This is a genomic window from Burkholderia sp. BCC1047 (assembly GCF_902833155.1).
Taxonomy (GTDB): domain Bacteria; phylum Pseudomonadota; class Gammaproteobacteria; order Burkholderiales; family Burkholderiaceae; genus Burkholderia; species Burkholderia sola.
Genome location: NZ_CADFEH010000010.1, coordinates 1 through 55,973 on the forward strand (window position 1 = coordinate 1; position 55,973 = coordinate 55,973).

Sequence of the window (55,973 nt, forward strand, 5' to 3'; positions counted from 1 at the left end):
TACCTAATGCCTACTTCGATGCACGGGGACTGATCTCGATCCGCCGCACGGTGGATCGCCTCCAGAGCATTAACTGAACCGCCGTATGCGGACCCGCACGTACGGTGGTGTGAGAGGGCTGAGGGGGTAACCCCTCACCCTACTCGATGATAAGTAAACTGCCCGGTGTAAAATTTCTGTATGGATACCAGCACTTCCCCTCAGCGCCTGACCGACCGAAAGCGCGCGGCCATCGTCGATGCGGCGATCGAGGAATTTCTCGCCGCCGGCTACGATGCGACGAGCATGGATCGTATCGCCGCGCGCGCGGATGTGTCGAAACGCACCGTCTATAACCACTTCCCGAGCAAGGAGATGCTATTCGCCGCGATCCTGAACAAGCTGTGGGATGCGACCCGGACCGGCAACTCGCCGACCTATCGCGCCGACGTGCCGCTGCGCGAGCAACTGCTTGCGCTGCTCGACCGCAAATTGCGATTGATGAACGACGAGGCGTTTCTCGCACTGGCGCGCGTCGCGATCGGCGCGGCCATCCATTCGCCGGAACGCGCGCGCGACATGGTCGAACGTCTCGGCGAGCGTGAGGAAGACGTTACGGTCTGGGTGCGTGCGGCCGCCGCGGCCGGCCGGCTGTCGGTCACCGATCCGGTGTTCGCCGCGCATCAGTTGCACGGCGCGGTGAAAGCATTCGCGTTCTGGCCGCAGATCACGATGGGCCAGCCGCCGCTGACGGCGCCGGAGCAGCAGAAAGTGGCGGAATCGGCCGCCGACATGTTCCTCGCGTACTACGCGCGACCGGACGACGGCGCCGCGTCGCATCGCACGCAGGACTGAACGCGCATCCGCGGGCATCCGGTAGCGCGGACCAGTCGAAATCGTTGCGATGCGCGAAACACGCCGATCCGGAGAAGCCGAACGCACAATCGCACCTGCCCGTGTCGACCGGCCAGCCGGCCCAAACCCGGCGATACGTCCGCGCACCCGAAACCGACTGCGAGCAACGACCCATGAAGACGCTGTTGATCGTCTATCACACGATGACCGGAGGCACGCAGCAGATGGCCGAAGCGGCTGCCGGTGCGGCTCGCGAGCAGCCCGGCGTCGACGTCAGGCTACAGCGCGCGGACGCGACGAGCGCCGACGACGTGCTGGCAGCCGACGCGTACCTGTTCGCGACGCCGGAGAATCTAGCGGCGATGTCCGGGCTGATGAAGGATTTCTTCGATCGCTGCTACTACGCGGCGCTCGATCGCGTGAACGGTCGTCCGTATGCGGCGATGATCTGCGCGGGCAGCGACGGACAGAACGCATTGCGGCAGATCGACCGGATCGCGACCGGATGGCGGTTGAAGAACGTCGCGCCCGGGCTGATCGTCTGCACGCATGCGCAGACGCCGGAGCGTATTCTCGCGACGAAGACGATCGACGATGACGCGCTCGCGCGTTGCGCAGAACTGGGTGCGGGTCTTGCCGCGGGGCTGGCACTGGGCGTGTTCTGAGGACGGATACGGCAGCGCCGATCTGCCGAATCGACACAGGCAGGATCTGCAGCCGTTCGCGCAATACCGGTTTCGCAAACAACGCCGAACCGCCGCGTGCCGGGGCTTCAGCCGCCCTTCGCAGTGCCCGAAGGCCGGTGATGTTCGGGCCAAAGACGTTTGACGAGATCGCGCGATGCGCCGTAGGCATAGCAACTGTCGATCTTGAGCGGCTTGCCTTCGCTGTCGCGGTAATCGAGCGACGATCGCCGCATGCCGACCATCGTCTGATAGGCCGTCGTCGCGATCGGGCCGAGCAATTCCTTCAGGTGCGTGCACGTATCGCAAGACGGCAGGCGTTTGCGCACCTCGCTGTTCCAGCCCGCGCCGATGGTCAATCCGACGAGCGCCTGCAGCGAGTCGCCGCCGCCCGGACATTGCGCATACGGATGCGAACGGATGAACGTGGATACGGCGCGCACGACCATGTCGACGTCGAAGACGAGCGTCACGCCGAGATCGTGGAGCGGCGTCAGCGCCGCGACCGTCCGCGCACCGCCGGGCGGCGTGAAATCGCTGGTCTTGCGGTCCGCGAGGCAGGCCGTTACTTCGAACAGGCCGTCGCTGCGCCGATAGCCGCGCATGTCGATCTGCCGATGGTGGATCTCCTCGCGCGCGATGCCGTCGTGCGGGGTGTCGTCTTGGGAAACCATGCATCCGCTCCGTCTCTTGAAACCGGGTCTTTTCGCAGGCAACGGGATCGCGCACGGCCGATCGGGCGTACGGTGAAAAGCCGGCGGGACGTGCTGCCAACGAAGTCGATTCGGCCATACTACGCACTTTCCGATATTTTCGTCCGCGACGCGATCGATGCGGACGCAACCAATCGGCCGCCGATGCCGGCGCAAGCGAGGGGCGGGCGGGCGTGTCGGGCGACGTCGGGGGCCATGCAATGCAACGCTTTGCGGACGCGGCACGACACTGTTCGACGGCTGTCGCGCGAAAGATCGCGTATTCAGTTGAGCGTCCGCCCGGCCCGATTTCCGGCCGGGCCGCGAATGGCGTGACATCCGGAAACGTATCCATATAATGCGCAACACGACCACGCGGACGCATTTTCGGCGCCGCGGCTCGGGCAAATGCGGACCGGCGAGTCAACCGGCCGTCCCGCGTACCGGTATACTTCCACTCCTGCCTTGTCCGGCATCGAGGCCGGGTGCCTGAAAACAGAGTGGCGTGCGCGATGCGGCCCCGTAGTGTTCCGCACCGGCGGCAGGCCGGCCGCACGCATGGCGGCGATGCTTTTGCGCCGCGCGGCATGGCCGCACGAACCACACCTTATATTCCTGGTGGATTGAATTTATGGGTTTTGAACAACTTGCCGAATTGCGGGCGCAGCTCGCAGCGAAGGCCAAGCAGGAGCGCAACGCGAAGCGGCCGGCGGCGCCGACGGACGCCGGCGCGAAGCCGAAGTCCGGCGACCAGCCGTCCCGCGGCGCCAAGCCGGGCACCGGCGCGAAGGCGCAGCAGCGGGCGAAGCCTGCTCCGGCGAAGCCGTCGGCACCGGTCGATCCGGTCATCGTCGCGATCGGCAAACTGCAGCGGAAGTTTCCGCGCGCGTTCCCGAAGAATCCGGCCCCTAAAGTGCCGCTCAAGGTTGGCATCTGGGACGATCTCGCCCGCGAAGCGCAGGCCGTGGGCCTCAGCGAAGCGGAACTGCGCGAGGCAATGTCGACGTGGTGCCGCGGCAACCGCTACTGGTCCTGCCTCGTCGAAGACGCGGTGCGCGTCGACCTGCAGGGTAACGAAGCCGGGCGCGTGACGCACGACGACGCGGCGCGTGCGCGCCGTCTGAAGGCTCGTCGCCCCGGCGGCAAGGGCGCGGCACAATCGGCCAAGGGTGCGCCGCAGCAGCCGAAGGCCGAGCAGCAGGCCGAGGCCGCTGCTGCGCAGCAACCGACGCAAGCCGAAACGGAAGCGAAGGTGCAGACCGACGCTGCGCCGCAAGTCGAAGCGGAAGCGAAGGTCCAGACCGGCGCCGCACCGCAGGTCGAACAGCAAGCGGCCGGCAACGAGTAATCCGCATCGCGCGCCGCGTACCCGCTGCAAGCCGCGGCGGCGCATGACACGACAGACCGACCTGCGTCGACAGACGCAGGTCGGGACTGCCTCTACCGGCGCTGAACCTGCCGGTCCATCTCCTTCCCGTCGAACAGACAACGCGACCGGACGACTCACATTCGTCGATCGGGCTCGACACGCGTGAGATCTTGATTGTTCCGCTTACGTTCAGATAATTCGTATCCCTGAGTAATTGGCGAGCCGACCGGATAATTCGCGTTACGAAATGATGAAGCGAAACGCGTCGATCGACACGCGAGCGATCCCGCCAGCCCCTCGTGACAAAACGGCGCGCGATAATCGCGACTGGATCGTCAGGCCGTGGGCAAGCCGAGCGCGGGGATACAACCCGTCTTTCGAAAAGTAAGGCAAGCCCGCCTCGACTCAAAGCCACGCCCAGCGTCGTCAACGCCAACTCAACCCGGACCATGAACCCGAGACATTCCGCGATTTTCGTCGCGCTCGCCGCTGCCGCGCTGTTTGGCGCCGCGACACCGCTCGCCAAGGCGCTGATCGGCGCGATGTCGCCGTTCATGGTCGCCGGCCTCTTCTATCTCGGCAGTGGCGTTGGGCTCGGTATCGGGATGCTGCTGCGTGGCTGGCTCGGCCGTCGTGCACCGGCCGCGGACGCCGCGCCGTTGCAGCGTGCCGATCTGCCGTGGCTGGCCGGGGCGATCGCGGCGGGCGGCGTGGCCGGCCCGGCTCTGTTGATGCTCGGGCTGTCGAGCACGCCGGCGGCGACGAGCGCATTGCTGCTCAATCTTGAGGGCGTGCTGACGGCCGTGATCGCGTGGGTCGTGTTTCGCGAGAACGTGGATACACAGATATTTCTCGGCATGGTGGCGATCGTCGCCGGTGGCACGCTGTTGTCGTGGACGCCGGGCCGGGCCGGCGTGCCGGTCGGCGCGCTGCTGATCGTCGGCGCATGCCTGTGCTGGGCGATCGACAACAACCTGACCCGCAAGGTGGCCGCCAACGACGCGATGGTGATCGCGTGCGCGAAAGGGCTGATCGCGGGGCCGGTGAACATCGGCATCGCGCTGGCGACCGGCGCGACGCTACCTGCGATACCGGTCATGGCCGAGGCGATGCTGACGGGGCTCGGCGGCCACGGGATCAGCCTCGTGTTGTTCGTCGTCGCGCTGCGTCATCTCGGCAGCGCGCGCACCGGCGCGTACTTTTCGATTGCCCCGCTGTTCGGGGTCGTGCTGTCGCTGCTGATCTGGCCCGCGTTGCCGCCCGCGACGTTCTGGATCGCGGCCGCGCTGATGGCGCTCGGCATCTGGCTGCACGTGCGCGAACGGCACGAACACACGCATGCGCACGAGCGGCTCGAGCATACGCATCGGCATCGGCACGACGACCATCACCAGCATGCGCACGACTTCCCGTATGACGGCGATGAACCGCACACGCATCCGCACGTGCATCTGCCGATCACGCACAGTCATGCGCATTTTCCGGATATTCATCACCGGCATCGACACTGACCGCGTCGCGCGCGATGGGCGCTGCGCATTGCAAGGTGGCCGTTTATGGGAACGCTAACAGCCGATCGTTGGTTCCGGAATGCTGGTTGCCCGCACATTGCGTGCGATCGGCCGGAGCGGTCATCGCGTACCGCCTGACGAGAACCGGGCCGCACACATGCGCGGCGTCCGATGAATCGCCGTCGCAATCGTCACGCGATCACTCGACGCCGACGATCACGCTCGATGCCTTGAAGATCGCAGCTGCGGCGGTGCCGCTCTCGAGCCCGAGACGATCGACGCTGTCGTTGGTGACGATCGCGATGATTTCGGCACCGCCCGCGGCCTTGATCACGACCTCCGAATTGACCGCGCCCTTCGCGACCGACGCGACGGTGCCCGCGACGCAGTTGCGGGCCGACACCTTGCTGCTGTCGACGTCGACCATCACGATGACCGACGACGCCTTGACGAGCGCGAACGCCTTCGTGCCGGCCGCGAGGCCCAGCGACGCTGCGCTGCCGTGGGTGATCACGGCGACGATCTCGAGGCCGTCCTGCGTGCGCAGCGTGATTTCGTCGTTGACGGCACCGGGCTTGACGGCGCTGATCTCGCCGGCGAATTGGTTGCGGGCGCTCGTTCGCATGATGACTCTCCGGGTGGTTGCCGCGGCAGAGCTGGCTGCGGCAAAAGGTGATTGGAAATGCATCGGCCAGTGTACCGTCAACGCCGGCCCTGCGAGTGCCATCGCGCGAATCAGTACAACCCGTTGCCGCGGGGCGTGTCGTCACGCATGCGATATAGCCGATGTCGCTACGGCGCCGACGGGCCGGCCGCAGGTGCGGTGGCCGCGGAGCCGGCGTCCGCGGCGGCTGCCGCACCGTCGCCGTCCCAACCGCCGCCGAGCGCGAGGAAGAGCCGCACCTGGTCGGCCGCGACCTGCCCTTCGGCCGCCGCGACCTGCGCCCGCACGCTCGTCAACGTGCGCGTCGCGTCGAGATCGGCGATGAACGATTCGCGGCCGGCCGCATAGAGGCGATGCGTTTCGGCGGCGGAACTGCGGGCCGATTCGTACGCGGTGCGCAGCGCATCCGTGCGCTGCACGTCGGCTGCATAGGTCGCGAGGCTCGACTGCGTTTCGCGCAGCGCGTTCAGCACGACGCCGTCGAAGTGCGCGAGTGCGCCGCCCGTCGCGGCTTCGGCTTCGCGCACGCGCGCACGCTGGCCGTTGACGGGAAACGACCAGCTGATCAGCGGTCCGAACGACCAGCGATTCGTGGTGGACGAGAACAGGTCGGCGGCGACGCCGACCGAACCGGCCGACGCACCGATGCTGACCGACGGGTACAGCGCGGCGGTCGCCACGCCGATCCGCGCGGTCGCGGCGGCGAGCTGCCGCTCGGCTTCGCGCACGTCGGGGCGGCGGCGCAGCAGCGCGGCGCCGTCGCCGATCGGAATCGGCTGACGCAGTTTCGGCAGGCGTTCGCATTCGGCGGCGGCTTTCGGCAGGTCGGCCGGCGCGCGCGCGAGCAGCGCGGCGAGCTGGTATTGCGCGATCTTGCGGCGGCCTTCGAAGCGTGGAATGTCGGCGGACAGCGTGCGCACCTGCGTCACGCCGCGCGTCACGTCGGTCTGGTTGCCGCGCCCCGCGTCGCGCAGCCGCTGCGACAGCGCGACGCGCTGTTGCTGCAGCGCGAGCGACTGCTTCGCGATCGCCAGTTCGTCGCCGGCCGAGCACGCTTCGACATACGCGCGTACGACGTCGGCCACGACCGTGATGCGCGCGAGGTCGCCGGCCGCCTTGACGGCCTCGCTGTCCGCGCGCGCGGCTTCGACGCCGCGCCGCAGCTTGCCGAACAGGTCGAGCTCGTACGACACGTTGATGCCGACCGTGCCTTCGTTGACGACCGGCAGCTTGTTTTCGAGCAGGTATTGCTCGGCCGATTCCTGCGCGCGCTGCACGGCCGCTTCCGCTCTGCCCGAGAAGCCGCCCTGTTCGTTCGCGACCACCAGTGCCGCGCGCGAGCGCGCGAGGTTCGCCGCGGCGACGCGCAGGTCGGTGTTCGACTTCAGCGCGTCGCGCACGAGAGCGTCGAGTACCGGGTCGTCGTACAGCTGCCACCAGTTGCCGGGCACCGCGTCGCGCGACACCAGCGCGCCGTTCGCGTCGTCGAGCGCATGATTCGCGAGCGGCGCGTTGACGTACGCCTGTTGCGGCAGCGTGTAGTCGGGGCCGACCGACTTGCACGCACCGAGTGCGAGCGCAAGCGGGGCGAGCGTCGCCGCGACGCGCAGACCATGCCGCTTCATTGCGAGGCTCCCGCGGCGCTGGCGGCCGTACCTGACGTAGCCGAAACCGGCGCGGCCGCCGATGCGGTGCCGGTGCCCACCGGCTTCGCGTCGTCGTTGCGGTGCGTGTCGGCGCCGCGCATCGATACGGTCGCGGTACGGCCCGCGATCATCCGGAAATCGTCGGGCACCTCGTCGAGCACGACGCGCACCGGCACGCGCTGCGCGAGCCGCACCCAGCTGAACGCCGGGTTCACGTTCGGCAGCAGGTTCGCGCCCTGCGTGCGGTCGCGGTCCTCGATCGCGGCGACGATGCTCTGCACGTGGCCGCGCAGCGGATGCGGCTCGCCCATCACGATGATGTCGACCGGCTGGCCGATATGGATGCCGCGCAGCTTGGTTTCCTCGAAGTAGCCGTCGACGCGGAACGAGTTGCGGTCGACGACCGACAGCACCGCGCGGCCGGCCGGCACGTATTCGCCGACGCGCGGGGCGCGGTCGTTCAGGTAGCCGTCCACGGGACTGACGATGGTCGTGCGCTGCAGGTTCAGCTTCGCGGTGTCGAGCGACACCTGCGCATCGGCGACGCTGGCTTCGCCTTGCTCGACGCGCGTGCGGCTTTCCTCGACCTGTTCGCTCGCGACCAGGTTGCCGAGCTGCAGGTTGCGCGCGTATTCGCGCTTCGCCTGCGCCAGCGTCGCGCGGCGCTGCGCGAGCGTCGCTTCGGCGAGCCGTTCCGCGAGCGCGTAGCGCGCCTGGTCGATCACGAACAGCACCTGGCCGCGCTTGACCTCCTGGTTGTCGGCGACCTGCACCGACGTGATGAGGCCCGACACGTCCGGCGCGACCTGGATCACGTCGGCCCGCACGTGCCCGTCGCGCGTCCACGGCGAGAACATGTAGTAGTTGATGATGCGCCACAGCACGAGGCCGGCCACGACGACGACGATCAGGGTGAGCAGGACTTGCCCTGCCGAGAGCCAGGTTTTTTTCACGTTAGGTAGCCACGAGTTGGTGGGACACGATCACGACGGCGGCCAGCACGAACACGTAGATGCCGAGGTCGAAGATTGAACGGTGCCAGACGAGGCGGTAGAAGCCGACGCGCTCGAGCACCGCGCGCACGACGATGTTGATCAGGTACGCGATCAGCATCAGGACGAGCGGGGCCGGCACGAACACGCCGAAGATATCGATTTCGCCGATCATGGTCGCGGTCGGAAGGACAAGATGGAAAGCCGGCTCATGCGCGTGCTCCGTCCGGCGTCTGTGGCGCTTGCGCGGCAGCGGCCGGATACAGCGACAGGCGCATGCCGACGAGCGCATGCAGCGTGTCGCGCAGCCGGCGGTGCGTGACCGGCGCCGCGGGCGCGGTGGTGCCGTCGGCCGGCGCGGCGCCCGGCAGGTTGCGGCTGGCCACGCGCCGCAGCGCGTCGTCGATCGTCGCGAGCAGGGCGGGCGGCGCGGGCTGGCGCGCGTTCGCGGCCGCGCAGCGCGCGTAGTGATCGGTGACGCCGGCCAAGACGCGATCGATCGCGTCGGGCACGTCGCCCGACAGCCGGCGCCGCGAGCGGCGCAGGTCGAGCGCGTTCAGCGCGATGCGCAGGTCGCGGAAGCTCTCGATCGACGGGTGGCGGTGGTCGTCGGACGCGCCGAGGCGCGGCAGCAGTTGCGTGACGCGATCGAGCATCCGCGATGCGTGGTTGCGCTGATCGTCGAGCGGTTGCGTCGACGCGGAGCGCGCAACGTCCTCCCAGCCCGAGCGCAGCAGGCGCCGTACCGCGAGTTCCGCGCCGAACGGCCGCGTCGCGCGCGTCCACACGTACGCGAACAACAGCCCGGCGACGCCCGCGAGATTGCTGTTCAGGAACACGAAGAAATCGGCCTCGTACGCGCTCTGGATGCTGATGAAGGTGGCCGTGTTGACCGCGACGAGCATCGTCACCATGTTGAACTGCGGGCGCGGCAGCAGCGTGCCGATCAGGATGAACGGCCCCGCGAACATCAGCACGAGCATCGCGAAATCGTGCACGTGCGGCAGCACGACGAACAGGTACAGGCCCGCGAACACGACGCTCGCGGCGGTCGACAGGAAGAACTTGAACACCAGCGGCGCGGGCTCGTCGAGCGCGGCGAAGAAGCTGCACGACACGGCCACGAGCGTGACGGCGGCCGCGCCGTCGTGCCAGCCGGACGAGATCCACAGCCAGCACGCGAACACGATCGCGAACACGACGGTCAGCGTCGAGAACAGCATCATCCCGCGATCGAAGAAGCGCTCGGTGCCGCCGAGCCGCCAGTGCCGGTAGCGCGGCTGCCACACGCCCGACTCGTTCGCGATCAGCGCGCGCAGCGAGCGGCAGTCCTGCCAGATGTCGATGACCTGGCGCAGCCGCCACAGCGCGTTCGACAGCAACGCGCCGTCCCAGCTCGCCAGCGCGCTGTCGGGCGGCTGCAGCGCGGCGATGCGCTCGCGCAGATTGTCCGCGACCGGATCGTGCGCCATATCGCCGCCGGAACCGGTCTTCACGGCCGGCAGCGGCGCGTCGAACCATTTCGCAGCGTCGGCCAGCAGCGCGTCGAGCGCGGGCGGGCGCACGTGCAGGTCGCGCATCAGCGCGATCAGCGGATCGGCGAGCGACGACATCAGCGGCAGGAACAGCTGCATCCGGCCCGCGAGCGCCTGCGCGCGCGCAAGCACGCGCGGATGCGCATGGTCGTAGCCCAACTGGCTCAGCAGGAATTCGAGGCCGGTGATCGTCGCGGCGAGCCGCTGCCGGCATGCGGACAGCGCCTTGCCGGCCAGGTGCCCGGACAGCGTTTCGCGGCCGTAGAACGCGGCGTCCTTGAACCACGCGTCGGTGCGCTCGATCAGCGTCGGCGCGAGCCGGTTCGGGAACACGGCGCTGCCGACCACGCTCGCGCACACGATGCCGAGCACGATTTCCTCGGTGCGCGCGATCGCGACGTCGAATATCGTGGACGGATCGGTGACGGTCGGCAGCGCGACCAGCGGCATCGTATAGCCGGCGAGCATGAACACGTAGCTGCGCGCGGTGCGGTCGGAGATCGCGAGGTACAGCAGCGTGCCGCACCAGGTCGCGACGATGATGCTGAACAGGAGCGGCGTCTCGACGAACGGCGGCACGAAGAAGATCGCGGCGGCCGCGCCGAGCGCGGTGCCGAGCGCGCGGTACAGCGCCTTCGAGCGCGTCGCGCCGACGAACGGGTTCGACACGATGTAGACGCTCGCCATCGCCCAGTACGGGCGCGGCAACTGGAAATACAGGCCGAGGTACAGCGCCAGCATCGACGCGGCGAACGTCTTGCCCGAGAACAGCCAGTCGCGAAGGCTCGGATAGGTCATGACGCGGAATCGGCGGGGCGGGACGGGTGCGACGCCGGAGGATGCGCGTCGGCGGCGTTGAACGCGTTCAGCACGCGCAGCGTCGCTTCGAGATCGGCGCGCGACACGCCCTTGAGCACCTGGGCGCGCAGCGCGCGCAGGTCTTCCTCCATCTTTGCGGTGACCGCGCGGCCGGCGGCCGTCAGCGAGATCGTTTTCGCGCGGCGATCGTGCGGATCCTCGTCGCGGCGTGCGAGGCCGGCCGCGCACAGCTGGTCGAGCAGGCGCACGAGCGACGGCCCTTCGATGCCCACGTGCTCGGCGAGCGTGCCTTGCCGCACGCCTTCGCCGAGACGCCCTGCGATCAACAGCGGCGTCGCGCAGGCCTCGGATACGTTGTACGCGGTCAGCACGCCGTCGCTGGTGCGGCGCCACTTGCGCGCGGTGAGCACGAGCAGGCTGCTGACGGCGAGGCGGAGGTCGTGCAGATTGGTCATGGGCGAGATGATAGGGGCAAAAACATTCGATAGCAAACTATCGTTTTTGCCACCCGAATGACACGTCTCAGGGGGCGCGGCGACTATATTGAATCGTCAGATGACCACTGTCCGGCCACACGAGCACGGCCGCGCATGTGAAGCAAATTCCAAGCCCGGGCGCCGCACACTGCGCGGGTAAGTAGCCGCGATTTTCGACCGACCGAAAAATGTGCGGCCGTGGTCGTTCGGGCACGCCGATTGCGTCGCGCGATTCGCCCACGACGTCCTGCTTTCGCGTGCGATTGCACTAGGACAATATTTTCGGGGTGTCTTTCTGAGCGACCATGCTGAAGCCACGACGGAGACATCGAGATGGGACGGACCGAGGTATCGGCAGGCTGGCGCGACGCGATCGGCGCGGTGCACGGCATCGAGTCGAAATACAAGCGGCTCGTGAAGGCGATCGCCAGCGACATCGAGAACGGCGCGCTCGCGCCGGGCGCGCGGCTCGCGCCGCAGCGCGACGTCGCGTCGAGCCTCGGCGTCAGCGTGCAGACCGTCACCAACGCGTACAAGGAGCTGGAGCGTCAGGGGCTGATCCGCTGCGAGGTCGGCCGCGGCAGCTTCGTGGCCGCGCGCGTGACCGAATCGATGTCGAACTACATCCTCGATACGACCGAGCGCGAACTCGTCGACTTCTCGATCGCCCGCATCGTGCACACGCCGGAGCACGACGCGGCATGGCGCAGCGTGTGCACGGCGCTGGCCGGCACCGACGATCAGCCGTGGATCCGCTCGTTCCGGCCGATCGCCGGCCTCGATGCGCATCGCGACGCCGGCGCCGCGTGGCTCGCGTCGCTGAACATGCCGGTGCACCGCGAATCGCTGCTGATTACGAACGGCGCGGCGCACGGGATCTTTCTCGCGCTCGCGTCGATCGTCGGGCCGGGCGACACCGTGTTGTGCGAGAGCCTGACCGATCACGGCGTGATCGGCTCCGCCAACGTGCTCGGGTTTACGCTGAAAGGGCTCGAGATGGACGAGCACGGCATCCGTCCCGAACATTTCGAGGAGATGTGCGACGGCGAGCGGATCAGCGCGCTCGTCTGCACGCCAACCCTCAATAACCCGACCGTGTCCCTGATGACCGATTCGCGGCGCCGCTCGATCGCGCGCATCGCGACGCGCTACGGCGTATACGTGATCGAGGACGACGTGTACGGTCCGCTGCCCGAGAAGACGGGCACGCCGATCGCCAGCCTGATTCCGGAACTCGGCTTCTACTGCACGAGCATGACGAAATCGGTGCTGACGGGGTTGCGCACCGGCTATCTCGCGATGCCGCGGCGGCTCGCGTTGCGCGTCGAGAGCGTGCTGCGCGTGAGTAGCTGGATGGCGACGTCGCCGATCGCCGAAATCGCGACGCGCTGGATCGTCGACGGCACCGCGCGGCGGCTCGTCGAACTGCAGCGCCAGCGGCTCGCCGTACGTCAGCAGATGGTGAAGGCTGCGCTGGGGCCGTATGTGCTCGGTGCGCACCCGAACGCGCTTTCCGCATGGCTGCGCGTGCCCGACTACTGGCAGGCCGAGCGGATCGTGCGTGAACTGCGCACGCGCAAGATCGCGGTGACGTCGCCCGATCCGTTTCTCGTCGGTGGCACGGAGCGGCCGAACGCGGTGCGCGTGTGCATCGGCGCCGAAACCTCCGATGCGGCGTGCAATGCAGCGCTCGAGACGATCGCGGGTGTGTTCGAACAGTATCCGCATCTGAACGATTTCCACTGAACCGGCGGTATCGCCGCGACATCGCGCGCAATGTATCAGGACATTCGAAAGCGCGATTTGGAACATTAGACTGGATCGCATCACATTCGTCGCGAGGCGCGCGTTCCATGTCTTCCCTGTCGCTGTCCGACGTCTACCGCGCGCGCCGCCGTCTCGCCGGGCGCGCAGACGGTACGCCGCTCGTCGTATCCGCCGCGCTGTCCGCGCGCGTCGGCGCACCCGTCTACCTGAAGCTCGAAACGCTGCAGCCGACCGGCAGCTTCAAGCTGCGCGGCGCGACCAACGCGCTAGCAGAACTTGCGGCGCAACGCGTGACGCGCGTGGTCACCGCATCGACCGGGAATCATGGCCGCGCGGTCGCGCATGCGGCACGCGCGCTCGGCATCGACGCGGCCGTCTGCATGTCGTCGCTCGTGCCGGCCAACAAGGTCGAGGCGGTCGCGGCGCTCGGCGCGCGCGTCGTGATCGTCGGCGACAGCCAGGACGACGCGCAGGGGGAAGCACGGCGGCTGGTGCGCGACGAAGGTTATGCATACGTGCCGCCGTTCGACGATCCGCGCATCATCGCGGGCCAGGCGACGATCGGCGTCGAGATACTCGAAGCGCTGCCCGATACGGCGACGCTGGTCGTGCCGCTGTCGGGCGGCGGCCTGTTCAGCGGCGTCGCGTTTGCCGCGAAGGCGGTCCGGCCGGCGATCGACGTGATCGGCGTATCGATGGCGCGCGGCGCCGCGATGCACGCGAGCCTCGCGGCCGGCCGCCCGGTCGACGTCGACGAGCAGCCGACGCTGGCCGATTCGCTCGGCGGCGGCATCGGCCTCGACAACCGCTACACGTTCGACATGACGCGCGCGCTGGCCGACGACGTCGTGCTGCTCGACGAGCCGTCGATCGCGCGTGGCATCGCGCATGCGTATCGGGAAGAGCGGCTCGTCGTCGAAGGCGCCGGCGCGGTTGGCCTCGCCGCGTTGCTGGACGAGCGGATCGGGCGCCGCGATCGTAGCGGCCCGATCGTGGTCGTCGTCAGCGGCGCGAACATCGACATGGCCGCGCATCGCCGGCTCGTTTCGGAGAACTGAAATGGCTCATCCCGTCACGTTGCTCGGCCACGCGCAGCTGCGTGCGCTGGTGCCGCTTGATCTCGCCGCGATCGACCAGGTCGAGGCCGCGTTCGCGTCGCTCGCGACCGACGCCGTCGTGATGCCGCCGATCCTGAATCTCGCGCTGCCGGAGCGCCACGCCGAAGTGGACGTGAAGACCGCGTTCCTGCCGCGCTTCGACAGCTTCGCGATCAAGGTCAGCCCCGGCTTCTTCGACAACCCGTCGCTCGGACTGCCGAGCCTGAACGGGCTGATGCTCGTGCTGTCCGCGCGCACCGGCCTGACCGAGGCCGTGCTGCTCGACAACGGCTACCTGACGGCCGTGCGCACCGCGGCGGCCGGCGCGGTGGCCGCGCGCCGGCTCGCGCGCGCCGATGCGCATCGCGTGGCGATCGTCGGCGCGGGCGAGCAGGCCCGGCTGCAACTGGACGCGCTGATGCTCGTGCGCGACATCACCCATGTGACGGTGTGGGCGCGCGATGCCGAACGCGCAGCGCGATTCGCGGCCGACGTGCGCGCCGCGCATGGCGTCGATGCGACGGTCGCGCGCTCGGTGCATGCGGCACTCGCCGACGCGGACATCGCGGTGACGACCACGCCGAGCCGCGCGCCGCTCGTGCACGCGGAAGACCTGCATCCGGGGCTGCACGTGACGGCGATGGGCTCGGACGCCGATTACAAGACCGAACTCGCGCCGTCGGTGTTCGGCGCCGCGCGCTATTTCTGCGACTGGCTGCGGCAGACCCGCGTGGCCGGCGAGCTCGCGCATGCGATCGCGGCCGGCGCCGTTGCAGCCGATGCGGTGTTTCCCGAACTCGGCGAAGTGATCGCCGGCCGCCGCGACGGCCGCACACATCGCGACGACATCACGATCTGCGACCTGACCGGCACCGGCGCGCAGGACACCGCGATTGCCGTGCTCGCGCTGCAACGCGCCCGCGCGGCGGAAGTGGGCACGATTTTTCACAACGACCTCACGACTTGAGAGGAGACTGATGTCCGCAGTCATCGAAACCCAGACAGCCGCGCCGCGTCTCGCGTTCGCGCGCAGCGAATATGCCGCGCGCATCGCGAAGACGCGCGCGGCGATGGAGCGGGCCGGCATCGACCTGCTGATCGTCACCGACCCGACCAACATGGGCTGGCTCACCGGCTATGACGGCTGGTCGTTCTACGTGCACCAGTGCGTGCTGCTCGCACTGGACGGCGAACCCGTGTGGTTCGGCCGCGGCCAGGACGCGAACGGCGCGAAGCGCACCGCGTTCATGGCGCACGAGAACATCGTCGGCTATCCCGATCATTACGTGCAGTCGAGCGCGCGCCACCCGATGGACTACCTGTCCGCCGAAGTCATCGCCGCGCGCGGCTGGAACACGCTGCGCATCGGCGTCGAGCTCGACAACTACTACTTCAGCGCAGCGGCATACGCATCGCTGCAGAAGCACCTGCCGGCCGCGCGCTGGGTCGATGCGACCGCGCTCGTCAACTGGCAGCGCGCGGTGAAGTCGCCGCGCGAGATCGAATACATGCGCGTGGCCGCGCGCATCGTCGAGCGGATGCATGCGCACATCGTCGACACGATCGAGCCGGGCATGAAGAAAAGCGACCTGGTCGCGCAGATCTATGCGACCGGGATCGGCGGCGCCGACGGCTTCGGCGGCGACTACCCGGCGATCGTGCCGCTGCTGCCGACCGGCGCCGACGCGGCCGCGCCGCACCTGACGTGGGACGACTCGACGTTCGCGCGCGGCGCCGGCACGTTCTTCGAGATCGCCGGCTGCTACCGCCGCTATCACTGCCCGCTGTCGCGCACCGTCTATCTCGGCAAGCCGCCCGCGCACTTCATCGAAGGCGAGCGCGCGGTGGTCGAAGGGATCGAGGCCGGGCTCGCGGCCGCGAAGCCGGGCAACGTATGCGAGGACATCGCGAACGCGTTCTTCGCGGTGCTGCGCCGCGCGGGCATCGACAAGGACAGCCGCTGCGGCTACCCGATCGGCGCGAGCTATCCGCCCGACTGGGGCGAGCGCACGATGAGCCTGCGTCCGGGCGACCGGACGGTGCTGGAACCCGGCATGACGTTCCATTTCATGCCGGGGCTGTGGCTCGACGACTGGGGGCTGGAGATCACGGAGAGCATCCTGATCACCGAGACCGGCGTCGAGACGTTCTGCAACGTGCCGCGCAAGCTGTTCGTCAAGGAGTAGGGCGATGCGTGCTTCCCCGATTACGCCGACCGTCGATTTCGACGCGGACGGCGAACAGCACGGCTTCCTGAAGCTGCCTTACTCGCGCGACGATTCCGCGTGGGGCGCGATCATGATTCCGGTGACCGTCGTGAAGCGCGGCGACGGGCCGACGGTGTTGCTGACCGGCGGCAATCACGGCGACGAATACGAAGGGCCGGTCGCGCTGTCGAAGCTCGCCGGCTCGCTGAAGGCGGCCGACGTGACCGGCCGCGTGATCGTCGTGCCGTTCATGAACTATCCGGCGTTTCGTGCCGGTTGCCGCACGTCGCCGATCGATGCGGGCAACCTCAATCGCAGCTTCCCGGGGCGGCCGGACGGCACGGTGACCGAGAAGATCGCCGATTACTTCCAGCGCCACCTGCTGCCGCTCGCGACGCACGTGCTCGACATTCACGCGGGCGGGCGCACGCTCGACTTCGTGCCGTTCGCGGCGATTCACGTGCTGGAGGATCGCAATCAGGAAGCGCGCTGCGAGCGCGCGATGCGCGCGTTCGGCGCGCCGTATTCGATGCGCATGCTGGAACTCGACAGCGTCGGCCTGTACGACAGCGCGGCCGAGGAAGCGGGCAAGGTATTCGTGTCGACCGAGCTGGGCGGCGGCGGCACGTCGACGGCGGCGAGCGTCGCGATCGCCGAGCGCGGCGTGTATGGATTGCTCGCGCATGCGGGCGTGATCGCCAAGGACGTCATCGATGGCAGCGCGCCGCGTACGACGACGCTGCTCGACATGCCGGACGGCTCTTGCTACACGACGAGCGAGCATCGCGGGCTGCTCGAGATGTGCCGCGATCTCGGCAGCGAGGTCGAGGCCGGCGACGTGCTCGCGCGCGTGCACGACATCGACCGCACGGGCGTCACGCCCATCGAGTACGTCGCACGGCGGCGCGGGCTGCTCGCGGCCCGGCACTTCCCGGGCATCGTGCAACCGGGCGACACGATCGCGGTGGTCGCCGACATCGTCGAGCGCAACATCCCGGTCGCCGTATAAGGACGCACGCGACGTGATCAAGCTCGACCGATACGACCTCGCGATCCTGCGCCTGCTCGAGCGGGACGGGCGCATCACGAAGTCGAAGCTCGCGGAAGCCGTGAACCTGTCGATTTCGCCCGCATGGGAGCGCGTGCGCAAGCTCGAGGAAAGCGGCGTGATCCGCGGCTATCGCGCGGACGTCGACTGGATCGGCGCGTTCTCCGGCAGCCGCATCGTCGTCGAAGTGACGCTGTCGCGGCACACCGCGCCCGACATGCGGCGCTTCGAGGATCGCGTGGCCGCCGCGCCCGAGGTTGCGCAGTGCTATGCGACGGGCGGCGGCGTCGACTACGTGCTGCACGTGGTCGCGCGCGACATCGACCATTACCAGCGCTTCATCGATGCGTTGCTGATGGAAGACCTCGGCATCGAGCGCTACTTCACGTACATCGTGACGAAGGTCGTGAAGTGCGGCTCCGGCGGCGCGCCGGACTGGCTGTAAAAGTTCGCGCCGGCGCGCGGCAATACGGAAAAAACCGGCATTTCCCGCCGTGCAAACCGAAATTTCCGCATGCGCGGGCGCGACACAATGAAGTTCGTGCCCACCAACCAGGAGACGCAGCATGCTGCCCGGACACCCCGTTCTGTTCAAGTCGACCTGCTACGTCGATGGTCGCTGGATCCACAGCGACAGTGCCGCGACGGTCGCCGTCGTGAACCCCGCCGATCAGGCCGTGATCGGCCACGTGCCGATGCTCGAACGCGCGCAAATCGTCGGTGCCGTCGACGCCGCGCAGCGCGCGTACGACACCTGGCGCTGGACGCCGCAGGCCGCACGCAGCGCGGCATTGCTGCGCTGGCATGCGCTGATCCTGCGTCACGTCGACGATTTGGCCGCGCTGCTGTCGCTGGAACAGGGCAAGCCGCTGGCCGAAGCGCGCGGCGAGATCCGCTATGCGGCGAGCTTCGTCGAATGGTTCGCGAACGAGGCGAAACGTGTCGCGGGCCGCACGATTCCGACGCACATCGACGGCGCGCATCTTGGCACCGTGATGGAGCCGGTCGGCGTCGCGGCGCTGATCACGCCGTGGAATTTCCCGGCCGCGATGATCACGCGCAAGGCGGCGGCCGCGATCGCGGTCGGTTGTACCGTGGTCGTGAAGCCCGCGCACGAAACGCCGTTCTCGGCGCTCGCGCTCGCGCAACTCGCCGACGAGGCCGGCTTCCCGGCCGGCGTGTTCAACGTGGTGCTCGGCGAGCCGCAGATGGCGATGGAAACGCTGGTCGGCGATACGCGTGTGCGTGCGGTCAGCTTCACCGGCTCGACGCGGGTCGGGCGGCTCGTGACCGAGACCGCCGCGAAGGCCGGCATCCGCAAGATCGCGCTCGAACTGGGCGGCAACGCGCCGTTCATCGTGACCGAGGATGCGGATCTCGACCAGGCGGTGCGGATCGCCGTCGGCGCGAAGTTCCAGACGTCCGGCCAGGACTGCTGCGCGGCGAACCGGATCCTTGTCTCGCGACCGCTGTACGACGCGTTCGTCGAACGGTATGCGAACGCGGTGCGCGCGCTGAGGACGGGGCCTGCGTTCGAGCAGGGCGTCGACGTCGGTCCGCTGATGCATCAGGCCGCGTTCGATGCGACCGTCGCGCGCGTCGACGATGCGCGGGCACGCGGCGCGCGCATCGTCGCGGGCGGCCGGCCGCACGCGCTCGGCGGCTGGTTCTACGAGCCGACCGTGATCGCGGATGCCGCGCCGGGCATGCGCGTGGTCGACGAGGAAAACTTCGCGCCGATCTCGGCCGTCTGCGCGTTCGACACGCTCGACGAAGCGGTGGAAACGGCGAACGACACCGAGTACGGGCTCGCCGCGTACGTATGTGCGACGCGCATCGACACGATCTTCCAGCTCGTGCGGCGGCTCGATTTCGCGATGGTGTCGGTCAACGGCGTGAAATTCACCGGCGCGCCGATCCCGTTCGGCGGGATGAAGGCGTCGGGACTCGGCCGCGAAGGCGGCGCCGAAGGCTTCGAGCCGTTCACCGAAACCAAGTACTTCTGCCTCGGCAATCTCGGCCTGCCTGTCGCGGCGACGGCCTGACCCATTCAAAGGAGCACATCATGACAAAATCGATCGACGCACTGCTGCGCGAGGACCGCGCCCACTTCATGCACCCGTCGACGCACGCGTACGACCACGAGACCGGCGCGCTGCCGGGCAAGATCGTGCGCGGCGGCGAAGGCATCCGCATCGAGGATCACCAGGGCAAGCGCTATATCGACGCGTTCGCCGGCCTCTACTGCGTGAACATCGGCTACGGCCGCACCGAAGTGGCCGACGCGATGCATGAGCAGGCGAAGCAGCTCGCGTACTACCACACGTACGTCGGCCACGCGTCCGACGCGATCATCGAGCTGTCGTCGCGCATCATCGACTGGTCGCCGGCGGGGATGAAGAAGGTCTATTACGGGATGTCGGGTTCCGATGCGAACGAAACGCAGGTCAAGATCGTCTGGTACTACAACAACGTGCTCGGCCGCCCGAACAAGAAGAAGATCATCTCGCGCGAGCGCGGCTATCACGGCTCGGGCATCGTGACGGGCAGCCTCACGGGCCTGCCGAGTTTCCATCAGCATTTCGACCTGCCGATCGACCGCGTGAAGCATACGGTGTGTCCGCACTGGTATCGCAAGGCGCCGGCCGGCATGAACGAAGCGCAGTTCGTCGCGTACTGCGTCGACGAACTCGAGCAGCTGATCGCGCGCGAGGGCGCCGACACGGTCGCCGCGTTCATCGCGGAGCCGGTGATGGGCACGGGCGGCATCATCGAACCGCCGGCCGGCTACTGGCCCGCGATCCAGACCGTGCTGCGCAAGCACGACATCCTGCTGATCTCGGACGAAGTCGTGTGCGGGTTCGGGCGTCTCGGCTCGAAGATGGGCGCGCAGCACTTCGGGATCGAGCCCGACCTGATCACGGTCGCGAAGGGGCTGACGAGCGCGTATGCGCCGCTGTCGGGCGTGATCGTCGGCGAGAAGGTGTGGGACGTGATCGCGCGCGGCTCGCAGGAACACGGGCCGATGGGGCACGGCTGGACGTATTCGGGGCACCCAGTGTGCGCGGCCGCCGCGCTCGCGAACCTTGCGATCCTGGAGCGCGAGAACCTCGTTGGCAACGCTGCGGAAGTGGGCGCGTATTTCGGCGCGAAGCTGCGCGATGCATTCGGCGCGCATCCGCTCGTCGGCGAGGTGCGCAGCGTCGGCATGCTGGCCGCGCTCGAATTCATGGCCGACAAGGACGCGCGCACGCCGTTCGATCCCGCGCTGAAGATCGGCGCGCAGGTGTCGGCTGCCGCGTTGCAGCGCGGCGTGATCGCGCGGGCGATGCCGCACGGCGACATTCTCGGGTTTGCGCCGCCGCTCGTGATGACGCGTGCTGAAGCCGACGAGATCGTCGGCATCGTGAAGGACGCGGTGGACGAGGTCGCGGAGCGGAATCTTTCGACCGTCGCGTGATGTTCAAGTGGTCCTGATGCGCGCTTCGGCGCGCGAGGTGACGCCGCCGCATGCAAGTGCGGCGGCTTTTTTTGCCGGTATGGTTCGGGAAACCGTCAGCGCATCGCCGGCGGCGCGCGTCGGCTACCGGCCGTCACTCAGTAATCCCACACGACCGGGACGAAACGGAACCCGTCGCCGTGCCGTGCAACGTGCCCGATGGACGGGAACGCGACATGGGCCGCGGCCAGCAGCGCGCCGGTGTCGGCGGCTTCGTTGAACAGTGCGAGACGCACGTCGACCGCCGCGTCCGGATCGTGTTCGAAGCCGTTTTGCCAGTCGGGATTGTCGAAGTTGACTTCGAAAATCGCGTCGCCGGCGAACGTCAGCTTCTCCCCTTTCGATGCGATGTCGACCACGCAGTGGCCCGGCGTATGGCCGCCCGTCACCCGCGCCGACACGCCTGCGGCGACTTCCACGGTCCGGTCGAACGGCACGATGTTTTCGCCATAGAGTTCCACGAACGTCGCGGCCGCCTTGCGCAGCGCGGGCGGCACGGTTTCCGGCATCACCGTCTTGCTGAAGTCGGGTTTTTTCCAGAACGCTACTTCCGCGGCCGATACGTGAATGCGTACGTCCGGGCGCAGCTTCGCCTTGACGCCGTCGACGTTCAGCCCGCCCACGTGATCCATGTGCATGTGCGTGATCACGATATCGGTGATCGCAGCCAGGTCGATGCCGGCCGATTCCAGACGCATCACCGAGCGCCCGGCGCGCGTGAAGTATTCGAAGCCGTCGCCCACGCCCGAGTCGATCAGGATCAGGCGATCGGCGCTGCGCACGAGCGCGATGTTGAGCGCCCAGTCGAACATGTCGCGTTGCAGGAAACGGCCGTCGAACCATGCGTTGCGATCCGCTTCGCTCACATTGGTGGACATGGTGGAAGTCGGCAGCGGCAGCACGCCGTCGCTGATCAGCACGACATCGACATCGCCGATGCGTACGGCGTAGCGGGACGGAACGAGCTCGCCCGAAGCTTCGTTGCCCAGGGATTCGATGACCGGCTGGACGTTGCGGATGGGTGCGTTCATGTTCAGTAATCCTGTTCGTCGAGTGAGGTAATCCGCACTGCGCGGCGCAGCGCGGTTCGCGAGCGCGATCGTGAAGATCGCGCTTCGGTTCGCCCGGATTCCGGTTGAGGGTGAGCGTGTGAGCGATTGTAGTGACGGCCGATACAGGCCGACAGCGCCGCAGGTGCGCACATCGTGTTGTCCGGACGACAACAATCCGGCGGCGGCTTCAGCCGCCCGAAATGCACATCGCCCGCCATCCGTTGCCGGACGGCGGGCGATGCAATGGACGCCGTTTATGGGAAGCCGGGCGCCGCCGGCGCGTGGGTCAGCCCGGCTGACCGGGGAGCGTGTCGCCGCGCAGCGAACACCCGCGCGTCTCGATCACGGCCAGCAGCGCGATCAGCCCGACCGCACAGGCGGCCATCATGTAGTACGCGGGAATCAGCGCGTTGCCGGTCTTGCCGATCAGCCAGTCGTTGACGATCGGCGCGGTGCCGCCGAACAGCGACGTCGACACGTTGTACGCGATCGCCATGCCCGCATACCGGACGTGGGTCGGGAACATCGCCGGGAACATCGCGGAAATGGTGGCGAGCTGCGGCACGTAGAGCACGCCGAGCACCGCGAAGCCGACGAAGGCGCCGAGCGGACCGTGCGTCATCAGCGTGAACATCGGCACGGCCGCGACGAACAGCCCGACCAGCGAGAACCACCACATCGTCTTGCGACCGACGCGGTCCGACAGCCAGCCGGCGAACGGCAGCAGCACCATCATCGCGAGCATGCCGATCAACGGAATCAGCAGCGACATGTTCTCGCTGACGCCGAGCTCCTTGTGCATATAGGTCGGCATGTACGCGAGCAGCACGTAGTTGACGACGTTCAATGCGACGACGAGCCCGCCGAGCAGCAGCAGCGGCTTCGCATAGCGCACCAGCAACTGACCGATCGGCAGCGCGGCGGCGACGCTTTTCTCGCGGCGGTGCGCCTGTTCCTCCAGCTCGCGGAACACCGGCGTTTCCTCGAGGCGCGAGCGCAGGTAGAAGCCGATCAGGCCGAGCGGCGCGGCGACCAGGAACGGCAGGCGCCAGCCCCACGCATGCATCGCCGAATCGCCGAGCAGCAGCGCGAAGCCGAGCATCAGGAACGCGCCGAGCGAGAAGCCGGCGAGCGTCGCGAATTCGAGGAAGCTGCCGCACAGGCCGCGCCGCGCATCGGGCGCGTATTCGGCGATGAAGGTGGCTGCGCCGCCGTATTCGCCGCCGGTCGAGAAACCCTGCACCATGCGCAGCACGATCAGTGCGGCCGGCGCGAGCCAGCCGGCCGTCGCATAGCTCGGCAGCACGCCGACGAGCAGCGTGGCGCCCGACATCGTCAGCACCGTCAGCGCGAGCACGCGCTTGCGGCCGAGGCGGTCGCCGAGCGGCCCCCAGAACAGGCCGCCGAGCGGGCGGATCAGGAACGAGATCGCGAACGTGCCGAGTGCGAACAGCGTCGCGCCGGCCGTGTTGCCCGGAAACAGCGCGGCGGAAATATACGCGAGGCCGTACGCGTAAATGCCGTAATCGAACCATTCGGTCGCATTGCCGAGGGCGGCGGCCGCGATCGCGACTCGCGGCAGGCTGTGCGGCTCGTCGCCGCGGGAAGCCGTCTCGTCCGGAACGGACGCGGCGGCGGAAACGGAAGTCCACGATGGCACGTATCGCATGAGGGATCCTCGCTATCAGCGTGCGCCCGGGCGGGCGCCGACGAGGATCAAAGTAATCCCGCCAATTAGCGACGCCCGATGTCATAGGACGATGTGGAGATCGGGGTTTTCCCGCGCCGTGGCGGGCGGCCCGCGGAGGCCGTGACCGGCTCGGCGCGGCGCGGCGCCGGTCGGCGAATGGCGGTAAGCTGCGCGCTGCCACGCGGGATTTTCTCGGACTGTGCCGCGCGTGGCGTCCCCTTTTTTCACCCTTGATCAGGAGCGCATATCGTGGCGACCTACATCGTCTTTACACGGGAAAGCACGCAGGACCAGCAGGAGCTCGACCTCTACTCGAGCCAGGTCGGCGCGACCCTCGCCGGCCATCCGGTGAAGGTGCTCGCCGCCTATGGGCCGCAGGAAATCCTCGAGGGTGAAGGCCCGGAAGGCGTCGTGATCGTCGAGTTCCCGTCGAAGGAGGCCGCGCACGCGTGGTATCACGGCCCCGAATACCAGACGGTCGTCCAGCACCGCTTCAACGGCGCGCGCTATCGCGCGGTGCTGGTCGAAGGCGTCTGAACGCGGCCGCGCGCGCCGGTTACCGCACGTGCGGCAGCAGCGCGCGCAGCCAGTACGCGACGGCCACCGCACCGCCATCCGGCGTGCCGATCGCGCGCTCGCCGAGATAGCTGGCCCGTCCCGCGCGCGGCGTCATGCGCGTCGTTTCCTCCGCGCCTCGCTCGGCCGCATCGACGGCCGCCGCCCATGCGCTCGCGGGATCGCGATCGCTGTCGAGCGCGCGGCCGAATGCGTCGACGGCCGGCGCCAGCGCATCGAGCATCGTCCGGTCGCCGGCCCGCGCGCCGCCGAGTTCGCCGATCGAATCCACCGCCGCGCGGAACGCCGCAGCCCAGTCGCGCGGCGACGGCTCGGCGATATCGGCCAGCCGGCGCGACGCGCGCAGCAGCGCGGTCGCATAGAACGGCCCGGAGCTGCCGGCGATCGCGCGGCGCAACGCGGCGCCGAGCGCTGCCAATGCACCCGACGGCGTACCGTACGCCGTGTCGGGCAGTTCGAGGATCGCCTGCGCGGCGCGGCGCATGCTCGCGCCGAGATCGCCGTCGCCGGCTGCCGCATCGAGATCCGTCAACGTCTGCTCGTGATCGATCAGCGTTTGCGCGACCGCGTGCAGCGCCGGTTGCAGGCGCGCGGCCCATGCGCGGCCGGCCGCATCGAGCGGCGGCGGCGGCGCGTCCTGCGACGCGGCCGCGGCCACGCGAATCTGCGTGTTCACGAGGCCGCCGCCCGGCCATGCGCGCGCCTGCGTCGGCGCGTCGAGCAGCGCCGCGCGCTCGTCGTTCAGCCGCAGCACCGAGATCGAGCAGCCCGGCATGTTCAGCGCGGACAGGAACGTGCCGGCCCACGCGCGCGCGACGACGATGCCGCGCCGGGTCAGGTTGTCGAATGCGGCGCGCAGCACGATCGCGAGTTCCATGTCCGGCGTCGCGCCGAGGCCGTTGACGAACAGCGCGACGCGCTCGTCGCGCTCGAGCACGAGATCGGCGACGATGCTCGACAGCAGCGTGTCGGCCAGCGCGTCGGCCGGCAACGGCGCGCGACGCTCGACGCCTTTTTCGCCATGGATGCCGAGGCCCAGCTCGATCTCGTGATCGGCGAGGCTGAAGCCAGACTTGTCGGCGCCCGGGATCGTGCAGCCGTCGAGCGCGACGCCCATCGTGCCGAGCTCGGCCGCCGCGTCGCGCGCGAGGCTCGCGACGCGGGCAAGCGACAGCCCGCGCGCGGCGGCGGCGCCCGCTAGCTTGTGGATCAGCACGGTGCCGGCGATCCCGCGTCGCTGGCCGCGTTCGACGCGGCCGCGCAGCGATACGTCGTCGGCGACGATGACGGTTTCGACCGGAATGCCTTCCGCGCGCGCGAGTTCGGCGGCGAGCCCGAAATTGAGCCGGTCGCCGGTGTAGTTCTTCACGATCAGCAGCGCGCCGTTCGGGCCGGCGCTCGCGCGGATCGCGGCGAGCACGGCGTCGGTCGACGGCGACGTGAACACTTCGCCGCACACGGCCGCGCTCAGCATCCCTTCGCCGACATAGCCGCCGTGCGCGGGCTCGTGGCCGCTGCCGCCGCCTGACAGGATCGCGACCGGCCGCTGCGACGGCTCGGGCAGCGGCTGGCGCACGAGCACGTGCTCGTCGCCGAGGATCGCGAGATGCGGCGATTGCCGCGCGATGCCTTCCAGCATTTCTCGCACGACATCGGACGGGCGGTTCACAAGCTTTTTCATGGCGACGGATTCCGGACGGGTGAACGGGGCTCGCCCGGACGCGCACGGGCGCCGGACGGCTTTCGTGTTGCGGAGGATCGTGCGCGGCTTGTCGCTGGTCACGGACGGTCGCATAACAGCGACCGGATGCGGGGCGGGCAACGAAGCGTACGCTTCGCGCCACGATACATCAGGTTCGGATGTTGCGACACGGATCGCGGCGCGACAGCGCCATGACGCCGGGGCGGAACGGCGGCGCGCGCCGGATGCCGCTATTTCAGCGCGGCGATCGCCTTCGCGCGAATCAGCCGCGCTCGCAGTACGTTGCGGCTGATGCCGAGCAACTGCGCGGCCCGGATCTGGTTGCGATGGCTGAATTCGAACGCGACACGTATGACCGTGTCCTCGATACGTTCGAACAGGTTGCCGTGCCCGTCGTCGAACAGATCGCGCAGCGCGTGTTCGAGCGTCGCCTGTGCGTCGGCGGACGAATCGGCCACAGGCGCGGCAACGGCCGGCAGGCACGGCGTCGCGATCTGCAGGTCGGTGTCCTGCAGCGCATCGTGACGGCTCACGAGCAGCGCGTGATGGATCACATTTTCCAGTTCGCGGATATTGCCGGGCCAGCCGTGAGCCTCGAGCCGGCGCTCGGCACGCGGATCGATGCGGCGCGGCCCGCCGCCGAGCCGGTCGCGGTACATGTCGAAGAAGTGGCGCGCGAGCGGCAGGATGTCGCCCGGGCGGTCGCGCAGCGGCGGCACCGCGAGCTGCACGACGTTGAGCCGGTAGAACAGGTCGCCGCGAAAATGCCCGGCCGCGACCGCTTGCTGCAAGTCGATATTGGTCGCCGCGACCACGCGCACGTCGACCGGAATCACGGTGCGCGACCCGAGCCGCACGACCTCGCGTTCCTGCAGCACGCGCAGCAGCTTGACCTGCATCGCGAGCGGCAGGTCGCCGATTTCGTCGAGGAACAGCGTGCCGCCGTGCGCCGCTTCGAACCAGCCGGGCTTCGCGCTGAATGCGCCGGTAAACGCGCCTTTCTCGTGACCGAACAGCTCGCTGTCGACGAGCGTTTCGGAGAAGGCGCCGCAGTTCACCGCGACGAACGGTCCGTCGCGCCGGGCGCCGAGATCGTGCACGCGGCGTGCGATCAATTCCTTGCCGGTGCCGGTCTCGCCGACGATCAGCACGTTCGCGTCGCTCGGCGCGACGCGGCGAACCTGTTCGAGCAACGCGAGCGAGCGCGGATCGGCGAACACCTGCGCGTGCGCGCGGGACGGCGCGTAACGGTCGGGCTGCGTGAGCACGGGCGCCGCGGCCTGAAGCGCGCCCGGGTCGCGGGAAGCGTTGACGACACGAAGATTGAGCGGGCGCGGCGATGCGGAAATGGAAGTCATGGCGATGAACCGTTGGATGGCCGGGCAATGCGGGCTGGCTGCTGCGTGGTCAGCAGAGTGTTGAACGTTTCGCCGCGCGCGAAAAGCATCGATTTCTGATAACCAAAGCGCGATTGCTGCGGAACCCGCAATGGCGCGGACGAGCGGCGGTGTCGTGACGCCTTGTCGTCGAATTCGGTGCTATCGCGTGCGATGCGCTGCTGCCTGATCAGCAGCGCATCAGCAGGACCGCTGCATGGTGTTCATCGCGTGACGGAATATCGATGTGACGCACGAACGGGAACGCTTGTCACTGTCGCGCATGAGGCCGAGCGCCATTTCTGCTGGGCGATGGCGAAAAATTTCGGGATGCAGATGACCTTTCCGTCACGCACCCGAACCGATGGCACGCTCCTTGCTGACCCGAACCGGTATCGCCGCACTGCACGCGGCTTCACCACGGGAACGTATTGCATGAGCCACACCCTGAACGTCGTCGCGATATCGGGCAGCCTGCAGCGGCCGTCGCGCACCTTGGCGCTGACCGACGCGATCGTCACGGCGCTCGGCGCCGCGCTGCCGATCGATACGCGGCTGATCGAACTCGGCGAGATCGGCAGCCGGCTGGCCGGCGCGCTCACGCGCGCACAGGTGCCGGCCGATCTCGATGCACTGATCCGCGCAATCGAGACGGCGGACGCGCTCGTCGTCGCGAGCCCGGTGTATCGCGCGTCGTACACGGGCCTCTTCAAGCACCTGTTCGACCTCGTGCGCCACGACGCGCTCATCGACGTGCCCGTGCTGCTCGCGGCCACCGGCGGCAGCGAGCGTCATGCGCTCGTGATCGACCATCAGCTGCGCCCGCTGTTCAGCTTCTTCCAGGCGCGCACGCTGCCGATCGGCGTGTATGCGTCCGAAAGCGATTTCGATCGGTACCAGATCGCGAACCCGGCGTTGCGCGAGCGCATCGCGCTCGCCGTGGCGCGCGCGGTGCCGCAACTGCGCCCGCACGCGCTTTCCGCCGCGGCCGCGTAAGCCGCTTTTTCGTTTCCCCTTCGACCAGGACACCTTCATGAGCCTTCCCGACCCTTCCGCCGACGGCGTCAAATTCGCATACTGGGTGCCGAACGTCAGTGGCGGCCTCGTCGTCAGCACGATCGAGCAGCGCACCGACTGGAGCCTCGAATACAACCAGAAGCTTGCACGCACGGCCGAGGCGGCCGGCTTCGACTACGCGCTGAGCCAGATCCGCTTCACGGCCGGCTACGGCGCCGAATACCAGCACGAGTCGGTGTCGTTCAGCCAGGCGCTGCTGCATGCGACGACGAAGCTCAAGGTGCTCGCCGCGATCCTGCCGGGGCCGTGGCATCCGGCCGTGGTCGCGAAGCAGCTCGCGACGATCGACCACATCTCGAACGGGCGCATCGCGATCAACGTCGTGAGCGGCTGGTTCAAGGGCGAATTCACCGCGATCGGCGAGCCGTGGCTCGAGCACGACGAACGCTATCGACGTTCGAAGGAATTCATCCAGGCGCTGAAGGGCATCTGGACGCAGGACAATTTCACGTTCAAGGGCGACTTCTACCGCTTCAACGATTACACGCTGAGCCCGAAGCCGGTGCAGAAGCCGCATCCGGAAATCTTCCAGGGCGGCAGTTCGCGGGCGGCGCGCGACAACGCGGCGAGCGTGTCGGACTGGTATTTCACGAACGGCAATACGCCGGAGAACCTGAAGGCGCAGATCGACGACATTCGCGCGAAGGCGGCCGCGAACGACCATCGCGTGCGGATCGGCGTCAATGCATTCGTGATCGCGCGCGACACCGAGGAAGAGGCGAAGGCCGTGCTCGACGACATCATCCGGCACGCGCACGTCGAGGCCGTGCACGCGTTCGGCGATGCGGTGAAGCAGGCCGGCAAGGCGTCGCCCGAAGGCGAGGGCAACTGGGCGAAATCGACGTTCGAGGATCTCGTGCAGTACAACGACGGCTTCCGCACGAACCTGATCGGCACGCCGCAGCAGATCGCCGAGCGGATCGTCGCGCTGAAGGCGATCGGCGTCGATCTCGTGCTGGCCGGGTTCCTGCATTTCATCGAGGAAGTCGAGTACTTCGGCAAGCGCGTGCTGCCGCTCGTGCGCGAACTCGAGGCGCAGCGGCAGTCCATTGCCGCGTGACGTTGCCCGGCGCCGGCGCGCGGCCCGCGATCGTGCGGGCGCGCGCGGCGGCACGACGCTTACGCGAGGCCCGCCAACTTCGACGCGTCGATCATCATCTCCACGCCGAGGCCGCCGAGCACCGCGCCCATCGCCCAGCGCTGCGCGAGCAGCAGCGTCGGACGGCCGTGCAGGAACTTCGCGAGGCTACTCGAACAGACCGCGACCATCCCGTTGGCCGACGCGAACGCGGCGATCAGCAGCGAGCCGAGAAACAGCGACTGGCCGAACACGCTACCTTGCCCGTAGTCGATGAACTGCGGCAGCAGCGACACGAACAGCATCGCGAGCTTCGGATTCAGCACGCTGGTCGTCGCGCCCATTGCGAGCAGCCGCAGCGGCTGCTCGTTCGGCAGCGTCTTCACCTCGAACGGCGAGCGGCCGCCCGGCCGCACCGCCTGCCACGCAAGGTACAGCAGATAGGTCGCGCCGACCGCGCCCAGCACGCTGCCGGCGTAGGGCACGCTCATGAACAGCGTCGTGATGCCGAACGCCGCGGCGAACATGTAGAACAGGTAACCGAGCATCACGCCGGCGAGCGACACGAGCCCGGCCGCCCGCCCTTGCGCGATCGAGCGCGACATCACGTAGACCATGTTCGGCCCCGGCGTGACCGCGAGCATGCCGCCGATGACGAGAAACCCGTAGAGCGATCCGGACGTATGCATGTTTTCCGCTTCCTGCGTCGAATGAGTGCTGACGGAGTTCATTGTCCGGCGCTGGAGGCGAACAGTAAAACGGGATAAACTGAATCGATTGATCAGTTTTTCTGAATCGACATGAAGAAGCTCGACCTCGATGTGCTCGCGATGGTGGTGGCCGTCGCCGAATCCGGATCGTTCGCGCAGGGCGCGCAGATCGTGCACCGGTCGCCGTCGGCGGTGAGCATGCAGATCAGGACGCTGGAAGACGCGCTCGGCAAGCCGCTGTTCATCCGCGACACGCGCAACGTGACGGCGACCGACGACGGCAGGATGCTCGCCGACTACGGCCGCCGGATGCTCGCGATGCGCGACGAGGCGTGGGCGTCGGTCGTGCGTCCGGAGATCCGCGGCCGCGTGACGATCGGCGTGCCCGACGATTACATCTCGTCGCTGCTGCCGCAGGTGCTCGGCAAGTTCGCCGCGATGCATCCGCGCGTGGAGGTGCGCGTGATCGGCCAGCCGAGCAGCGCGCTCGTGCCGATGCTGAAGGACAACACGGTCGACCTCGCGTGCCTGACCCGCGTCAAGGGCGTGTCCGGCGAGCTGATCCGGCTCGAGCCGATCGTCTGGACGGGATCGGCGAAACGGAACGTATGGGAAGAGCGGCCGCTGCCGGTCGCGCTGTTCTCGCACGGCAGCATGGCGCGCGATCATGCGATCAAGGCGCTGAACCGGCGGAAGATTCCGTTCCGGATGTCGTATGAAAGCCCGAGCTTTCTCGGGCTGCTCAGCATGGTCGAGGCCGGCCTCGCGATCGCGCCGCTCGCGCGCTGCTGCGTGCCCGATCACCTGTTGCAGCTGTCGGAGAGCCACGGGCTGCCGTCGCTCGGTGAACTCGAGGTCGTGCTCGCACGCAGCGCGCAGTCCGCGCGGCCGCCGTGCGACTACCTCGCCGAGCAGATTCTCGGTGAATGGCGTGCCTGAAGCCCGCCTACGGGCAGCGCGTCAGCACGACGCCAGCAGCCATTCACGGAACGCGACCAGCGACGGCAGCGTGTCGTTGCCCGGCGGGTAGACGAGGTAATAGCTGCGTTGGCTGGTGATCGCGTCGCCGATCGACACGAGCTCGCCGCGGCTCAATTCGTCCTCCACGAGCACCTTCGGCACCAGCCCGATCCCCATTCCCGCGCGCACGGCCTGGATCAGGTGCGACGTCAGCTCGAAGCTCGGGCCGACGCGCATCTGGCGATGATCGAGCCGATAGTGCGAGAACCACTCGGCCCAGGCCTGCTGATTGCTCGTCACGCCCAGCAGCGTCTGCTTCGCGGCCCAGGCCGGCGTGCGCGCGTCGGCCTTGCGGCCGCGGCCCGTGTCGGGCGGCGCGATCGCGACCAGGAACTCGTTGTACAGCCGGTGCGCGTGCAGGCCCGGCCAGTCGCCCGCGCCGACGGTGATCGCCGCATCGAGATCGTCGTTGAGGAAATCGATCGCGCCGATCCGCGAATGCAGGTGCACGGTCACGCCCGGATGCGTGGCGTAGAAGCCGTGCAGGTGCGGCAGCAGCCATTTCGAGCCGAAGGTCGGCAGCGTGGCCAGCCGCAGCGAGCCGGCGCCCGCCTGATGCGACATCGCCTGCAGCGTCGCGCCGCGAATGCGCCCGAGCGCGCCGCTCAGCTCGGCGAAGTAGCGGCGGCCGACTTCGGTCAGCTTGACCGAGCGGCCCTCGCGCCGGAACAGCGGCACGCCGAGTTGATCCTCGAGCGTCTGCACTTGCCGGCTGATCGCGCTCTGGCTCAGCGACAGCTCGTCGGCCGCGCGCGTGTAGCTTTCATGCCGCGCGGCGGCCTCGAATACGAGCAGCAGCGACATCGACGGGGTGAGGCGACGGTAATTCATGAGTTTTATGCAAGTTTCGCCGGTCGAGAATTCGTTTGTTTCTGGCGGAAGATCCAAAGATACTGGAATTCCCGGTTGTGCGGAAACTTGCCAAAAAATCATGTTTTGGCGTGCGCGAACCGGCTGGCTCCACCTACATTGCGTTTTTGCCCCATGTCGATCGTCCCGTTGCCCCGTCCCGTCAGCCCGTCCGCGAACGTTTACCGCGATTTTCTCGCCGCGCTGCAGGCGGCCGGCTTCGCCGGCGAAATCCATGCGGACCACGCGAACCGGACCGTGCAGGCCACCGACAACTCGATCTACCAGCGCCTGCCGCAGGCAGTGGTCTGCCCCGCGCATGCGGAAGATGTCCAACTGCTGGCCCGGCTGCTGGCCGAGCCCGCGCATCGTGACGTCGCGGTGGCCGCGCGCGGCGGCGGCACTGGCACCAACGGGCAGTCGTTGACCGACGGCATCGTCGTCGATCTGTCGCGCAACATGAACCGGATCCTCGAAATCAACGCCGAAGAGCGGTGGGTGCGCGTGCAGGCCGGTGTCGTCAAGGATCAACTGAATGCCGCGCTGAAGCCGCACGGGCTCTTCTTCGCGCCGGAGCTGTCGACGTCGAACCGCGCGACCGTCGGCGGGATGATCAACACCGACGCGAGCGGACAGGGCAGCTGCACGTACGGCAAGACGCGCGACCACGTGCTTGAACTCGATTTCGTGCTGATGGGCGGCGAGCGGCTGCACAGCGACGCGCTCGACGATGAGGAACTGGAGCGCCGCTGCGCGCGGCAGGACCGCGTCGGCAAGGTGTATCGCACCGCGCGGCGCATCAGCGACGACAAGGCCGCGCTGATCGACGCGAAATTTCCGAAGCTCAACCGCTGCCTGACCGGCTATGACCTCGCGCACCTGCGCGAAGCGGACGGCCGCTTCAACCTGAACAGCGTGCTGTGCGGCGCGGAAGGCTCGCTCGGCTTCGTCGTCGAGGCGAAGCTCAACGTGCTGCCGATCCCGAAGTTTTCGGTGCTGGTCAACGTGCGTTACGCGGGCTTCATGGACGCGCTGCGCGACGCACGCGCGCTGCTCGAACTCAAGCCGCTGTCGATCGAGACCGTCGACTCGAAGGTGCTGATGCTCGCGATGAAAGACTTCGTGTGGAGCAGCGTGGCCGAGTATTTCCCGCAGGACGACGCGCGTCCGACGCTCGGCATCAACCTGATCGAATTCAGCGGCGACGACAAACACGACGTCGATGCACGCGTGCACGCGTTCGTCGAGCATCTGCGCACCGATACGAGCGTCGAGCGTCTCGGCCATACGCTCGCGGCCGGCGACGATGCGGTGAAGCGCGTGTATGCGATGCGCAAGCGTGCGGTCGGGCTACTCGGCAACGTGCAGGGCGAGGCGCGTCCGCAGCCGTTCGTCGAGGACACCGCGGTGCCGCCCGAGAACCTCGCCGCGTACATCGCCGAATTCCGCGCGCTGCTCGACGGCCACGGGCTGCAGTACGGGATGTTCGGCCACGTCGACGCGGGCGTGCTGCACGTGCGTCCGGCGCTCGACATGAAGGACCCGAAGCAGGCGGCGCTGGTGCGGCCGGTGTCGGACGCGGTGGCCGAACTCACGCAGCGCCATGGTGGCCTTTTATGGGGCGAGCACGGCAAGGGCGTGCGCTCCGAATATGCGCCGGCGTTTTTCGGCGAGCTGTATCCGTCGCTGCAGCAACTGAAGGCCGCGTTCGATCCGCACAACCAGTTCAACCCGGGCAAGATCGCGACGCCGCCGGACTCGACGCTGCGGCTGCTGAAGATCGACGAGGTGCCGACGCGCGGCGACTACGACCGGCAGATCGACGAGCGCGTGTGGCAGAGCTACGGCACCGCGATGCATTGCAACGGCAACGGCGCGTGCTACAACTTCGATCCGGACGACGCGATGTGCCCGTCGTGGAAGGCGACGCGCGAACGCGTGCAGTCGCCGAAGGGGCGCGCGTCGCTGATGCGCGAATGGTTGCGTCTGCAAGGACAGGCCGGCGTGGACGTGATCGCAGCGGCGCGCGCACGGCAGCCGCTGCTGAGCGGCCTCGCGACCCGCTGGCGCAACAGCCGCGCCGCGCGCAACGGCGACGCCGATTTCTCGCACGACGTGTACGACGCGATGGCCGGGTGCCTCGCATGCAAGTCGTGCGCCGGGCAGTGCCCGGTCAAGGTGAACGTGCCCGAGTTCCGCTCGCGCTTTCTCGAGCTGTATCACCAGCGTTATCTGCGGCCGCTGCGCGACTACCTGATCGGTTCGCTCGAATTCACGATGCCGTGGATGGCGCGCGTGCCCGCGCTGTACAACGGGCTGATGGGCGCCGGCTGGGTGCGGACGCTGCTCGAGCGCCACGTCGGCATGGTCGACAGCCCGCTGCTGAGCCGCTTCGATCTCGCGGCCGTGATCCGCGCATGGCGCGTGAAACCGGCCGATCCGCGCGCGCTTGCCGCGCTGAGCGAGGCGCAGCGCGCGCGCAGCGTCGTCATCGTGCAGGACACGTTCACGCGCTATTTCGATACCGAGCAACTGGCGACGCTGATCGAGCTGGCGGCGCGCCTGGGCTTTCAGGTGTGGCTCGCGCCGCTCGCGCCGAACGGCAAGGCGCTGCACGTGCAGGGTTTTCTTCGCGCATTCGAACAGGCCGCGATCCGCAACGCGACGCAACTTGCGGCGCTGGCGCGCTCGGGTGTCGCGCTGGTCGGCCTCGATCCGGCGATGACGCTCACGTATCGGCAGGAATACCTGAAGGTGACGGGGCTCGCCGACGTGCCGAAGGTCGCACTGCCGCAGGAATGGCTGCTGGATGCGTTGCCGGAAGCCGATGCGGGCGGGGCGACGGTTTCATATCGGTTGCTGCCGCACTGCACCGAGAAAACCAATGCGCCGGACAGCGGCAAGCAATGGACGCAGGTGTTCGCGCGTCGCGGGCTGCGCTTGCAGGTTCAGGCGGCCGGGTGCTGCGGGATGTCGGGCACGTACGGACACGAGGCGCGCAATCTCGCGACGTCGAAGACGATCTATGCGCAGTCGTGGGCCGCGCACGTCGACGGGATGGATGCGGAAGGCGAGGCGCTGGCGACCGGGTATTCGTGTCGCAGCCAGGTGAAGCGCCTGTCGTCGAAGCAACTACGCCATCCGTTGCAGGCGCTGCTCGATCACGTGCGGGCGGTGGGGTGACGACAGGGCGGTGCGGGACGCACGGCCGGTAACGAGGCGTCGATCGCGTGTCGAGCGGCCGTCCCCGTGCCGCTGTCGACCTCCGCCGGCGCGGGTCAGGCGTCGGCTTTCGCCGCTTTCCGCGCGCGCGGTTTTTCGGCCGCGGGAAACACGCCGACGCCGCGCGGCCGTTTCGGCTCGATCCGCATTTGCCGGATCACGCGCCGAAAGTCGATCTCGTGCGCGGCCAGCGTGCCGATCAGTTTCGCGATGACCGCGAGGTGGGAAGGGACGGTGCCCTTGCTCGAATAGTTGGTGATCGAACTTTCGTTCATCCGGATCAGCCGGGCGAACTCGCGCGCCGTCAACTGCGCCTTCTTCAACTCCTGTTGGAATTCCGCATACGCCATTGCACACATGATGCTTCGTCTCCGTGAATCAGCATTCGGCCCGCGCGGCGCCGGCGCCGACGAGTGGCGTTCCCGTCGTGCCGGCACCGCGTCGGGTTACATCTTCACCTGGTCGAGGAAGGTCTTCTTGCCGCTCTTGTAGCCGTAGATCGAGATGATCCCGTGCGTCAGGTCGCCCTTCGCGTCGAACGTCGTCGTGCCGATCACGCCGTCGTACTTGGTCGCCGGCATCGCCGCGAGGATCTTCGCCGGGTCGGTGGAGTTCGCGCGCTTCATCGCGTCGACCGCGATGTAGACCGCGTCATACGCGAACGGCGCGTCGAACTTGATGCCCTGGTTGAAACGCTTCTGGTACTTCGCGAGGAAGTCCGCACCGCCCGGCATCTTCTCGAGCGCAGCGCCTGCCTGCGAGCACAGCACGTTGTCGGCCGCCGGGCCGGCCAGTTGGGCCAGCGAGTCGGTGCACACGCCGTCGCCGGACAGGATCTTCGCGCGCAGGCCGAGTTGTTTCGCCTGCTTCGCGAGCGGGCCGCCGGTCGCGTCCATGCCGCCGTACATGATCGCGTCGGGGTTCTCGCCCTTGATCTTCGTCAGGATCGCGCGGAAGTCGACCGCCTTGTCGTTGGTCGCGTCGTGCGACAGCACCTTCAGGCCGAGCGCCTTCGCCTTCTTCTCGAACTCGTTCGCGAGGCCCTGGCCGTACGCGGTCGAATCGTCGATCACCGCGACGCTCTTCACGCCCTTCGACTGCGCATAGCTCGCGAGCGCCGGGCCCTGCTGCGCATCGGTCGCGACCACGCGGTAGGTCGTCTTGAAGCCTTGCTGCGTGTAGGTCGGGTTCGTGGCCGACGGCGAGATCTGCACGATGCCCGCGTCGCTGTAGATCTTCGACGCCGGGATCGACGTGCCCGAGTTCAGGTGGCCGATGACGGCCACGACCTTGTCGTCGACGAGCTTCTGCGCCACCTGCGTCGCCTGGCGCGGGTCGGCCGCGTCATCCTGCGCGTCGAGTTGCAGGGTGATCTTCTTGCCGCCGATCGTCAGGCCCTTCGCATTGATTTCTTCGACCGCGAGGCGCGCGCCGTTTTCATTGTCCTTGCCGAGGTGCGAGATGCCACCCGTCGTCGGTTCGACGCTGCCGATCTTCACGACCTGGTCGGCCATCGCGCTCGACGCGGCCGCGAACGCGGCGGCAGCCAGTGCAACGGTGATCAAGGGTTTGCAGCGCATGCCGACAGTGCTTCGTTCCATCTGCCATCTCCGAATTGAATGTCTTTCTATTGACGTCTCGATCGGCCGGCCGGGGGGCCGGGGCGATCGGACGGTTTTCGCTACCCGTCATGGGCGTCGCTTGCATGGCGTCGGGCCGGGCGACTTGCCGCCCGGCCGCGAGAGCGAGCGCGTGACGCCATGCAATTCGTATGAATATATCGGAACCCGCTTCCGTGTGCTGCGGCGCGCCGCGGCGGCCCGCGGATTGCGGTTCGCTGTCGTGGACCTTACGGCTGCATCCATTATTCGGCCGGTCGCCACGGCGAAGCCATGGACACTGATGGGCGGTCAATCCGGAACTGTTCGGTCGGTTTGTCTGCACAGTTTGGTCGATTGCGCATCGCGTATCCGGTTTTATGGTCGCGCTTCGTCAAGCGTGATTGCTGCTGTAATGCAACTAACGGTCAAGTTCGATGGCGCCCACGAATGGGCGCCAATTGCGTCGGCCGACCGCGCATCCGGATCGGCAAAGCGCGAGGCGCGCGGACGATCGTAATTTTGGGACCGGCGTCGCTTCTACATTCGGATCGTCGCGTCGGCCACGCAATTCGCTGCACTCCCCACGCTACGATCGTCCGCGCAACGCGACGACGACCACTCCTGCAATCGCCAGCAGGCCGCCGCACGCCGTCGCGATGCCGGGTCGCTCGCCCGTCAGCACCACTGACAGCAGCGTCGCGACCGCCGGCGTCAGGTAGAGAAAGCTGGCCGCGCGCGCCGCGCCGAAGTAGCCGAGCGCGAAGGTCCAGTTCGCGTAACCGAGCGCGGCGGGAAAGACGCCGAGTACGACGACGGCCCACGCCGTGTCGCGCGACCCGCCGCCGAGCGACACGAGCGCGCCGGGCAGCCACGGCGCGAGCAGCACCGCGCCGGCCAGCAGCGTGTACGCGGTGCACGGCAGCGCGCCGTACACGGGAATCAGCCGCCGCTGCAACACGAAATAGCTGGCCGAACACAGCGCCGCGCCGAGGATCAGCGTGCTCCCCGAGCCGAGCACGAGGCCGCCGGGCTGCCCTTGTGCGATCACCGCGATGCCGGCGAGGCTGACCAGCGACCCGAGCCAGCCCCAGCGATTGAAGCGCTCGCGCAGAAACACGGCGGCCAGCAACGCGGTGAAGATCGGCAGCGTGTTCACGATGAAGCTCGCCGCGCCGGCCGACACGGTCTGTTCGCCGGTATTGAGCAGCGCGTTGTAGAGTGCGATGCCGAGCAGGCCGCATGCGAGAAAACGCCACGCATCGGCTTTCGTCGGCAGCGGCGGCCGTCGCCATGCGAGCCACGCGATCACGAGCAACGCGGCGGTCGCGAAGCGCGCGGCCGCGAGCTGCAGCGGCGCGAGGCCGTGCAGGCCGATCCGGATGAACGGGAACGCGGACGCCCACGAGACGATCGTGAACGCGACCGCCGCTGCCGCGACGAGCGATTGTCGCGCGCTGCGCGACGTCGGTGACGAAAGTGTATTCATGAAGCCATGGTGCGGCGTCGCGAGATGCTAAGCTAGCGCACAGATTAACACCCGGATATGAATATGGCTCACAGCTCGGGGGCACGGCGGGCCGACGGTCCGGCGCCGGTGCGCCCGGTGGCCGCCGCGCCGATGCCGGCTCCGCGGCCGCCGCTCGCGAGCCTCGAGACGGTCTGCACGGTGGCGCGCGAGGGTTCGTTTCTCGCGGCCGCCGACGTTTCCGGCGTCACGCACGGCGCGATCAGCCGACGGGTGGCCGCCGTGGAAAACTGGCTCGGGATGGCGCTGTTCGAACGGCATGCGCGCGGCGTGCGCCTGACGCCGGACGGGCAGCGCTTCGTCGGCCGGATCGAGCAGGCGTTCGCGATCATCGACGGCGCGGCCGATCAGTGGCGCTCGCCGCGCACGCCGCGGCTGGTCCGGATGAGCGTGGTGCCCGCGTTCGCGCAGCTGTGGCTGCTGGAGCGGCAGCAGACGCTCGAGCGTGAAGCGCCCGCGTTGCGCATCGAGCTCGGTATCGAGCTGCGTAACGTGGATATCGCCGGCGGTGAAGCGGATCTGTCGATCCGGTACGGGCGCGGCAACTGGCGTCAGCTCGACACCCGGCCGTTCATGCCGGAACGGCTGTATCCGGTCGCCCATCCGCGGCTCGCCGGGCAACTGGCCAGGATGCGCCGCGCAACGGGCGACGCCGCGCTGCTCGACATGCCGTTGCTGCACGATTCCGACGTGACCGGCTGGCGCACGTGGTTCGACGCGCTCGGCATTCCGTTCAAGCCGCGTGCGCAGGATCGCCGGTTCGAGGATTACAACCTCGTGCTCGCGGCGGCCGAAGCGGGGCTGGGCGTGGCGCTTGCGCGAACGCCGCTGGCGGATGCGTATCTGCAGCGCAGCGCGCTCGTGCGCGTGAGCCGCCACGAGGTCGATTCGCTGCTCAGCTATCACTTCGTGCATGCGAAGGGCGAGAGTCGGCCGGAGGTGCTCGCGTTGATGGAGCGGATGGTGAAGGCGCTGCGGTAGCGCGCACCCGGCGGTTCGCGCAGGCGACCGCTTCGGCACGCACGTCACGCGTGTGGCGGGCCGCCTGTCACGTTCGCTCGGCCGCGGCCGCCGAATCGTTACAATGCAGCCGCGGAATACGGCGAGATCGCCGCAGTGAAGCGGAATCGAGCCTTTGCCCGACGGCAGGGCAATCACCAACCATGACAGTACGGGTTCAAATTTGCACAAAAGGGAACCGATGAATAGACCAGACAAATCGTCGAAAGCGCGTGCGGCGCTGGATCAACTTTTTTCCGGCCTGGCGCCCACGGACGCGAAGCGCGAATCGCCGCGTCCGGGCAATCCGTTCGCAACGGACGACGAGGTGTCGAGCGCATCCGGCGGTCGCGGCGGGGTGGAAGTCACGCTGTCGACCCGCATCCAGCTGCGCGGTTATCCGAGCGCCGACGCGTTCATGAAGCGCATGGCCGAAGCGTGGGGCCTCGAGTGGGGCGCGTACGACAGCGTCCGCGCGGTGGCGACGCTGCCGGCCGGATGGCGCTCGCGCCGGCTTCCGGAAGTCACGCAGATCGTCGACGAACGCGACGTGCTGCGCGCCGAGAGCAGCCTGCAGGGCGGCGAGATGTCGTATCTGAAGGTGCATCCGCGCTACTACATCGATGCGCGCAAGCGTTTCGGCTGGAGCAAGTCGTCGAAGGCATCCGACGATCCGGATCTCGACGGCCCCGACTGGAACTGCTTCGTGGTCGATCGGGAAAAATCCATCGAAGTGCACGAACTGACGACGTCGTCGTTGAAGGCCGACATGGACAATGCCCGCGCGACGCTGTTGAAATGGCTGGACGAGCACTATCCGAAACATCGCGACCCGTTTGCGTACTGGTCGGACTGCGAAGGGGCGTAGTACGCCGGTTTGCACGGCGGTTCGCTTGATGCGTCGATCGGCCCGCCATGAGGACGAGCATTGAAGCAAGCGCGTGTGGTGTCGATTCTCTGGGCAGCATTTGGCGCGGCGGTCGGATCGACCGTCATCGAATTGCTGCTCTGGGCAATCGCCGGCGATGACGCCGTCCAGAATCTGTTCCGCGACGCGCGCCTCACGGCCGCGATCGTGATGGGGCGAAGCGTGCTCGGGGCGTCCGGCGGCTTCGATCCGCTGGTGATGGGCGTGGCGACGCTCGTGCATGCGATGCTTTCGCTCGTCTATGCGGCCGTGCTGGCACGGCTGGTCCGCAGTCTGTCGCTCGTGGCCGCGCTGTTCGCGGGCGGCGCGTTCGGGCTCCTGCTGTACGGCGTGAACCTGTACGGGTTCACGGCGATCTTTCCGTGGTTCATCCCGGTTCGCGGTGCGATCACGCTGGTCGCTCATCTGGTATTCGGGATCACGGCAGCGGTGGTGTACTACGTTGCCCGGCGCGAGTCGGTATAGAGGCTTCCAACCGGCTGCGTTGCGGGATGGCCCGCGCAGCGAGCGCCCCGCGATCGAATCGTGCGCGATGCGGCGACGCTACCGGCCTCGCACCCGCTCAGCGTTGCGTCGTCCCCATGCCGTCAGCATGCCGGGCTCCTCGTGTCGTGACGAACGCGAAGATGGGCAGCGTAAACGCGACAGGCACGCGCCGCGGTGCGCGCCTGTCATGACGATTGTCGTGCGACGCGACGATCAGAACTTGTGGCGGATGCCGACGATCGCGAGTTCCTGCGTATCGGTGCCCGAGTTCACGCCGTACGAGCCGACCGACGCGGCCGCTTTCACGGTCGCCCCGCTCGCGTTGAGCGTGTTGCCGCTCGCTTTCTGATAGCCGAACAGCGCATACAGGTCGGTGCGCTTCGACAGCGCGTAATCCGCGCCGAGGTTGACCTGATTGTAGTGCGCGGAAGCCGGGCCCGTCAGCGACGTGTAGTTGTAGCCGACGCCCGCGCGCAGCGCCGGCGAGAACTGCCAGTTGAAGAACGCCGAGCCGTTGTTGAACTTCGCGTTCTGGCTGAATGCCGACAGCGTGTCCGCACCGTACTGCGTGTTCGAATACGCGAGGCCGAAGGTCGCCGGCCCGGCCACGTACTGGCCGGCCACGCGCACGATCTGGATCGACTTCGCACTCGAGAAGCCCTGGTTGATCACGGTGTTGAAGAGCGTGTCCGAGCTGCTCGACCACGTGCGCACGCCGTTCGCGACCGTCGTGCCGCCGTTCGCGTAGAAGAAGCCGGCGCCGAGCGACAGCGGGCCGTTCGCGTAGCTCGCGCCGAAGCTGTACGTGCGGCCGCTGCCGGTCGCGCCGGCGACGCCGCCGAAGCCGTACAGCGCCGCGAACTGGAAGCCGGAGATCAGCGGGCTCGTGTATTTCACCGAGTTGCTGACGCGCAGGCTGTTGTCGTAGTTGTCGAGATCGCCCGGCGTCGCGAACACGCCGCCGAAGTAGTTGTCCTGCGTGAGGCCCTGCACGAGATCGACGACCGGATCGTACTGGCGGCCGAGCGTCACGGTGCCGTACGTGCTGCTTGCGAGGCCGACGACGGCCTTGCGGCCGAATTCGCGCTGGCCCTGGCCGAGCGCGCCGGTGCCGATGTTGAAGCCGTTCTCGAGCTGGAACAGCGCGGACAGGCCGCTGCCGAGATCCTCGATGCCGCGCAGCCCCCAGCGGCTGCCCGACAGGTTGCCGCTGCTGAACTTCACGAGGCTCGACGCGTTGCTGCCGTTCGCGTTTTGCGCGTTGTGGACGTACGCGATGCCCGCGTCGGCGATCCCATACAGCGTGACGCTGCTTTGTGCGTGGGCGCCAGCGGCGAAGAGCGTGGCCGGCAGGGCGAGCAGCGCGAATGACCGGATCTGTTTCATGGTTGAATTCCCCCGTTGGTCGATTGGTCTGACGAATCGGTGAACGATACGGATGGCGTATCGTCGAGGGAACCAATAAATTGTCGGATCGTTATGAGGCGACGCGGCGATGGATGCGCACGCAACGGATTGACGCGCGGCACGCGGATCGCTCCTGCATCGTCACAGGCAGTCCCTACTGCGCCACGCTTTCCGCGTCCGCCGTTTCGCCGAGGAACCCGCCGCTCTGGTGCGCCCACAGCGCCGCGTAGATGCCGCCCGCCTGCAGCAACTGCTGGTGCGTGCCTTCCTCGACGATGCGCCCTTCGTCGAGCACGATCAGCCGGTCCATCGCGGCGATCGTCGACAGCCGGTGCGCGATCGCGATCACCGTCTTGCCGCTCATCAGGCTGTCGAGGCTGCGCTGGATCGCGACTTCGACCTCGGAATCGAGCGCGCTGGTCGCTTCGTCGAGCACGAGGATCGGCGCGTCCTTGAGCATCACGCGCGCGATCGCGACGCGCTGGCGCTGGCCGCCCGACAGCTTCACGCCGCGCTCGCCGACTTCGACGTCGTAGCCGCTGCGGCCGTGGCGGTCGCGCAGCCGGTCGATGAACTCGGCCGCTTCCGCGCGCACGGCCGCGTCCTGCATCTCGCGCTCGGTCGCGTCGGGGCGGCCGTACAGCAGGTTTTCGCGCATCGTCCGGTGCAGCAGCGACGTATCCTGCGTGACCATCCCGATCGCGGCGCGCAGGCTGTCCTGCGTCACGTGCGCGATGTCCTGTCCGTCGATCCGGATCGCGCCGCCGCCCACGTCGTAGAAGCGCAGCAGCAGGTTCACGAGCGTCGATTTGCCGGCGCCCGAGCGGCCGATCAAGCCGATCCGCTCGCCCGGCCGGATCGTCAGGTTCAGCCCGTCGAATACCGCGCGATCGTTGTCCTCGTGCGCGAACTGCACGTTGTCGAACACGATCTCGCCGCGCTGCACCGTAAGCGGCTTCGCATCGGGCGCGTCGACCACGCTGCGCACCTTCGTCAGCGTGTTGATGCCGTCCTGGATCGTGCCGACGTTCTCGAACAGCTCGGTCATTTCCCACATGATCCAGTGCGAGTAGCTCGACAGGCGCAGCGCCATCGCGATCACGGCCGCGACGACGCCCGCGCTCGCCTCGCCGTGCATCCACAGAGACAGCGCGAGCCCGGCCGAGCCGAGCAGCAGCAGCGTCGACAGCAGGTGGTTGACGATCTCGAACGCACTGACGAGCCGCATCTGCGCGTCGCCGGTCGCCTTGAACGCTTCCATCGCGCGGCGCGCGTGGTCGGCTTCGCGCCGCGTATGCGAGAACAGCTTCACGGTCGTGATGTTCGAATACGCGTCGGTGATGCGGCCCGTCATCAGCGCGCGCGCGTCGGCCTGCCGGCTGCCGACCGCACCGAGGCGGGGCACGAAATACGCGCACGCGGCGCCGTAGCCGAGCGCCCACAGCGCGAGCGGAATCATCAGCCGCCAGTCGAAGCTCGCGGCGAGCACGAGGATGCCGATCAGGTACGCGGTGACGCCGATCACGACGTCGACCGACATGAACAGCGCATCGCGCACCGCGAGCGCCGTCTGCATGATCTTGGTCGTCACGCGGCCCGCGAACTCGTTCGCGTAGAACGACAGGCTCTGGTCGAGCATCAGCCGGTGAAACAGCCAGCGCAGCCGCATCGGAAAGTTGATCGCGAGCACCTGGTGCTTGACCATCGTATGCAGTGCGATCAGCAGCGCGCTGCCGACGAGAATCGTCGCGAAACCGGCGAGCGTGCCGAAGTGGCGGCCGCCGAATCCGGCCGGCGTCGACGACGACAGCCAGTCGACCACGTGCCCCATCATCGCGAACAACGCGGCTTCGTACGCGGCCAGCGCGGCCGACGTCAATGCGATCAGCAGGATCCAGCCGCGCGCGCCTTTCGTGCACGCCCAGACGAACGAGAAGAATCCCTTCGGCGGCGTGACGGGATCTTCGAGCGGGAAAGTCGGCAGGCGCCGTTCAAACCACGAATACATCGACTTGTTCTCCTTATACGGCCCGACGCGGCGGGCGGGCCGATGATACCGGGCCGGATGCGAGGCGGTCATCGTGTGCCGGCCCATCCGTCGTGTGCCCGCCCATCCCGTCCGGGCGATGGACGTCGCGCAGCGCCCGGCCAAGTTTCAAGTGTCGCATCGATTCGATCGTGCTGCAGGCCGGTTGTAAGCCGCGCCGGCCGTGCGAATGGCGCCGGATTTGCGCACCGGGCTCGCGGGAAGGGTCATCGCACGCGTCCCGAAAAAAACCGCTTGACTATCTATCTATGAGTAGATAAAGTTCGATCCATGGAAACGAAACCGACCGTCCGCGAACAGATTCTCGACCACGCGATCACGCTGATGATGCAGCGCGGTTACAACGGCTTCAGCTATCGAGACCTGTCCGACCTGGTGGGCGTGAAGACGTCGAGCATCCACTACTACTTCCCGTCGAAGGACGATCTCGTGCTGGAAGCGGTGGCGGCCTACAGCGACGAAGTCCTCGCGGCCGTGCGGGCAATCGATCCGGCGTTGCCGGCCGACGTGAAGCTGAGCCTGTACACGAAGATGTTCGGCCGCACGCTCGGCGACGGCAATTTGATCTGTCTGTGCGGGATGCTCGCGTCCGACATCGAAACGTTGCCGGAGAACGTGCGGCAGGCCGTGCAGGCGTTCTTCAAGGCCAATGAAAGCTGGCTTGCGGAATTGCTCGCGCAAGGCGCGAAGGAAGGCACGCTGCAGTTCAGCGGCGAGCCGGAAACCGCGGCACGCACGTTGTACGCGGCGTTCCAGGGCAGCGTGCTGGCCAGCCGGTTGTTTCACACGCGGGCGCGTCTCGAGGACGTCGAGTCCGTCTGGAAAACGCGGTCCTGACGGGCGGCGCAAGCAGTGAGGCGGTTCGCCGCCTTTTTATTGAATCTCGTTGTCTATCATGTAGTAGATAGATAATATGGCGCAGACGGGATCATCCGGCTGCATTTTTTTGGGGATGCTTGTCTATCTATGAGTAGATAAACAAATGCAAAGCCGATGCGGAATCCGCCGGCACGCCGTCCCCCGGTTCGAAGGGTGTTTCATTCATTTGCTGAAAAGGAGTCTGTCATGTCGATCGAAAAAGTGCTGTACCGCGCCCATGCAAAAGCCACCGGCGGCCGCGACGGCCGTGCGACGGTGCCCGAAAGCGGCCTCGACCTGAAGCTGACCACGCCGCGCGAACTCGGCGGCGCGGGCGGTGCGGGCGCGAACCCCGAACAACTGTTCGCCGCCGGCTACAGCGCGTGTTTCATCGGCGCGATGAAGTTCGTCGCGGCGCGCGACAAGATCGCGATCCCCGCGGACGCCGCGATCGAAGGCAGCGTCGGCATCGGCGCGATCCCGAACGGCTTCGGCATCGAAGTCGAGCTGAAGATCTCGTTGCCGGGCCTCGATCGCGACATCGCGCAAACGCTGATCGACCGCGCGCACGTCGTCTGCCCGTACTCGAACGCGACGCGCGGCAACATCGACGTCACGCTCACGCTCGTCCAATAAGTCGCACTGCAAACCATTCATCGCCATTCGAAGTTTCGACCAAGGAGTCGCACCATGAAGATCGTCAAGCCGCTGCTGATCGCCGCCGCCGTTGCAGCCGCACTGTCCACCGCACCTGCCGCGTTCGCCGCCGGTGCCGATGCCGTCGGTCCCGACGCGAAGACGAGCGCGTTCCTCGCCGCGCTGAACGGCCAGAAGGGCCCGGGCCTCGAAACGCTGAGCCCCGCGAAGGCGCGCCAGGTGCTGGTCGACGCGCAGAACGGCGTGAAGGTCGATCTGTCCGGCATCGACGTGTCGAACCGCACGATCGAACAGGACGGCCTGTCGGTGCCGGTCACGATCGTGCGCCCGCAAGGCGTGACGGGCACGCCGCCGGTATTCGTGTTCATCCACGGCGGCGGCTGGGTGCTCGGCGATTTCCCGACGCACGAGCGCCTCGTGCGCGACCTCGTCGTGCAGTCGGGCGCCGTCGCGGTGTTCGTGAACTACACGCCGTCGCCGGAAGCGCGTTATCCGGTCGCGATCAACCAGGCGTATGCGGCGACGAAGTGGGTGGCCGCGCACGGCGCGGAGATCGGCGTCGACGGCAGCCGCCTCGCGGTGGTCGGCAACAGCGTCGGCGGGAACATGTCGGCCGTCGTCGCGCTGATGGCGAAGGACAAGGGCGGCCCCGCGATCCGCTTCCAGGGGCTGATGTGGCCGGTCACGGACCACAACTTCAACACGGGTTCGTACAACGCGTATCAGCAAGGCCACTTCCTGACGCGGCCGCTGATGAAGTGGTTCTGGGATGCCTATACGAAGAGCGAAGCGCAACGCAACGAGATCTACGCGTCGCCGCTGCGCGCGAGCGTCGCGCAGTTGAAGGGATTGCCGCCCGCGCTGATCCAGGTCGCGCAGTTCGACGTGTTGCGTGACGAAGGCGAAGCGTACGGCCGCAAGCTCGACGCGGCCGGCGTGGATGCGACGACCACGCGCTACGACGGCACGATCCATGACTTCGGCCTGCTGAACGCGCTGGCCAACGATGCGCCGACGAAGGCCGCGACGAAGGCGATGGCCAATGAAATCGCGACGCGGCTGAAGTAACGCGATTGAGGTCGTTCGAACCGGAACGACGGAACACCGGAACGACGGAACGACAGGACGGCGGGCACGTTGCCCGCCGTTTTTGCGTGCGGGCGTTTCGTTCATGCCCGGCAGCGTGTCGATCACCCAATCGCGCCCGGCCGCCGGCATTGTTGGTACGATCGCGCGTATCGTTCACGCCGGCGTCGCCAGCCGCCGGCTCATCGGCCGCGCTTGCACGGCAGCGCGGCCACGTTCGGGAGAAGCGGTTCATGTTGCAGGCGTTCGCGGTCTTGCTGATCTTCCAGTGTCTCGGGGAAGGCGTGTCCTATCTGTTCGGCTTGCCGGTGCCGGGCCCCGTGATCGGCATGCTGCTGCTGTTCGGCTTCGTGATGCTGCGCCCGCAGGCGGCCGATGCGATCGAGCCGACCGCGCTCGAGCTGCTGCGTCACCTGTCGCTGCTGTTCGTGCCGGCCGGCGTCGGCATCATGGTGTCGGCCGACCGCGTGCGCGGCGACGCGGCCGCGGTCGTCGTCGCGCTGGCCGTCAGCACCACGCTCGCGATCGCGGTGACGGCGCTCGTCACGCGCGCGCTGCTGCGGCGCCAGCGCCGCGCGGGCGGCACCGCGGAGGGCGCGCAATGACGGCGTTCCCGAAGCTTGGCGCGATCTGGGTCTATCTCGCCGCGAGCCCGCTGCTCGGCCTGACCATCACGCTGGTCGCGTATCTGTTCGCGCAGGCCGTCTATGCGCGGGCGCGTTTCAATCCGCTCGCGAATCCGGTGCTGATCGCGGTCGCGATGATCGTCGTGCTGCTGACGCTCACGCATACGCCGTATCCGACGTATTTCGAAGGTGCGCAGTTCGTCCATTTCCTGCTCGGCCCCGCGACCGTCGCGCTCGCGCTGCCGCTGTACCGCCAGTGGTCGAAGCTGCGGCGCAGCGCGCTGCCGCTGCTCGTCGGCCTGCTCGCGGGTTCGCTGACGGCGATCGTGTCGGCGGTCGGCATCGCCGCGCTGTTCGGGGCGTCGCACCAGACGATCGCGTCGCTCGCGCCGAAATCGGCGACGACGCCGATCGCGATGGCCGTCGCCGCCGAGATCGGCGGCATTCCGTCGCTCACGGCCGTGCTCGTGATCTCGACCGGGATCTTCGGCGCGGTGTGCGCGCGCGGCATCCTCAATCTGCTGCGGATCGACGAGCCGGCCGTGCGCGGCTTCGCGCTCGGCGTCGCGTCGCACGGGATCGGCACCGCGCGCGCGTTCCAGGTCAGCGAGGAAGCCGGCGCGTTCGCCGGGCTCGGAATGGGGCTGAACGGCGTGCTGACGGCATTCGTCGTACCGGTCCTGCTGCCGGTGCTGTCGCGCTGGATCTGAGCGTCGGCCCGCGCTCGCCCCGCGTATCGGTTTCCCCGATGGCGCGGACGGCACGCCGAAAGGGCGGCGCACCGGCGCGCATGTATCGTTGACGTTATCAGGACAATTCAGGAACGCACACGGACATTTGCGCGCCGATCGGCTAACGTTGCATCGGCGCCGTTGTCGCAAGCCGTCGCGTGCACGCCGGTGTCCGACCCACACTCAACAATCGACAAGGAGATCGGTCATGAAGCAGTCTCGCGTGGTTTCGGTGGCAGTAGCAGTAGCGGCGTCGTTCGGTCTGTTGTTGCCCGCCGCGCCGGCGGCATACGCGCAGGACGCGGCGTCGTCCGCGCCGACGCAGAAGCAGCTCGCCAAGGCGCAGAAGAAGGCGGCGCGCAAGGCGGCCCGCGCGCAGCACGCGTCGGACCTGAAGGCGATCGGCACCGGCAGCGGCTACCGGTTGACCGGCGATCAGAGCAACTATCCGCAGAACGCCGTGCAGAAGGCGCCCGCGACGAACGCGGCGCCGGCCGCGCCGGCTTCGGGCCAGTAACGGTCGAACGCGTGGCACAGCACGAACGGCGCCGGTCGAACCGGCGCCGTTCGTTCATCTGCGGAAGGGCGGGACAGCAGGACGCCGGGCCCGCGAGCCCGCCGCGTTACGACGCGAGCTTGCTCGCGAGTTCCGCCACGTGCTTGCCCTGGTAGCGCGCGATGTCGAGTTCGTTCGCGCTCGGCTGGCGGCTGCCGTCCGCGCCCGCGAGCGTGGTCGCGCCGTACGGCGTGCCACCGGTGATTTCGTTCATGTTGACGAGGCCGCTGCACGCATACGGCACGCCCACGATCACCATGCCGTGATGCAGCAGCGTCGTGTGGAACGACGTGATCGTCGTTTCCTGGCCGCCGTGCTGCGTGCCGGTCGACGCGAACACGCTGCCGATCTTGCCGACGAGCGCGCCTTTCATCCACAGGCCGCCGCTCTGGTCGAGGAACGTGCGCATCTGGCCGGCCATGTTGCCGAAGCGGGTCGGCGTGCCGAAGATGATCGCATCGTAGTCGGCGAGTTCGTCCACCGTGGCGACCGGCGCGGCCTGGTCGACCTTCACGCCGATCGCGCGGGCCTGGTCGACGGGGATCGTTTCCGGCACGCGCTTGAGCGTGACCTCGACGCCGGGCACCGATTTCGCACCCTCCACGATGTGCTGCGCCATCGTTTCGACGTGCCCGTAGGACGAGTAGTACAGAACGAGAACCTTGGCCATGTTGCGAATCTCCGATTAAAAGGGCCCCGCGCTCAGCGGGGCCCGGTTTCCCGAACGGGCATCACGCCCATTCGGCCGTCACTTCGACCGGACGCAGATCGAACACCAGCACCTCGGCATCCTTGCCGTCGGCGATCGTCAGCGCCTGTTCGCCGCGGATGCGTGCGCCGTCGCCTTCGCCGAGCGTCACGCCGTTGACCGTCACGCTGCCGCGCGCCACGTGCACGTAGGCAAAGCGGCTCGGATCAAGTTCCAGCGTAGTGCTTTCGTCGCCGTCGAACAGGCCCGCGTAAATCCGGGTGTCCTGCCGGATCTTCAGCGAACCGGCGTCGCCGTCCGGCGACACGACGAGGGCGAGCTTGCCGCGCTTGTCGTCCGCCGCGACGTTCGTCTGCTGATAGCGCGGCTCGGCGCCCTTTTCGGCCGGCCCGACCCAGATCTGCAGGAAGTGGACCGGCGTGTCCGGCGAGTGGTTGAACTCGCTGTGGCGCACGCCCGTGCCGGCGCTCATCAGTTGCACGTCGCCCGGCACGATCACCGAACCGGTGCCCATCGAGTCCTTGTGTTCCAGCGCGCCGTCGAGCACGTACGACAGGATTTCCATGTCGCGGTGCGGGTGCGTGCCGAAGCCGCGGCCCGGGGCGACGCGGTCGTCGTTGATCACGAGCAGGTCGGAGAAGCCGACTTGCTTCGGATCGTAGTAATTCGCGAACGAAAACGTATGACGGGAGCTGAGCCAGCCATGCTCCGCACGGCCACGTTGGTTTGCTGCACGGATGTCGATCATGATTTTTGTCCTTGAAGTCGCCGGACCTCGGAAGTGGGCTCGGCCGTTCGTTGAGATGAATCTTAGGTCAATCGATTTGACAAATAAATCGCTGTAGAGATAATGACTGTCGCTCTGGAGTGGACAATATGGAACTCAACGACCTGAGGATCTTCGTCGCGACCGTCGACGCAGGCAGTTTCACGGCGGCGGCCGATCAGCTGATGCTGTCCAAGCAGTTCGTCAGCCGGCGCACGATGGCGCTGGAGGCGTCGCTCGGCGTGCGGCTGCTGCATCGCAATACCCGCAATCTCGCGGTGACCGAATCGGGGCAGGAGTTTTATGCGCGCGCGCAGCGGATCCTCGCGGAGATCGCCGACGCCGAGCAGGCGATGTCGGTGCGCAGCACCGAGCTGCATGGTTCGCTGAAGATCAGCGCGCCGCTGTCGTTCGGGATCACGCACGTGTCGCCGCTGATCGCCGAATTCCTGTCCGCGCACCCGGCCGTGCGGCTGAATCTCGACCTGACCGACCGGCGCGTCGACCTGATCGGCGAGGGTTTCGACCTCGTGCTGCGGATCGGCTCGCTCGAGGATTCGACGCTGATCGCGCGTCCGCTCGGCGCGTGGCGGATGATCGCGTGCGCGAGCCCCGCCTATCTGAAGCGGCACGGCGCGCCGCAGACGCCGGCCGATCTCGCCGGCCACACGTGCGTGCTGTACGGGCGCGAGCGGCGGGTCGGCTGGGAGTTCCGCGTCGACGGCGCGGCGCGCACGTTCGACGTGCAGGGGCCGCTCGTCGCGAACAACGGCGAAGTGGTGCGCGACGCCGCGATCGCGGGGCTCGGCATCGCGCTGCTGCCGCACTTCATCGTCGGCGCGGCGCTCGACAGCGGCGCGCTCGTACCGGTGCTCGACGCGTACGTGCCGCCGCCGATCACGCTCAATGCGGTGTTTCCGCAGCACCGGGAAGGGTTCGTCACGCTGCGCACGTTCATCGGGTTTCTCGCGGAACGGCTCGGGGAGCCGGCGGGGACGAGCGCGGCGGGCCGGGTACGGTAGCCGGCCGCCTGCGGTGAATGGGGCGCGTAATCTCCGCAGAATTTGCGGAGATTATTGAGTCATGCGGCGAATGGGTGGATAATCTCCGCATCATGAGCGGAGATTACACCTTCATCTGGGAATCGGCCGACTGGCCGGCATGGCGCTTCGACCTTCCGGCCCTCGCCGCGCCGCTCGCCGACGTCAGCCATGCGCAAGGCATGCTGGTCGGCCGACTGGCGGATGTCGGCCTGACGTTGCGCGACGAGGCGAGCCTGGCCGCGCTGACGGAGGACGTCGTCAAGACCAGCGCGATCGAGGGCGAGAACCTGAATGTCGCATCGGTCCGGTCGTCGATCGCGCGCCGGCTCGGGGTCGACATCGGCGCGCTGGCGCCGGTCGATCGCCACGTCGAAGGCGTCGTCGACATGGTGCTGGATGCGACGACCCATTCGGCCGCACCGGTCACCGAAGCGCGGCTGTTCGGGTGGCATGCCGCGCTGTTTCCGACCGGCTATTCAGGGCTGTCGCGGATCACGGTCGGCGGATGGCGCACGGATGCCAGCGGGCCGATGCAGGTGGTCTCCGGGCCGATCGGCCGGCAGCGCGTGCATTTCGAGGCGCCGCCGGCCGTACGCCTGACGCACGAGATCGAGCGCTTTCTCGCGTGGCTCAACGCGCCGCCGGCCGAGCCGTTGCTGATCCGGGCCGGGCTCGCCCATCTGTGGTTCGTCACGCTCCACCCGTTCGACGACGGCAACGGTCGTATCGCGCGCGCGCTCGACGATCTGGTGCTGGCGCGCGCGGATCGAAGCCCGCAGCGTTTCTACAGCCTGTCCGCGCAGATCCAGCGCGAGCGCAACGCGTATTACGACGTGCTGGAGCGCACGCAGCGCGGCTCGCTCGACGTCACCGAGTGGCTCGCGTGGTTTCTGGACACGCTGGGTCGGGCCATCGATCATGCGCACACGACGCTCGATGCGGTGCTGATCAAGGCGCGCTTCTGGCAGCGATGCGCGGGCGTCGCGTTGAACGAACGCCAGGTCAAGGTCATGAATCGCCTGCTCGACGGCTTCGAAGGGAAGCTGACGACCACCAAGTGGGCCGCTCTCGCGAAATGCTCGCAAGACACGGCGCTGCGCGACATCACGGAGCTCGTCGAGCAGCGCATGTTGCGGCGCTCGGCGTCCGGCGGGCGGAGCACGAGTTATGAGCTGGTGCCGTTCGACGGCTGACGTCATTGCCGGTGCCGAAGACGATCAACGCGTGGCACGACAATCTCGACAAGACGCTGCCGATCGACGTGATGCAGTAAACAGGGCGCTGCCCCGCTACGTCTTGTTCTTCCGCGCCGCGCGCGCCTGCGTCCGCGCCGGCGGCGCCGCCGATTCCCGTATGCGCAACTCGGGCTGGACCGCATGGCCGGGCCCCGTGGCGCCGTTTTCGAGCGCGTCGAGCAACGCATGCGCGGCCTGGCGCCCGATCGCGTCGGTGTCGACCCACATCGTCGTCAGCGGCGGCTGAATCTCGCGCGCGAGCGCGATGTCGTCGAACCCGGTGATCGACAACTGCGCGGGCACGTCGATGCCGAGCGCCTGCGCTTCGAGCAGCGCGCCTAGCGCGAGCGCGTCGTTGCCGCAGATCACGGCGGTCGGCCGCGTCGCCGCGTCGCTGCTGGCGATCGCGCGCAGGCTCGCGCGCCCGAACGCGATCGTGGCCGCGCCTTCGTGCTGATGCACGGGGCGCACCGCGAGCCCGTGCGCGGCCAGCGTGTCGTGAATGCCGCGCAGCCGGGCCTGCACGCGGTCGTTGTCTGTCGACGGCTGCATGATGATCGCGAAATCGCGATGACCGAGATCGAGCAGGTGCGTGGTGAGCCGCGCGAACGCCGCGCGGTTGTCGAAGCCGATGCAGCAGTGTGGGCTGTCGTCGCGGTACGCATACGTGACGACGTACGGCACGCGATGCATCGCAAGGAGTTCGAACAGTTCCGGCGGATACGCTTCGCCGACCAGCGACACCGCTTCGACGCCGCGCGACAGCATCGCGCGCACCTGCGCGAGCGCCTGCGCGGGGTCGTAGTTCGAGCAGCCGAGGAACAGCGTGATGCCGTGCTCGGCCATGACCGTCTGCATGCCGGCGACCTGCGACGCGAACACCTGGTCGTCGAGGGTCGGAATGATCGCGCCCGTGATGTGGGTGCGCGTGGACGCGAGCGCGCGGCCGGCCGCATTCGGGATCCAGTTCAGTGCGAGCGCCGCGTCGCGCACGCGCTGCTGCACGTCGGCCGACACCTTGCCGGGATCGTTGTACACGCGCGAGACGGTCGCGGTCGACACGCCGGCCAGTTTCGCGACGTCGCCGAGCACCGAGCGGCCGCTGCCGCGGCGTGCGCGCGGCGTGCTCATCGGTTGCCTCTGCACGTGGCGACCGTGCCGCTGCCGTGTGCCGTCAGAAGCGTCATTGGCGTCATTGTTTACCCTCGATTCGTGATGGCCCGCTTGCATTCTCGATCGAGCCTGCCAGAATGTAAGCGCTATCTTGCTGCTGATTCCCTATTATGTCAGACACTTGTCCAATCCGTATGGCGAAATTTTCCGAGACGACGGCCTTTTCGGTCATTTTGTCGGTCGTAAATGTAAGCGGTTACATCAAGCAATGAACGGCATCCCGTCACCGCGTATCGCCGTCGTCGGCAGCGTCAACATCGATCTCGTCACGCGCGCGCCGCGCCTGCCGGTGCCGGGCGAGACGCTGCTCGGCACGACGTTCGAAACCGTTCACGGCGGCAAGGGCGCGAACCAGGCGGTGGCGGCCGCGCGCCTCGGCGCGTCGGTCGCGATGATCGGCTGCGTGGGTGACGACGCGTTCGGCGCGCGCCTGCACGCCGCGCTGGCGGCGGAGCGCATCGACGTGACGCACCTGCACCGGATCGGCGGCACGGCGACCGGCGTCGCGACGATCACGGTCGACGACGGCGGCGCGAACAGCATCGTCGTCGTGCCGGGCGCGAACGCGTGCGTCGATGCCGATCGGATCGACGCGGCGCGCGACGCGATCGCCGAGGCCGCGCTGCTCGTGTGCCAGCTCGAAGTGCCGGTCGCCACCGTGGCGCGCGCGATTGCCAGCGCCAGCGCGCACCACACGCCGGTGTTGCTCAATCCCGCGCCTGCGCAGCCGCTTTTCGATGCGTTGCTGGCGCGGGTCGACTATCTCGTCGTCAACGAAACCGAGGCCGAGTCGCTGACCGGCATCGCCGTCGGGGACGACGCGTCGGCCGCGCGCGCCGCCGAGGCGCTGTGCGCGAAGGGCGCCGGCAACGTGCTGGTCACGCTCGGCGCGCGCGGCGTCTGCTGGCGCGGCAGCGCAGGCAGCGGCCATCATCGCGCGATCGCGGTGGCGGCCGTCGATACGACCGCGGCCGGCGACACGTTCGTCGGCGGGTTTGCAGCCGCGCGGGCCGGCGGCGCGTCGATGGACGACGCAATCGGCTTCGGCCAGCGGGCGGCCGCGATCAGCGTCACGCGCCACGGCGCGCAGACGTCGATCCCGACGCGCGACGAGGTCATACGGTCGGACACCTGAATTCCGCATGCGACGGAACGGCCGAACCCGGCCCCTATCAGTGACATGGAGACAATCGACATGAACGACAACCCATCTGTTCCGCACGCGCCGCCCCGGATCCGGCGCGGTCAACGCATCGCGCTCGCGCTGTTGATGGCGAGCGGGATCGTCAACTATCTCGATCGCGGCACGCTGGCCGTCGCAAGTTCGGCGATCCGCGGCGATCTCGGCTTGTCGCTCGCGCAGATGGGGCTGCTGCTGTCGGCCTTCTCATGGAGCTATGCGCTGTGCCAGTTTCCGGTCGGCGGGCTGGTCGACCGCATCGGCCCGCGCCGGCTGCTCGGCATCGGGCTGATCGTCTGGTCGTTCGCGCAGGCGTCGGGCGGCCTCGTGTCCACGTTCGGGTGGTTCATCGTCGCGCGCATCGTGCTCGGCATCGGCGAGGCGCCGCAATTCCCGTCGGCCGCGCGCGTGGTGAGCAACTGGTTTCCGCTGCGGGCGCGCGGCACGCCGACCGGCATTTTCAATGCCGCGTCGCCGCTCGGTACCGCGCTTGCGCCGCTGCTGCTGTCGGTTCTCGTGGCCTCGTTCCATTGGCGCTGGGCGTTCGTCGTGACCGGGGCGCTCGGTCTCGTCGTCGCCGTCGTGTGGTTCGCGCTGTATCGCGATCCGGTGCGCGCGCAACTATCTACCGCCGAGCGCAATTATCTCGATGCCGATGCGCAAAGCGTTGCCGCCGCGCCGAAACTGACCTTCGTCGAATGGCGCAGCCTGTTCTCGCACGGCACGACCTGGGGGATGCTGATCGGCTTCTTCGGCTCCGTGTACCTGAACTGGGTGTACCTCACCTGGCTGCCGGGCTATCTGACGATGGAGCGGCACATGAGCCTGATTCGTACCGGATTCGCCGCATCGGTGCCGTTCCTGTGCGGGTTCGTCGGTTCGCTCGTCGCCGGCTGGCTGTCGGATTTCGTCACGCGCCGCAGCCGGTCGCCGGTCGTGAGCCGGCGCAACGCGGTGGTGGCCGCGATGCTCGGAATGGTCGCGTTCACGATTCCGGCCGCGCTCGTGCAGAGCAATACGGTTGCGCTCGCATGCATTTCGGTCGTGATCTTTCTCGCGAACGCGGCGTCGGCGTGCTCGTGGGCGCTCGCGACGGCGGCCGCACCGCCGAGCCGCATCGCGTCGCTCGGCGCGATCCAGAATTTCGGCGGCTTCATCGGCGGTGCGCT

Annotated in this window: 51 protein-coding genes (1 of these 51 running past the window's edge); 30 read left to right on the forward strand and 21 right to left on the reverse strand. The window is 67.9% G+C overall.

All coding sequences use genetic code 11. The features are described 5' to 3' along the window. Window positions 1-180 precede the first annotated feature (180 nt). Together HWX55_RS12775 and HWX55_RS12780 are read left to right on the forward strand one after the other, a co-directional pair. The gene (locus tag HWX55_RS12775; protein ID WP_175975909.1) at window positions 181-834 is read left to right on the forward strand and encodes a TetR/AcrR family transcriptional regulator; all 654 of its coding nucleotides are present in this window, start codon (window positions 181-183) and stop codon (window positions 832-834) included. Between the two features lie 173 nt (window positions 835-1,007). Continuing rightward, window positions 1,008-1,499, forward strand: a complete 492-nt coding sequence (locus tag HWX55_RS12780) for an NAD(P)H-dependent oxidoreductase (RefSeq protein ID WP_089490160.1) — start codon at window positions 1,008-1,010, stop codon at window positions 1,497-1,499. Between the two features lie 107 nt (window positions 1,500-1,606). Here HWX55_RS12780 and HWX55_RS12785 read toward each other — a convergent pair whose 3' ends face one another. Continuing rightward, window positions 1,607-2,191, reverse strand: coding sequence for a DUF2889 domain-containing protein (locus HWX55_RS12785; RefSeq protein WP_175975910.1), 585 nt, complete (start codon window positions 2,189-2,191; stop codon window positions 1,607-1,609). A 649-nt stretch (window positions 2,192-2,840) separates the two neighbouring features. Here HWX55_RS12785 and HWX55_RS12790 point away from each other — a divergent pair. Further along, entirely contained in the window at window positions 2,841-3,557 is a 717-nt protein-coding gene (locus tag HWX55_RS12790; protein WP_244140553.1) for a ProQ/FINO family protein, read from the forward strand. A gap of 470 nt (window positions 3,558-4,027) precedes the next feature. Continuing rightward, window positions 4,028-5,089 carry a DMT family transporter gene (locus HWX55_RS12795; protein WP_175975911.1) on the forward strand — a complete coding sequence of 354 codons (1,062 nt, stop codon included), beginning with the start codon at window positions 4,028-4,030 and terminating at the stop codon, window positions 5,087-5,089. A gap of 199 nt (window positions 5,090-5,288) precedes the next feature. Here HWX55_RS12795 and HWX55_RS12800 read toward each other — a convergent pair whose 3' ends face one another. The 6 genes from HWX55_RS12800 to HWX55_RS12825 all read right to left on the reverse strand — a co-directional run bounded on the left by HWX55_RS12800 (window position 5,289) and on the right by HWX55_RS12825 (window position 11,200). Continuing rightward, window positions 5,289-5,714 (reverse strand): TOBE domain-containing protein, encoded by a 426-nt coding sequence (locus HWX55_RS12800; RefSeq protein ID WP_175975912.1) that lies wholly within the window; start codon window positions 5,712-5,714, stop codon window positions 5,289-5,291. Between the two features lie 167 nt (window positions 5,715-5,881). After that, the gene (locus HWX55_RS12805) at window positions 5,882-7,378 is read right to left on the reverse strand and encodes an efflux transporter outer membrane subunit (RefSeq protein WP_175975913.1); all 1,497 of its coding nucleotides are present in this window, start codon (window positions 7,376-7,378) and stop codon (window positions 5,882-5,884) included. After that, the gene (locus HWX55_RS12810) at window positions 7,375-8,352 is read right to left on the reverse strand and encodes an HlyD family secretion protein (protein WP_175975914.1); all 978 of its coding nucleotides are present in this window, start codon (window positions 8,350-8,352) and stop codon (window positions 7,375-7,377) included. Before HWX55_RS12810 ends, HWX55_RS12805 begins: the two co-directional genes overlap by 4 nt. Before the next feature lies 1 nt (window position 8,353). Continuing rightward, entirely contained in the window at window positions 8,354-8,566 is a 213-nt protein-coding gene (locus tag HWX55_RS12815; RefSeq protein ID WP_006481008.1) for a DUF1656 domain-containing protein, read from the reverse strand. A 34-nt stretch (window positions 8,567-8,600) separates the two neighbouring features. After that, a complete protein-coding gene (locus HWX55_RS12820; RefSeq protein ID WP_175975915.1) occupies window positions 8,601-10,724 on the reverse strand; it encodes an FUSC family protein in 2,124 nt (707 codons plus the stop codon). After that, entirely contained in the window at window positions 10,721-11,200 is a 480-nt protein-coding gene (locus tag HWX55_RS12825) for a MarR family transcriptional regulator (RefSeq protein WP_175975916.1), read from the reverse strand. The genes HWX55_RS12820 and HWX55_RS12825 overlap by 4 nt, the downstream gene beginning before the upstream one ends. 354 nt (window positions 11,201-11,554) lie before the next feature. On the opposite strand from HWX55_RS12825, the gene HWX55_RS12830 reads away from it, so the two are divergent. From HWX55_RS12830 to HWX55_RS12865, 8 genes are all read left to right on the forward strand, one after another. Next, window positions 11,555-12,967 carry a PLP-dependent aminotransferase family protein gene (locus tag HWX55_RS12830; RefSeq protein ID WP_175975917.1) on the forward strand — a complete coding sequence of 471 codons (1,413 nt, stop codon included), beginning with the start codon at window positions 11,555-11,557 and terminating at the stop codon, window positions 12,965-12,967. A 107-nt stretch (window positions 12,968-13,074) separates the two neighbouring features. Continuing rightward, window positions 13,075-14,046: a hydroxyectoine utilization dehydratase EutB gene (eutB, locus tag HWX55_RS12835; RefSeq protein WP_175975918.1), complete on the forward strand. Its 972-nt coding sequence runs from the start codon at window positions 13,075-13,077 to the stop codon at window positions 14,044-14,046. 1 nt (window position 14,047) lies between these two features. Then, the gene (locus HWX55_RS12840; RefSeq protein ID WP_175975919.1) at window positions 14,048-15,052 is read left to right on the forward strand and encodes a cyclodeaminase; all 1,005 of its coding nucleotides are present in this window, start codon (window positions 14,048-14,050) and stop codon (window positions 15,050-15,052) included. 10 nt (window positions 15,053-15,062) lie between these two features. Beyond that, entirely contained in the window at window positions 15,063-16,271 is a 1,209-nt protein-coding gene (gene doeA, locus HWX55_RS12845) for an ectoine hydrolase DoeA (RefSeq protein ID WP_175975920.1), read from the forward strand. A 4-nt stretch (window positions 16,272-16,275) separates the two neighbouring features. Next, window positions 16,276-17,301 carry a N(2)-acetyl-L-2,4-diaminobutanoate deacetylase DoeB gene (gene doeB, locus HWX55_RS12850; protein WP_175975921.1) on the forward strand — a complete coding sequence of 342 codons (1,026 nt, stop codon included), beginning with the start codon at window positions 16,276-16,278 and terminating at the stop codon, window positions 17,299-17,301. A 13-nt stretch (window positions 17,302-17,314) separates the two neighbouring features. After that, window positions 17,315-17,785 carry an Lrp/AsnC family transcriptional regulator gene (locus HWX55_RS12855; protein ID WP_034208857.1) on the forward strand — a complete coding sequence of 157 codons (471 nt, stop codon included), beginning with the start codon at window positions 17,315-17,317 and terminating at the stop codon, window positions 17,783-17,785. A gap of 121 nt (window positions 17,786-17,906) precedes the next feature. Beyond that, window positions 17,907-19,385, forward strand: coding sequence for an NAD-dependent succinate-semialdehyde dehydrogenase (locus tag HWX55_RS12860; protein WP_175975922.1), 1,479 nt, complete (start codon window positions 17,907-17,909; stop codon window positions 19,383-19,385). Window positions 19,386-19,405: 20 nt separating this feature from the next. Continuing rightward, the gene (locus HWX55_RS12865) at window positions 19,406-20,800 is read left to right on the forward strand and encodes an aspartate aminotransferase family protein (protein WP_175975923.1); all 1,395 of its coding nucleotides are present in this window, start codon (window positions 19,406-19,408) and stop codon (window positions 20,798-20,800) included. Window positions 20,801-20,937: 137 nt separating this feature from the next. Here the strand turns inward: HWX55_RS12865 and HWX55_RS12870 are convergent, their stop codons facing one another. Beyond that, the gene (locus HWX55_RS12870; RefSeq protein ID WP_175976052.1) at window positions 20,938-21,870 is read right to left on the reverse strand and encodes an MBL fold metallo-hydrolase; all 933 of its coding nucleotides are present in this window, start codon (window positions 21,868-21,870) and stop codon (window positions 20,938-20,940) included. Window positions 21,871-22,177: 307 nt separating this feature from the next. Continuing rightward, window positions 22,178-23,560 carry an MFS transporter gene (locus HWX55_RS12875; protein ID WP_175975924.1) on the reverse strand — a complete coding sequence of 461 codons (1,383 nt, stop codon included), beginning with the start codon at window positions 23,558-23,560 and terminating at the stop codon, window positions 22,178-22,180. Between the two features lie 270 nt (window positions 23,561-23,830). On the opposite strand from HWX55_RS12875, the gene HWX55_RS12880 reads away from it, so the two are divergent. Further along, window positions 23,831-24,118 (forward strand): DUF1330 domain-containing protein, encoded by a 288-nt coding sequence (locus HWX55_RS12880; protein ID WP_175975925.1) that lies wholly within the window; start codon window positions 23,831-23,833, stop codon window positions 24,116-24,118. A 19-nt stretch (window positions 24,119-24,137) separates the two neighbouring features. On the opposite strand, the gene dhaL is transcribed toward HWX55_RS12880, so the two are convergent. Both dhaL and HWX55_RS12890 read right to left on the reverse strand, forming a co-directional pair. Continuing rightward, window positions 24,138-25,838: a dihydroxyacetone kinase subunit DhaL gene (dhaL, locus tag HWX55_RS12885; RefSeq protein WP_175975926.1), complete on the reverse strand. Its 1,701-nt coding sequence runs from the start codon at window positions 25,836-25,838 to the stop codon at window positions 24,138-24,140. 251 nt (window positions 25,839-26,089) lie between these two features. Continuing rightward, window positions 26,090-27,217, reverse strand: coding sequence for a sigma 54-interacting transcriptional regulator (locus HWX55_RS12890; RefSeq protein ID WP_175975927.1), 1,128 nt, complete (start codon window positions 27,215-27,217; stop codon window positions 26,090-26,092). A 453-nt stretch (window positions 27,218-27,670) separates the two neighbouring features. Here HWX55_RS12890 and msuE point away from each other — a divergent pair, with 453 nt between their 5' ends. Together msuE and sfnG are read left to right on the forward strand one after the other, a co-directional pair. Then, complete coding sequence (gene msuE / locus HWX55_RS12895; protein WP_175975928.1) at window positions 27,671-28,231, forward strand: FMN reductase; 561 nt, start codon at window positions 27,671-27,673, stop codon at window positions 28,229-28,231. Between the two features lie 37 nt (window positions 28,232-28,268). Continuing rightward, window positions 28,269-29,372, forward strand: a complete 1,104-nt coding sequence (gene sfnG / locus HWX55_RS12900; RefSeq protein ID WP_175975929.1) for a dimethylsulfone monooxygenase SfnG — start codon at window positions 28,269-28,271, stop codon at window positions 29,370-29,372. Window positions 29,373-29,431: 59 nt separating this feature from the next. On the opposite strand, the gene HWX55_RS12905 is transcribed toward sfnG, so the two are convergent. Continuing rightward, entirely contained in the window at window positions 29,432-30,079 is a 648-nt protein-coding gene (locus HWX55_RS12905) for a LysE family translocator (RefSeq protein ID WP_175975930.1), read from the reverse strand. 111 nt (window positions 30,080-30,190) lie between these two features. Between HWX55_RS12905 and HWX55_RS12910 the strand changes: the two genes are divergently transcribed. Beyond that, complete coding sequence (locus HWX55_RS12910) at window positions 30,191-31,039, forward strand: LysR substrate-binding domain-containing protein (protein ID WP_175975931.1); 849 nt, start codon at window positions 30,191-30,193, stop codon at window positions 31,037-31,039. Window positions 31,040-31,060: 21 nt separating this feature from the next. On the opposite strand, the gene HWX55_RS12915 is transcribed toward HWX55_RS12910, so the two are convergent. Further along, window positions 31,061-31,951 carry a LysR substrate-binding domain-containing protein gene (locus tag HWX55_RS12915; RefSeq protein WP_175975932.1) on the reverse strand — a complete coding sequence of 297 codons (891 nt, stop codon included), beginning with the start codon at window positions 31,949-31,951 and terminating at the stop codon, window positions 31,061-31,063. A gap of 153 nt (window positions 31,952-32,104) precedes the next feature. On the opposite strand from HWX55_RS12915, the gene HWX55_RS12920 reads away from it, so the two are divergent. Beyond that, on the forward strand, window positions 32,105-35,152 hold the full coding sequence (locus tag HWX55_RS12920; RefSeq protein ID WP_175975933.1) for an FAD-binding and (Fe-S)-binding domain-containing protein: 3,048 nt from the start codon (window positions 32,105-32,107) through the stop codon (window positions 35,150-35,152). A 95-nt stretch (window positions 35,153-35,247) separates the two neighbouring features. Here HWX55_RS12920 and HWX55_RS12925 read toward each other — a convergent pair whose 3' ends face one another. The 3 genes from HWX55_RS12925 to HWX55_RS12935 all read right to left on the reverse strand — a co-directional run bounded on the left by HWX55_RS12925 (window position 35,248) and on the right by HWX55_RS12935 (window position 38,278). Next, a complete protein-coding gene (locus HWX55_RS12925; RefSeq protein ID WP_050015635.1) occupies window positions 35,248-35,550 on the reverse strand; it encodes a hypothetical protein in 303 nt (100 codons plus the stop codon). A gap of 87 nt (window positions 35,551-35,637) precedes the next feature. Continuing rightward, complete coding sequence (locus tag HWX55_RS12930) at window positions 35,638-36,792, reverse strand: branched-chain amino acid ABC transporter substrate-binding protein (protein ID WP_069619725.1); 1,155 nt, start codon at window positions 36,790-36,792, stop codon at window positions 35,638-35,640. A 586-nt stretch (window positions 36,793-37,378) separates the two neighbouring features. Continuing rightward, window positions 37,379-38,278, reverse strand: a complete 900-nt coding sequence (locus tag HWX55_RS12935) for an EamA family transporter (RefSeq protein WP_175975934.1) — start codon at window positions 38,276-38,278, stop codon at window positions 37,379-37,381. Between the two features lie 57 nt (window positions 38,279-38,335). On the opposite strand from HWX55_RS12935, the gene HWX55_RS12940 reads away from it, so the two are divergent. The 3 genes from HWX55_RS12940 (at window position 38,336) to HWX55_RS12950 (ending at window position 40,709) form a co-directional block, all read left to right on the forward strand. After that, window positions 38,336-39,298, forward strand: a complete 963-nt coding sequence (locus HWX55_RS12940; protein WP_175975935.1) for a LysR substrate-binding domain-containing protein — start codon at window positions 38,336-38,338, stop codon at window positions 39,296-39,298. Between the two features lie 220 nt (window positions 39,299-39,518). Further along, the gene (locus HWX55_RS12945; protein ID WP_175976053.1) at window positions 39,519-40,184 is read left to right on the forward strand and encodes a nitroreductase; all 666 of its coding nucleotides are present in this window, start codon (window positions 39,519-39,521) and stop codon (window positions 40,182-40,184) included. Window positions 40,185-40,244: 60 nt separating this feature from the next. After that, window positions 40,245-40,709 (forward strand): sodium:proline symporter, encoded by a 465-nt coding sequence (locus tag HWX55_RS12950; RefSeq protein ID WP_175975936.1) that lies wholly within the window; start codon window positions 40,245-40,247, stop codon window positions 40,707-40,709. A gap of 234 nt (window positions 40,710-40,943) precedes the next feature. Here the strand turns inward: HWX55_RS12950 and HWX55_RS12955 are convergent, their stop codons facing one another. Further along, complete coding sequence (locus tag HWX55_RS12955) at window positions 40,944-42,116, reverse strand: porin (protein WP_175975937.1); 1,173 nt, start codon at window positions 42,114-42,116, stop codon at window positions 40,944-40,946. 175 nt (window positions 42,117-42,291) lie between these two features. Then, window positions 42,292-44,145 (reverse strand): ABC transporter ATP-binding protein, encoded by a 1,854-nt coding sequence (locus HWX55_RS12960; protein WP_175975938.1) that lies wholly within the window; start codon window positions 44,143-44,145, stop codon window positions 42,292-42,294. A gap of 309 nt (window positions 44,146-44,454) precedes the next feature. On the opposite strand from HWX55_RS12960, the gene HWX55_RS12965 reads away from it, so the two are divergent. From HWX55_RS12965 to HWX55_RS12990, 6 genes are all read left to right on the forward strand, one after another. Continuing rightward, window positions 44,455-45,021, forward strand: a complete 567-nt coding sequence (locus tag HWX55_RS12965; RefSeq protein WP_050015596.1) for a TetR/AcrR family transcriptional regulator — start codon at window positions 44,455-44,457, stop codon at window positions 45,019-45,021. Window positions 45,022-45,249: 228 nt separating this feature from the next. Beyond that, window positions 45,250-45,678: an organic hydroperoxide resistance protein gene (locus tag HWX55_RS12970; RefSeq protein ID WP_050015594.1), complete on the forward strand. Its 429-nt coding sequence runs from the start codon at window positions 45,250-45,252 to the stop codon at window positions 45,676-45,678. Window positions 45,679-45,732: 54 nt separating this feature from the next. Then, window positions 45,733-46,767: an alpha/beta hydrolase gene (locus HWX55_RS12975; protein WP_175975939.1), complete on the forward strand. Its 1,035-nt coding sequence runs from the start codon at window positions 45,733-45,735 to the stop codon at window positions 46,765-46,767. Between the two features lie 251 nt (window positions 46,768-47,018). Then, window positions 47,019-47,390 (forward strand): CidA/LrgA family protein, encoded by a 372-nt coding sequence (locus HWX55_RS12980; RefSeq protein ID WP_089490138.1) that lies wholly within the window; start codon window positions 47,019-47,021, stop codon window positions 47,388-47,390. Next, the gene (locus tag HWX55_RS12985) at window positions 47,387-48,121 is read left to right on the forward strand and encodes an LrgB family protein (protein WP_050015589.1); all 735 of its coding nucleotides are present in this window, start codon (window positions 47,387-47,389) and stop codon (window positions 48,119-48,121) included. The genes HWX55_RS12980 and HWX55_RS12985 overlap by 4 nt, the downstream gene beginning before the upstream one ends. Window positions 48,122-48,350: 229 nt before the next feature. After that, on the forward strand, window positions 48,351-48,659 hold the full coding sequence (locus HWX55_RS12990) for a hypothetical protein (protein WP_175975940.1): 309 nt from the start codon (window positions 48,351-48,353) through the stop codon (window positions 48,657-48,659). Between the two features lie 106 nt (window positions 48,660-48,765). Here HWX55_RS12990 and wrbA read toward each other — a convergent pair whose 3' ends face one another. Next, on the reverse strand, window positions 48,766-49,368 hold the full coding sequence (gene wrbA / locus HWX55_RS12995; protein ID WP_175975941.1) for an NAD(P)H:quinone oxidoreductase: 603 nt from the start codon (window positions 49,366-49,368) through the stop codon (window positions 48,766-48,768). 61 nt (window positions 49,369-49,429) lie between these two features. Further along, window positions 49,430-50,155 carry a pirin family protein gene (locus HWX55_RS13000; RefSeq protein WP_175975942.1) on the reverse strand — a complete coding sequence of 242 codons (726 nt, stop codon included), beginning with the start codon at window positions 50,153-50,155 and terminating at the stop codon, window positions 49,430-49,432. A 128-nt stretch (window positions 50,156-50,283) separates the two neighbouring features. Between HWX55_RS13000 and HWX55_RS13005 the strand changes: the two genes are divergently transcribed. Both HWX55_RS13005 and HWX55_RS13010 read left to right on the forward strand, forming a co-directional pair. Beyond that, complete coding sequence (locus tag HWX55_RS13005; protein ID WP_175975943.1) at window positions 50,284-51,195, forward strand: LysR family transcriptional regulator; 912 nt, start codon at window positions 50,284-50,286, stop codon at window positions 51,193-51,195. Window positions 51,196-51,287: 92 nt separating this feature from the next. Further along, window positions 51,288-52,409, forward strand: coding sequence for a Fic family protein (locus HWX55_RS13010; protein WP_208458715.1), 1,122 nt, complete (start codon window positions 51,288-51,290; stop codon window positions 52,407-52,409). Window positions 52,410-52,505: 96 nt separating this feature from the next. Here the strand turns inward: HWX55_RS13010 and HWX55_RS13015 are convergent, their stop codons facing one another. Then, window positions 52,506-53,582: a LacI family DNA-binding transcriptional regulator gene (locus HWX55_RS13015; RefSeq protein WP_175975944.1), complete on the reverse strand. Its 1,077-nt coding sequence runs from the start codon at window positions 53,580-53,582 to the stop codon at window positions 52,506-52,508. Between the two features lie 250 nt (window positions 53,583-53,832). Between HWX55_RS13015 and rbsK the strand changes: the two genes are divergently transcribed. Further along, window positions 53,833-54,759: a ribokinase gene (rbsK, locus tag HWX55_RS13020; protein WP_175975945.1), complete on the forward strand. Its 927-nt coding sequence runs from the start codon at window positions 53,833-53,835 to the stop codon at window positions 54,757-54,759. Window positions 54,760-54,819: 60 nt separating this feature from the next. After that, window positions 54,820-55,973, forward strand: the 5' portion of a protein-coding gene (locus tag HWX55_RS13025; protein WP_050015698.1) for an MFS transporter. It continues 166 nt past the right edge of the window; the window shows 1,154 of its 1,320 coding nt (coding positions 1-1,154); it begins with the start codon at window positions 54,820-54,822; the stop codon falls past the right edge of the window.

What these genes read in the sequence shown, in the direction of transcription:
- HWX55_RS12775 (WP_175975909.1), top strand. Translation starts at nt 181, where the DNA reads ATGGATACCAGCACTTCCCCTCAGCGCCTGACCGACCGAAAGCGCGCG.
- HWX55_RS12780 (WP_089490160.1), top strand. Translation starts at nt 1,008, where the DNA reads ATGAAGACGCTGTTGATCGTCTATCACACGATGACCGGAGGCACGCAG.
- HWX55_RS12785 (WP_175975910.1), bottom strand. Translation starts at nt 2,191, where the DNA reads ATGGTTTCCCAAGACGACACCCCGCACGACGGCATCGCGCGCGAGGAG.
- HWX55_RS12790 (WP_244140553.1), top strand. Translation starts at nt 2,841, where the DNA reads ATGGGTTTTGAACAACTTGCCGAATTGCGGGCGCAGCTCGCAGCGAAG.
- HWX55_RS12795 (WP_175975911.1), top strand. Translation starts at nt 4,028, where the DNA reads ATGAACCCGAGACATTCCGCGATTTTCGTCGCGCTCGCCGCTGCCGCG.
- HWX55_RS12800 (WP_175975912.1), bottom strand. Translation starts at nt 5,714, where the DNA reads ATGCGAACGAGCGCCCGCAACCAATTCGCCGGCGAGATCAGCGCCGTC.
- HWX55_RS12805 (WP_175975913.1), bottom strand. Translation starts at nt 7,378, where the DNA reads ATGAAGCGGCATGGTCTGCGCGTCGCGGCGACGCTCGCCCCGCTTGCG.
- HWX55_RS12815 (WP_006481008.1), bottom strand. Translation starts at nt 8,566, where the DNA reads ATGATCGGCGAAATCGATATCTTCGGCGTGTTCGTGCCGGCCCCGCTC.
- HWX55_RS12820 (WP_175975915.1), bottom strand. Translation starts at nt 10,724, where the DNA reads ATGACCTATCCGAGCCTTCGCGACTGGCTGTTCTCGGGCAAGACGTTC.
- HWX55_RS12825 (WP_175975916.1), bottom strand. Translation starts at nt 11,200, where the DNA reads ATGACCAATCTGCACGACCTCCGCCTCGCCGTCAGCAGCCTGCTCGTG.
- HWX55_RS12830 (WP_175975917.1), top strand. Translation starts at nt 11,555, where the DNA reads ATGGGACGGACCGAGGTATCGGCAGGCTGGCGCGACGCGATCGGCGCG.
- eutB (WP_175975918.1), top strand. Translation starts at nt 13,075, where the DNA reads ATGTCTTCCCTGTCGCTGTCCGACGTCTACCGCGCGCGCCGCCGTCTC.
- HWX55_RS12840 (WP_175975919.1), top strand. Translation starts at nt 14,048, where the DNA reads ATGGCTCATCCCGTCACGTTGCTCGGCCACGCGCAGCTGCGTGCGCTG.
- doeA (WP_175975920.1), top strand. Translation starts at nt 15,063, where the DNA reads ATGTCCGCAGTCATCGAAACCCAGACAGCCGCGCCGCGTCTCGCGTTC.
- doeB (WP_175975921.1), top strand. Translation starts at nt 16,276, where the DNA reads ATGCGTGCTTCCCCGATTACGCCGACCGTCGATTTCGACGCGGACGGC.
- HWX55_RS12860 (WP_175975922.1), top strand. Translation starts at nt 17,907, where the DNA reads ATGCTGCCCGGACACCCCGTTCTGTTCAAGTCGACCTGCTACGTCGAT.
- HWX55_RS12865 (WP_175975923.1), top strand. Translation starts at nt 19,406, where the DNA reads ATGACAAAATCGATCGACGCACTGCTGCGCGAGGACCGCGCCCACTTC.
- HWX55_RS12870 (WP_175976052.1), bottom strand. Translation starts at nt 21,870, where the DNA reads ATGAACGCACCCATCCGCAACGTCCAGCCGGTCATCGAATCCCTGGGC.
- HWX55_RS12875 (WP_175975924.1), bottom strand. Translation starts at nt 23,560, where the DNA reads ATGCGATACGTGCCATCGTGGACTTCCGTTTCCGCCGCCGCGTCCGTT.
- dhaL (WP_175975926.1), bottom strand. Translation starts at nt 25,838, where the DNA reads ATGAAAAAGCTTGTGAACCGCCCGTCCGATGTCGTGCGAGAAATGCTG.
- HWX55_RS12890 (WP_175975927.1), bottom strand. Translation starts at nt 27,217, where the DNA reads ATGACTTCCATTTCCGCATCGCCGCGCCCGCTCAATCTTCGTGTCGTC.
- msuE (WP_175975928.1), top strand. Translation starts at nt 27,671, where the DNA reads ATGAGCCACACCCTGAACGTCGTCGCGATATCGGGCAGCCTGCAGCGG.
- sfnG (WP_175975929.1), top strand. Translation starts at nt 28,269, where the DNA reads ATGAGCCTTCCCGACCCTTCCGCCGACGGCGTCAAATTCGCATACTGG.
- HWX55_RS12905 (WP_175975930.1), bottom strand. Translation starts at nt 30,079, where the DNA reads ATGCATACGTCCGGATCGCTCTACGGGTTTCTCGTCATCGGCGGCATG.
- HWX55_RS12910 (WP_175975931.1), top strand. Translation starts at nt 30,191, where the DNA reads ATGAAGAAGCTCGACCTCGATGTGCTCGCGATGGTGGTGGCCGTCGCC.
- HWX55_RS12915 (WP_175975932.1), bottom strand. Translation starts at nt 31,951, where the DNA reads ATGAATTACCGTCGCCTCACCCCGTCGATGTCGCTGCTGCTCGTATTC.
- HWX55_RS12920 (WP_175975933.1), top strand. Translation starts at nt 32,105, where the DNA reads ATGTCGATCGTCCCGTTGCCCCGTCCCGTCAGCCCGTCCGCGAACGTT.
- HWX55_RS12925 (WP_050015635.1), bottom strand. Translation starts at nt 35,550, where the DNA reads ATGTGTGCAATGGCGTATGCGGAATTCCAACAGGAGTTGAAGAAGGCG.
- HWX55_RS12930 (WP_069619725.1), bottom strand. Translation starts at nt 36,792, where the DNA reads ATGGAACGAAGCACTGTCGGCATGCGCTGCAAACCCTTGATCACCGTT.
- HWX55_RS12935 (WP_175975934.1), bottom strand. Translation starts at nt 38,278, where the DNA reads ATGAATACACTTTCGTCACCGACGTCGCGCAGCGCGCGACAATCGCTC.
- HWX55_RS12940 (WP_175975935.1), top strand. Translation starts at nt 38,336, where the DNA reads ATGAATATGGCTCACAGCTCGGGGGCACGGCGGGCCGACGGTCCGGCG.
- HWX55_RS12945 (WP_175976053.1), top strand. Translation starts at nt 39,519, where the DNA reads ATGAATAGACCAGACAAATCGTCGAAAGCGCGTGCGGCGCTGGATCAA.
- HWX55_RS12955 (WP_175975937.1), bottom strand. Translation starts at nt 42,116, where the DNA reads ATGAAACAGATCCGGTCATTCGCGCTGCTCGCCCTGCCGGCCACGCTC.
- HWX55_RS12960 (WP_175975938.1), bottom strand. Translation starts at nt 44,145, where the DNA reads ATGTATTCGTGGTTTGAACGGCGCCTGCCGACTTTCCCGCTCGAAGAT.
- HWX55_RS12965 (WP_050015596.1), top strand. Translation starts at nt 44,455, where the DNA reads ATGGAAACGAAACCGACCGTCCGCGAACAGATTCTCGACCACGCGATC.
- HWX55_RS12970 (WP_050015594.1), top strand. Translation starts at nt 45,250, where the DNA reads ATGTCGATCGAAAAAGTGCTGTACCGCGCCCATGCAAAAGCCACCGGC.
- HWX55_RS12975 (WP_175975939.1), top strand. Translation starts at nt 45,733, where the DNA reads ATGAAGATCGTCAAGCCGCTGCTGATCGCCGCCGCCGTTGCAGCCGCA.
- HWX55_RS12980 (WP_089490138.1), top strand. Translation starts at nt 47,019, where the DNA reads ATGTTGCAGGCGTTCGCGGTCTTGCTGATCTTCCAGTGTCTCGGGGAA.
- HWX55_RS12985 (WP_050015589.1), top strand. Translation starts at nt 47,387, where the DNA reads ATGACGGCGTTCCCGAAGCTTGGCGCGATCTGGGTCTATCTCGCCGCG.
- HWX55_RS12990 (WP_175975940.1), top strand. Translation starts at nt 48,351, where the DNA reads ATGAAGCAGTCTCGCGTGGTTTCGGTGGCAGTAGCAGTAGCGGCGTCG.
- wrbA (WP_175975941.1), bottom strand. Translation starts at nt 49,368, where the DNA reads ATGGCCAAGGTTCTCGTTCTGTACTACTCGTCCTACGGGCACGTCGAA.
- HWX55_RS13000 (WP_175975942.1), bottom strand. Translation starts at nt 50,155, where the DNA reads ATGATCGACATCCGTGCAGCAAACCAACGTGGCCGTGCGGAGCATGGC.
- HWX55_RS13005 (WP_175975943.1), top strand. Translation starts at nt 50,284, where the DNA reads ATGGAACTCAACGACCTGAGGATCTTCGTCGCGACCGTCGACGCAGGC.
- HWX55_RS13010 (WP_208458715.1), top strand. Translation starts at nt 51,288, where the DNA reads ATGAGCGGAGATTACACCTTCATCTGGGAATCGGCCGACTGGCCGGCA.
- HWX55_RS13015 (WP_175975944.1), bottom strand. Translation starts at nt 53,582, where the DNA reads ATGAGCACGCCGCGCGCACGCCGCGGCAGCGGCCGCTCGGTGCTCGGC.
- rbsK (WP_175975945.1), top strand. Translation starts at nt 53,833, where the DNA reads ATGAACGGCATCCCGTCACCGCGTATCGCCGTCGTCGGCAGCGTCAAC.